The following is a 55,580-nucleotide window of genomic DNA, read 5'->3' as shown; positions in this document are numbered from 1 at the left end:
TGGACCGCGTCGGCGGCCAGGATGCGGGCGGTGTCGACGGCCCGCTGGTCCAGTTCGGTCCATTCGAGCTCTGTGGTCGTCGGCTTGGTGCTCACCGTGGGTCAGGGCTCCTCTCCACATGTCTGTTCCCGGTGACGAACGGTGCACCGGCGCGATTCCGAGCCTACCCCCGTGACGGCGTGCAGCTATTCGAGTGCCCGCAGTCCGTCACAACGTCGCGGCGCCGATCGGACCAACACGGGACGACCCCCGCGCAGGGCGACGTAAGTGCAACGTCTAGAGTGGCGTGGTACGCGCAAGCCTTTACCGGAGCTTCCTTTGAAGAGTCCGGGTCGCAGCTTGCTGGATTCTCTCTCAGGGGTGTGCGTGACGGCCGTCGAATCCCGTCCAGCGGGGGTGCTCGGGACCCCTCCCGGTCATCGGCCGTTCGGGGCCCGGGTCATGGCTTTCGTGGCTTTGACCAAGCCGCGGATCATCGAACTTCTGCTGATCACCACAGTGCCGGTGATGTTCCTCGCGCAGCAGGGCGTTCCCTCGCTGTGGCTGGTCCTCGCGACCTGCTTCGGCGGCTACCTGTCCGCGGGCGGCGCCAACGCGCTGAACATGTACATCGACCGCGACATCGACGCGCTGATGGACCGCACGGCCCAGCGGCCGCTGGTCACCGGCATGGTCAGCCCGCGCGAGTGCCTGGTCTTCGGCATCACCCTCGGTGTGGTCTCGACCCTGTTCTTCGGCCTGCTGGTCAACTGGCTGTCCGCGGCGCTCGCGCTCGGCGCGCTCCTCTTCTACGTCGTCGTCTACACGATGCTGCTGAAGCGGCGCACCGCGCAGAACATCGTCTGGGGCGGCATCGCGGGCTGCATGCCGGTGCTCATCGGCTGGTCCTCGGTCAAGAACGAGGTCTCCTGGGCCGCGGTCATCCTCTTCCTCGTCATCTTCTTCTGGACGCCGCCGCACTACTGGCCGCTGTCCATGAAGGTGAAGGAGGACTACGCGCGCGTCGGCGTGCCGATGCTGCCGGTGGTGGCGGGCAACAAGGCCGTGGCGCGGCAGATCGTGCTCTACAGCTGGGTGATGGTGGCGGTCTCGCTGCTGCTGACCCCGCTGGGGTACACCGGCTGGTTCTACACGTCGGTGGCCCTGGCGGCCGGCGGGTGGTGGCTGTGGGAGGCGCACGCGCTGCACGCCCGGGCCAAGGCGGGGGTGACGGGTGCGAAGCTCAAGGAGATGCGCCTGTTCCACTGGTCCATCACCTATGTGTCGCTCCTGTTCGTCGCGGTGGCCGTGGATCCCTTCCTCCGTTGATTACTCGCCGGTAGCATGCCTGTCATGGCAGACACCACCGCAGACGCAGACACCAAGAAGCTGGACCGGAAGGCCGCGCGGCTGGCCAAGCAGATCGGCGCGTTCGGCCGGCAGCACGGCGGCGCCGAAGGCCAGCTCGCGCACATCGGCCAGGCCGGCACCCGGATCGTGCTCGTGGGCGCGGACGGAGCCTGGGGCGACCTGGTGGCCCCGAACTGGCAGGCGGCCCAGCTGGCCGCCGAAAAGGCCGCGCTGACCCTCCACGAGGAGTTCGACGGCGAGTTCGCCGCCCGGGTGAAGACCGGTCCGTACGAGTGGAGCCGGATGGCCGGGATCCAGCTCGGCGGCGCGGGGCAGCCGGCCGCCTGAGCGGAGCCGCCGGCACCGGTGGCCGCTCGGTCAACAGCGCGAGCAACACCTCGCACCCCGCTCACCCGTTAGGACGTGTGGAAGCCCCTTCCTCACGTCCGCAACGGGATGCCCGGATGATCGAAACGCCGCCCTTGGTGGACCAGTACTGCCACGGAGTGCTCCGCACGGAGCTGGGCCTCGCCACCTTCGAGGCCCAGCTGTTCCCCTCGGCCGGCCCGCCCGCGGCCGGGACCACCTTCTTCGACACCCAGGCCGGTTTCGCCGTGCGCCGCTGGTGCCCGCCGCTGCTGGGGCTGGAGCCGCACTGCGCCCCGGCCCGCTATCTGGCCCGGCGCCGCGAGCTGGGCGTGATCGAGTCCCGCCGCAGGCTGCTGCGCGGCTCCGGGATCGCCGCCTACCTGGTGGACACGGGTGTGCCCGGTGACCTCGCCGGGCCCAAGGAGCTGGCGGTCGCGGGCGGCGGCGAGGCCTTCGAGTTGGTCCGGCTTGAGCTGCTGGCCGAACAGACCGCCGACACCTCCGGGACGGTGGCCGCCTTCCTCGCCAACCTCGCCGAAGCCGTCCACCACGCCGCCGCCGGGGCCGTGGCCTTCACCTGCCGCGCGGACGCCGGATACCTGGCAGCCCTCGCCGACGAGCCGGGGCCGCCCGATCCGGGCGCGGTACGGGGGGCGGTCGGCCGGTGGCTCGCGGGGCGCTCCAAGGGGGTGGCCGTGCGGGACCCCGTACTCCTGCGACACCTGCTGTGGAGCGCGGTGGCGTACGGACTGCCGCTCCAGCTGCACACGGGGGCGGGAGAGCCGGGGGAGCGGCCCGAGCCGGGCGGTCCCGCCCTGCTGGCGGAGTTCCTGCGGGCCACCGCGGGCCTCGGGACGCAGCTGGTGCTGTGCGGCGGATACCCCCACCACCGGGAGGCGGCCCGGCTCGCGGCGGCGTTCCCGCACGTCCACGCCGATCTCGGCGCGGCCCTGGGGAGGGGCGGTGCGCGGGCCGCGGCAGTGCTGGCCGAGCTGCTGGAGCTCGCCCCCTTCGGCAAACTGCTCTTCTCCAGCGGGGGCCGGCAGCTGCCCGAACTGCACGCGGTGGGCGCCCTGGTGTTCCGCGAGGCGCTGGGCCGGGTGCTGGGCGGCTGGGCCGGCGAGGGGGCCTGGTCCTGGCGGGACGCGGACCGGGTGGCGGCCATGATTGCGGCGGGCAATGCCCGCCGCGTCTACCGGCTGGACGAGCGCGGCTGAGCCGCCCGCGGGCGGGCGGCTCAGCCGCGCGGCTCAGACGGCCGAGAGCTGGGGGTCGCCCTGTGCCGGGATGTCCGCCTGCGGGGCCGGCCGCTCGCGCAGGCTCAGGGCCAGCCTGACCACGGCGATCCACACCAGGCAGGAGCCCAGCATGTGGGCGGCGACGAGGACCTCGGGCACGTGGGTGAAGTACTGCACGTAGCCGATGCCGCCCTGGGCCAGCAGCACGACCAGCAGGTCGCGGGCGCGCGCGCGGGTGTCGGTGGGGGCGTCGACCACGCGCAGCACCAGCCACATGGCCACGGCGAGCGCGCACACCACCCAGGCGGAGACCGCGTGGACGTGGGCGGTGGCCGACCAGTCGAACGGCATCCGCTTGATCTCGCTCCGGTCGCCGGCGTGCGGACCGGAGCCGGTGACCACCGTGCCCGCCGCGATCAGGACCAGTGTGGTGGTGAGCAGGGCCCACGAGAGCTTGCGCACCGGGCCGGGCACGCGCGGCCGGACCGTGCCGTCGCCCTCGCCTGTGCGCTGCCAGGTGATCGTCGTCACGGTGACCAGCGAGGTGGCGAGCAGGAAGTGCCCGGCCACGCTGTAGGGGTTGAGCCCCGTCAGGACGGTGATGCCGCCGAGGACCGCATTGCCCATCACGATGAGGAACTGGAGCCATCCGAGCCTCGTCAGCGACCGGCGCCAGGGCTTGGCCGAGCGCGCGGTGACGATGGCCCAGCCGACGGCCGCGCACAGGACGTACGTCAGCATGCGGTTGCCGAACTCGATGGCGCCGTGGAAGCCCTGTGCCTGGGTCACGATCAGGCTGTCGTCGGTGCACTTGGGCCAGGTGTCGCAGCCGAGACCGGATCCGGTCAGCCGTACCGCACCGCCGGTCACGACGATGACCACGCTCATGACGAGCGCGGCGAGCGCGGCCCGCCGGACGGTCCGGGGTGACGGAGTCCAGCGGCTGGCGACGTAAGCAAGGGGGGTCAACACGGCCCTTATCGTACGCCGCGCCTTGTGCAAACTTTCACGAGGGGGTGCCGCCGCCGCCCGCCGCCGCGCCGGGGCCCACGAGGAGCCGGAACAGGGCTCCCGCGGGGTCGCCTTCCTCGTGCCACCAGAGGCGGACCCGCCAAGAGCCGCCCTCGCCGGGGCACTCCGCCGACTCCCTGAATCCGCGCACCAATTCGCCGCCTATTTCCTCCGCTGTCCTGTTCCTCACCTTTGTGCTGCCGTGCCAAGGGCTGCCCTGTACGGTCCACAGTCCTTCCGGGCCGCGCACCTCGAAGCGCCACACCGCGCGCCAGGGCGTCACCTCCAGCATCGTGCCCACCTGCTCGGCATCCAGGTGCAGCCGGGCCGCGATCTCCTGCTCGGGCACCGAGCGGATCCGGGCGCCCACCACGGCCAGGGGCAGCAGCCGTTCGGGCAGCAGTCCCCGGTCGCGCAGCCGCACCAGCGAGTCGAAGGACAGCAGGCGAAGCCGCAGTTCCAACTGGCGGCCGATGTGGTCGATGGCCGCCTCCGCCTCCTGGGCGGCCTCCGGGCCGGGATCCGCCAGGAGCAGCCGGCGGAAGCCGCTCTCCGCGTCCACCGCCCAGGCCACCGCCTCCTCGGCGAGCCCCAGCTCCGCGAGGCGGTCCCCGAGGAAGACCTCGGCCTGTGCGAGGCCGCGCCGGTTGACCGGGTCGTGCTGGTCCAGCTCCGCCCAGACCGCGACGGCGGCACGGGTCAGGTCCCGGGCGCGCTCGCCGGCCGCGCGCTCCATGGCGCTGGGCCCGCTCTCCGCCGCCGCGCCCAGCGGATGACGGGGCAGCCGGTCCTCGTCGCTCAGCGGCCAGGACAGCCAGACCCCCTGGTTGATCAGGCCCCGGGCATACCACCGGGCGTACTCCGGGGCGTGCCCGGCGGCCTGCCGTCCGTGGTGCAGGCCCTCCTCGATGGCCGCAAGCGCCCCGGCCCGGTCCCCGGCGGCGAACCGCCGGGCCGCCAGGTCGCCCAGGCGCAGCCCGAGCCGCGCCGCGCACTCCGGGTCGGTCAGGGCCGGCTCGCGCAGCGCCCCGATCAACTCCGCCAGCAGCCGGTCGGCCTCCGGCTCCGCCTGCGCCGGGCCCGACCGGATCCGCGCCCATTGCTCGTCCAGCCGTAGAACGGCCTCCCGCTGCGCCATACCCGCCCCCCGGCTTCGTGGTCTGCGTCCCCTGTCGCTGATGTGCGGAGGTGGTCGTCCTCCTGTCAGGCCAACGCGCGGGGGAGGCGATTCGCTCCCGCCGGGTCTACTCCCAGCGGAAGAACTTCGCGGCGGCGCCCAGCCCCAGCACCGTCCACACGAGCAGCACGGCCGCATCCGCCCAGGGCAGCCCGGCCCCGTCCTGCAGCACCTCGCGCAGCCCGTGGGACAGCGCCGAGACCGGCAGCAGCCCGAGGACGTCCTGCACCGCGCCCGGGAACCTGTCCATCGGGACGATCACCCCGCCGCCGACCAGCAGCAGCAGGAACACCAGGTTCGCGGCGGCCAGGGTCACCTCGGCCTTGAGCGTGCCCGCCATCAGCAGCCCGAGCCCGGAGAAGGCGGCGGTCCCCAGCAGGATCAGCGCGGCCACCGCCGCCGGGTTCCCGTGCGGGGACCAGCCCAGCGCGAAGGCGATCACCGTGAGCAGCGCGATCTGGAGCACCTCGGTGACCAGCACGGACAGGGTCTTGGCGGCCATCAGCGCCCAGCGCGGCAGCGGCGAGGCGCCGAGCCGCTTGAGCACCCCGTAGCGGCGGTCGAAGCCCGTGGCGATGGCCTGGCCCGTGAAGGCGGTCGACAGCACGGCCAGGGCGAGGATCCCGGGCGCGAGGAAGTCCACGGACCGCTGGGCGCTCCCGACGGGCACGGTGATGATGTCCACCGAGGAGAACAGCACCAGCAGCAGCGCCGGGATGATCACCGTCAGCAGCAGCTGCTCCCCGTTGCGCAGCAGCATCCGGGTCTCCAGCGCCGTCTGGGCGAGGATCATGCGGGACACGGGCGCGGCCCCCGGGCGGGGCGTGAACGTACCGGCGCTCATGCGCGCAGCTCCTTACCGGTGAGCTCCAGGAAGACGTCTTCGAGCGTGTGCCGCTCCACCGACAGGCTGCTCGGCATCACGCCGTGCTGCGCACACCACGACGCGACGGTGGCCAGCATCTGCGGGTCGACCTCGCCGACGACCCGGTAGGCGCCCGGCGTGAGCTCGGCGGCCTGGGTGCCGTGGGGCAGTGCCTTCAGCAGCGACGCGAGATCGAGGGAGGGGCGGCCGGTGAAGCGCAGGGTGTTCTCGGCGCCGCCGCGGCACAGCTGCTCGGGGCTGCCGTGGGCGATGACCCGGCCCGCGTCGACGATCGCGACCTCGTCCGCCAGCTGCTCGGCCTCGTCCATGTGGTGGGTGGTGAGGATGACGGTGACCCCGTCGGCGCGCAGTTCCCGTACGAGGTCCCAGGTCGCGCGGCGGGCCTGCGGGTCCAGGCCCGCGGTCGGCTCGTCGAGGAAGACCAGCTCGGGGCGGCCCACCACGGCCATGGCCAGGGCCAGGCGCTGCTGCTGGCCGCCGGAGAGCCGGCGGTAGGGGGTGCGGCCGCAGCCGCCCAGCCCGAGCCGCTCGGCGAGGGCGCCCACGTCGAGCGGGTCGGCGTACAGCGCGGCCATGTGGCGCAGCATCTCGACGGCGCGGGCGCCGGAGTAGACCCCGCCGGACTGCAGCATCACGCCGATCCGGGGGCGCAGCGCTTCGGCCTGGGCCACCGGGTCGAGACCCAGGACGCGGACGGTGCCGGCGTCGGGGCGGCGGTAGCCCTCGCAGGTCTCCACGGTGGTCGTCTTGCCCGCGCCGTTGGGGCCGAGGACCGCGGTGACGGAGGCTCTGCGGACGGTGAGGTCCAGGCCGTCCACCGCGGTCTTGGGGCCGTACCGCTTCACCAGTCCGCGGATCTCCACGGCGGGGTCGTTGCTCATGCGGGTGAGTCTACGGAGCCCGAAAGGGGTCATCGGGCGCCGGGGGAGAGCGCTTGTTCCGCTGCGGCCCAAGACGGGTTCCGTGCAGGTGGGGGCCGTGATCACTTCACTCTGCGTGGACAGATTAGGTAACCCTTAGTGATGGAGGACACCAGGAGTGGCCTCCGTCACGGCTTGTCGGGCCTCAAGTAATTACGCAACAATGGCGTTGTGAAATACGGCGAACGGCTGATGGAGACCCCTCACGGGGAACTCGCTACCGGGGAGCGGTCAACCCGCAACCGGGTCGCGCGCTCCATCCTGGACCACGGTCCGTCCACCGTCGCCGATCTCGCCGCGCGTCTCGGCCTCACCCAGGCCGCCGTCCGCCGCCACCTCGACACGCTCGTCGCCGACGACGTGGTCGCACCCCGTGAGCAGCGCGTGTACGGCGCGCGCACGCGGGGCCGACCCGCCAAGGTGTTCGCGCTGACCGACTGCGGCCGTGACGCCTTCGACCAGTCCTACGACTCGCTCGCGGCGGACGCCCTGCGCTGGATCGCGCAGTCCGCCGGCGGTGGCGAGCAGGGAGAGGCGGCCGTGGCCGCCTTCGCCCGGGCCCGTATGGACGCGCAGGCCGAGACCTACCGGGAAGCAGTCGAGGCGGCCGCCCCCGCGGACCGCACCGAGGCCCTGGCCAAGGCGTTGACCGCGGACGGGTACGCTGCTACGGCGAAGAGCGCTCCCGGTCCGCACAGCGGTGAACAGCTCTGCCAGCACCACTGCCCGGTCGCCCATGTCGCCGAGCAGTTCCCGCAGCTCTGCGAGGCGGAGACCGAGGTCTTCTCCCGCCTGCTCGGGACGCACGTGCAGCGCCTCGCCACGATCGCCCACGGCGACGGGGTGTGCACCACGTTCATTCCGCGAGGCGCGGGCGCCACACAGACCGACACATCAGCATCTGCAAGCACGGCCGGGAGGAACCCCGCATGACCACGGAGACTGCTCACCCTGAGCTCGATGGCCTGGGCACCTACGAATACGGCTGGGCCGACTCCGACGCGGCCGGTGCCGCTGCCAAGCGGGGTCTGTCCGAGGACGTCGTCCGGGACATCTCGGCGAAGAAGAACGAGCCCGAGTGGATGCTGAAGCTCCGCCTCAAGGGCCTGAAGCTCTTCGACAAGAAGCCCATGCCGACCTGGGGCTCCGACCTGTCGGGCATCGACTTCGACAACATCAAGTACTTCGTGCGGTCCACCGAGAAGCAGGCGGAGTCCTGGGAGGACCTGCCCGAGGACATCAAGAACACGTACGACAAGCTCGGCATCCCGGAGGCGGAGAAGCAGCGCCTCGTCGCGGGCGTCGCGGCCCAGTACGAGTCCGAGGTCGTCTACCACCAGATCCGTGAGGACCTGGAGGAGCAGGGCGTCATCTTCCTCGACACGGACACCGCGCTCAAGGAGCACCCGGAGCTCTTCCAGGAGTACTTCGGCACGGTCATCCCGGTCGGCGACAACAAGTTCGCCTCGTTGAACACCGCGGTGTGGTCCGGCGGCTCCTTCATCTACGTCCCCAAGGGTGTCCACGTGGACATCCCGCTCCAGGCCTACTTCCGCATCAACACGGAGAACATGGGCCAGTTCGAGCGGACGCTGATCATCGTCGACGAGGACGCCTACGTCCACTACGTCGAGGGCTGCACCGCCCCGATCTACTCCTCGGACTCGCTGCACAGCGCCGTGGTCGAGATCATCGTGAAGAAGGGCGGCCGCTGCCGCTACACGACCATCCAGAACTGGTCGAACAACGTCTACAACCTGGTCACCAAGCGCGCCGTGGCATACGAGGGCGCGACCATGGAGTGGATCGACGGCAACATCGGCTCCAAGGTCACGATGAAGTACCCGGCCGTCTACCTGATGGGCGAGCACGCCAAGGGCGAGACCCTGTCCATCGCCTTCGCGGGCGAGGGCCAGCACCAGGACGCCGGCTCCAAGATGGTCCACATGGCGCCGAACACCTCCTCCAACATCGTCTCCAAGTCGGTGGCGCGAGGCGGCGGCCGCACCTCGTACCGCGGCCTGGTTGAGATCGGCGAGGGCGCCAGCGGCTCCAAGTCGAACGTGCTCTGCGACGCGCTCCTGGTTGACACGATCTCCCGCTCGGACACGTACCCGTACGTGGACGTCCGCGAGGACGACGTCTCCATGGGCCACGAGGCGACCGTCTCCAAGGTCTCCGAGGACCAGCTCTTCTACCTGATGAGCCGCGGCATGACCGAGTTCGAGGCCATGGCGATGATCGTGCGCGGCTTCGTCGAGCCGATCGCGAAGGAGCTGCCGATGGAGTACGCCCTGGAGCTGAACCGGCTGATCGAGCTGCAGATGGAGGGCTCGGTCGGCTAGTCCCGACCGGCCGTCCGGCCCGCAGCACATCCTTTGACGTAGACACGAGAGCGAGCAAGACGACAGCCATGGCTGAGGCTCAGAACATTCCGGCGGGTTCGACCACCGCCGGCGCGATCGCGGTGGCCGCCGAGTCCACCGTCGCCACCCGGATGAGCGCACCGCCGTCCTTCGACGTGGCGGACTTCCCCGTCCCGCACGGCCGTGAGGAGGAGTGGCGCTTCACGCCGCTCGCCCGCCTCAAGGGCCTGCACGACGGCACCGCGACCGCCAACGGCAGCATGAAGGCCCAGATCGACGCGCCCGAGGGCGTCACGGTCGAGTCGGTGGAGCGCGACGACGCCCGCATCGGCAAGGCCGGCACCCCGGTGGACCGGGTCGCCGCCCAGGCGTTCTCCTCCTTCGCCAAGGCCACGGTCGTCACCGTGCCCAAGGAGGCCGTCCTGACCGAGCCCGTGCGCGTCTCGCTGCACGGCGAGGGCGGAACGACCTTCGGCCACACCGTCTTCGACGTGCAGGCCTTCGCCGAGGCCGTCATCGTCATCGACCACACCGGCGACGGCGTCCGCGCGGCCAACGTGGAGTTCCTGATCGGCGACGGCGCCAAGGTGACCGTCGTCTCCATCCAGGACTGGGACGACACCGCCGTCCACTGCTCCCAGCACAACGCGCTGATCGGCCGTGACGCGAGCTTCAAGTCGGTCGTCGTCACCTTCGGCGGTGACCTCGTCCGCCTGCACCCGCGGGTCAGCTACGCCGGCACCGGCGGCGAGGCCGAGCTCCTCGGCCTCTACTTCACCGACGCCGGCCAGCACCAGGAGCACCGCCTCCTGGTCACCCACGACGCCCCGCACTGCAAGTCCCACGTGGTCTACAAGGGTGCGCTCCAGGGCCAGGACGCCCACGCCGTCTGGATCGGTGACGTGCTCATCGAGAAGAGCGCCGAGGGCACCGACACCTACGAGATGAACCGCAACCTCGTCCTCACGGACGGCGCGCGGGTCGACTCGGTGCCGAACCTGGAGATCGAGACCGGCGAGATCGTCGGCGCCGGCCACGCCTCCGCGACCGGCCGCTTCGACGACGAGCAGCTCTTCTACCTGCAGGCCCGCGGCATCCCGGCCGACGAGGCCCGCCGTCTGGTCGTGCGCGGCTTCTTCGCCGAGCTCGTCCAGCAGATCGGTGTCCCGGACATCGAGGAGCGCCTGCTCGCCAAGATCGAGACCGAGCTTGAGGCGTCCGTCTGATGACCTACGTGAAGGCCTGCTCGCTGAGTGAGCTTGAGGAGAACACCCCCAAGCGGGTGGAGCTCGACGGGACGCCGGTTTCCATCGTCTCCACCGAGGGGGAGGTGTTCGCGATCAACGACATCTGCTCGCACGCGAACGTCTCGCTCTCGGAGGGCGAGGTCGAGGACTGCATGATCGAGTGCTGGCTGCACGGGTCCTCCTTCGACCTGCGCACCGGCAAGCCCTCGGGTCTGCCCGCGACGCGCCCCGTTCCCGTATACCCCGTAAAGATCGAAGGGGACGACGTGCTCGTCTCCCTCACCCAGGAGTCCTGAGGCACCCATGGCAACGCTTGAAATCCACGACCTGCACGTCTCCGTCGAGGCCGAGAACGGCGCCCGCGAGATCCTCAAGGGCGTCGACCTCACCGTCAAGCAGGGTGAGACGCACGCCATCATGGGCCCCAACGGCTCCGGCAAGTCCACCCTGGCGTACTCGCTCGCCGGGCACCCGAAGTACACCATCACCGGTGGCACCGTGACCCTCGACGGCGAAGACGTCCTGGAGATGTCCGTCGACGAGCGCGCCCGCGCCGGCGTCTTCCTCGCCATGCAGTACCCGGTCGAGGTCCCCGGCGTCTCGGTCTCCAACTTCCTGCGCACCTCGGCCACCGCCATCCGCGGCGAGGCCCCGAAGCTGCGTACCTGGGTGAAGGAGGTCAAGTCCGCGATGGAGCAGCTCCAGATGGACCCGGCCTTCGCCGAGCGCAACGTCAACGAGGGCTTCTCCGGCGGTGAGAAGAAGCGCCACGAGATCCTCCAGCTGGAGCTCCTCAAGCCGAAGATCGCGATCCTCGACGAGACCGACTCCGGCCTCGACGTCGACGCGCTGCGCATCGTCTCCGAGGGCGTCAACCGCGTCCGCGAGACGGGTGAGGTCGGCACCCTGCTGATCACCCACTACACGCGCATCCTGCGGTACATCAAGCCGGACTTCGTGCACGTGTTCGCGAACGGCCGGATCGCCGAGTCCGGTGGCGCCGAGCTGGCGGACCAGCTTGAGGCCGAGGGCTACGACAAGTACGTGAAGGGTGGCGCTACCGCGTGACGCAGCTGCCTGGCCTCCTCGACATCGAGGCGATCCGCAAGGACTTCCCCCTGCTGGATCGTGTGGTCCACGACGGGAAGAAGATCGTTTACCTGGACAACGCGGCGACCTCGCAGAAGCCGCGCCAGGTGCTCGACGCGCTGAACGAGTACTACGAGCGGCACAACGCCAACGTCCACCGCGGCGTGCACGTGCTCGCCGAGGAGGCCACGGCGCTGTACGAGGGCGCCCGCGACAAGGTCGCCGCCTTCATCAACGCACCGAGCCGCGACGAGGTGATCTTCACCAAGAACGCCTCGGAGTCGCTCAACCTGGTCGCGAACATGCTCGGCTGGGCGGACGAGCCCTACCGGGTCGACCGCGAGACCGAGATCGTCATCACGGAGATGGAGCACCACTCCAACATCGTGCCGTGGCAGCTGCTCTCGCAGCGCACCGGCGCGAAGCTGAAGTGGTTCGGCCTCACCGACGACGGCCGGCTCGACCTGTCCACCATCGAAGAGGTCATCACGGAGAAGACGAAGATCGTCTCCTTCACGCTGGTCTCCAACATCATGGGCACGATCAACCCGGTCGACGCGATCGTCCGCCGCGCGCAGGAGGTCGGCGCGCTGGTGCTGATCGACGCCTCGCAGGCCGCTCCGCACATGCCGCTGGACGTCCAGGCGCTCGGCGCCGACTTCGTGGCCTTCACCGGCCACAAGATGTGCGGCCCGACCGGCATCGGCGTCCTGTGGGGCCGCCAGGAGCTCCTGGAGGACCTGCCCCCGTTCCTCGGCGGCGGCGAGATGATCGAGACCGTGTCCATGCACGCCTCGACGTACGCCCCGGCGCCCCACAAGTTCGAGGCGGGTACGCCCCCGATCGCCCAGGCCGTCGGCCTCGGTGCGGCCGTGGACTACCTCACCGCGATCGGCATGGAGAACATCGCCGCCCACGAGCACGCGATCACGGAGTACGCGGTCAAGCGCCTCTCCGAGGTGCCGGACCTGCGGATCATCGGCCCCACCACGGCCGAGGACCGGGGCGCCGCGATCTCCTTCGTGCTCGGGGACATCCACCCGCACGACGTCGGCCAGGTCCTGGACGAGCAGGGCATCGCGGTCCGCGTGGGACACCACTGCGCGCGCCCGGTCTGCCTGCGGTACGGAATTCCGGCGACCACGCGAGCGTCTTTCTATCTGTACTCCTCTCCGGCGGACGTGGACGCGCTGATCGACGGGCTGGAGCACGTACGGAACTTCTTCGGCTGACGGACGAGGGCGACGAGGACCAGTGAAGCTGGATTCGATGTACCAGGAACTGATCCTGGACCACTACAAGCACCCGCACGGGCGCGGCCTGCGCGACGGTGACGCCGAGGTGCACCACGTCAACCCGACGTGCGGCGACGAGATCACGCTGCGCGTGAAGTACGACGGCGAGACGCTCACCGACGTCTCCTACGAGGGCCAGGGCTGCTCCATCAGCCAGGCCAGCGCCTCCGTGCTGAACGAGCTGCTCGTCGGCAAGAAGGTGTCCGAGGCGCAGCGGATCCAGGACGTGTTCCTGGAGCTGATGCAGTCCAAGGGCAAGATCGAGCCGGACGAGGAGATGGAGGAGGTGCTGGAGGACGCGGTCGCGTTCGCCGGTGTCTCCAAGTACCCGGCGCGCGTGAAGTGCGCCCTCCTGAGCTGGATGGCCTGGAAGGACGCGACCGCCCAGGTCCTGGGTGACGCGGAGAGGAAGACGGCATGACCGAGAACGCGACGCCCGAGGCGTCGATCAAGCCGGCCACCGAGGAGGAGGTCCGCGAGGCCCTCTACGACGTGGTCGACCCCGAGCTGGGCATCGACGTCGTCAATCTGGGCCTGATCTACGGCATCCACATCGACGACGCGAACATCGCCACTCTCGACATGACGCTGACCTCGGCGGCCTGCCCGCTGACGGACGTCATCGAGGACCAGGCGAAGTCGGCGACCGACGGGATCGTCAACGAGCTGCGGATCAACTGGGTCTGGATGCCGCCGTGGGGTCCGGACAAGATCACGGACGACGGCCGTGAGCAGCTGCGCGCGCTCGGCTTCAACGTCTGATCAGTCCTCGACCGGTCCTTCGACCGCTCGCTGCGTGAGGGCCCCCGGCGCTTGGTGCCGGGGGCCTTGCCGTTCTTCCGGGGCCCTGCGTGTTCTTCCGGCGGACGGGCACCGTGCACCCTGCGGTGAACGTGACGGTGGGTCAGAGCGGCGCGGACCCCTCCGCCCTGACGGTGAGCGCGTCCGCGTCGACCCGGGCCTCGGTCGCCGAGACGCGCCGACCTGCCGACCTGCCGACCGCCGACCCCGGGCGGCCTGGTTCACGCTGAACTGAGGGACGCAGAACTGAGACGCGGGCGATGTGTACTGTCGTACACATGCCTTTCGTACTGCTCGCCGCGGCCATCGCCGCCGAGGTGGCCGGCACCACCGCCATGAAGTTCAGCCAGGGCTTCACGAAGCTGTGGCCGTCGCTGGGCACGCTCCTGGGGTACGCCATCGCCTTCACCCTGCTCGCGCAGACGCTGAAGTCGATGTCGGTGGGCACCGCGTACGCGATCTGGGCCGGGGTCGGCACGGCCGCGATCGCCGCCATCGGGATGGTGTTCATGGGCGAGGCGGCCACCGCCGCCAAGATCGCCGGGATCGCGCTGATCATCGCCGGAGTGGTGCTGCTGAACCTGGGCGGGGCGCACTGATGGGCCGCCGGTACGACCCCGACCGGCGGCAGCGGATCATCGACGCGGCGATCCGGGTGGTGGGCGCGAAGGGCATCGCGGGGCTGAGCCATCGCAGTGTGGCGGCGGAGGCGGACGTGCCGCTGGGCTCGACCACGTACCACTTCGAGACGCTGGACGACCTGCTGGTGGCGGCGCTGCGGCAGGCGAACGCCGGCTTCGCACCGGTCCCCCACGCGATGTCCGGACCGGAGCTGGCGGCGGAGCTGGCCCGGATGCTGGGGGAGTTCCTGACGGCGGACCGGGGCCGGGCGGAGCTGGAGTACGAGCTCTACCTGGCGGCGCTGCGCAGGCCGGCGCTGCGGCCGGTGGCCGCGGAGTGGGCGGAGTCGGTCACGGCGGCCCTCGCGGACCGGGTGGATCCGGCGACGGCGCGGGCGGTGGTGGCGGTGCTGGACGGGATCAGCCTGCAGGTGCTGCTGACGGGCATGCCGTATGACGAGCCGTATGCGCGGGAGGTGCTCGGTCGGGTGCTGGCCCGGCCGTAGCGGGGCCCGCGGTGTCAGGCGGCAGCCCGGACCGACGCCAGGGCCGCCGCGACGCTCGCTTCGATGTCCTGGATCGGGTAGAACACCTCGCGCACCGTGCGCTCCCGGTCGAGCACCAGCGTCAGGCGCTTCAGCCGGCTGACCCCCGCCGCGCGGAAGGTCGGCAGCCGCAGCGCTGCCGTCAGGGTGAGTTCCGCATCCGAGAGGAGCGGGAAGCGGAGCTTCTCCGACTCCGCGAACTCCCGCTGCTCGTCAGGGCGCTGCGTGGAGACGCCGTGCACCGTCGCCCCCGCCGCCGTGAACTGCGCGAGCTGGTCCCGGTAGGTGCACGATTCGAAGGTGCACCCCTTGGCGCCGGGGATCCCCGCCCAGCCGGGCGGGTAGGACTCGGCCCGGGCGTACGCGCCGGGGAAGCAGTACAGGACGGTGAACGGGGTGTCCGACACCGGGTCGCGGAGTTCGCCGAAGCGGTCCGGCAGGAGCAGCTCCGGCAGGCGGGTGCCGCGCAGCGCATGGACCCGTACCGCCTCCTTCGAGGACTCCTGTGTCGTCGCCGTCATCTCTCCCTCTCCCAGGACCCAGGCATCTCCCCAGTCCTGGAGGGCCACCAGGACGGGCAGCAGTCCCCGCCCACGCGGGGTCAGCCGGTATGCGTGCCGCACCGGACGTTCCTGGTACGGCTCGCGCGCCAGCACCCCGGCCTCGACCAGCAGCTTCAGCCGCTCGGCCAGCACCTTCCGGGAGACGCCCAGCTCGCGCTGGAACTCCTCGAAGCGGTGCAGCCCGCGCGCGGCGTCACGCACGATCAGCAGCGTCCACCAGTCACCCACGACGTCGAGGGCCTGGGCGATGGAGCAGTCCGCGTCGCCGAGGTGTGTGCGCTGGGCCATGGCACTCCTTTGTCCGTTGACCCAAGGCTGTCATGCTGACATAGTCCGTTCCCAAAAGGAACTGACTCGGGGGTCGTGAAGGTGCTGCAGGGATTCAAAGACGTACCCAGGGTGGTGTGGCTGCTGGCGGCCGGGGTGTTCGTGAACGCCGTGGTCAGCTTCACCTTCGTTTTCGTCTTCCTCTACCTGACCGGGCCGCGCGGCCTCGGCGCCGCCCAGGCCGGCATGGTCACCGGGATCGGCGGCGCCGGCCTCGTCGCGGGCAACTTCACCGGCGGCTGGTACGGGGACCGCTTCGGCCACCGCCGCGTGCTGCTCGCCGCCTCCACCCTCGGCGGCCTCACCCTCATGACCTTCCCGTTGCTGTCCACCCCGCTGCTCTACGCCGCCCTGCCGCTGGCCCAGTACGCCTCCGGCGTGATCCGGGCCGCCAACTCCGCACTGGTCGCCGTCGCCGTCCCCGAAGGGGCCCGCCGCCAGGCCTTCGCCGTCGTGCGCTGCGTCTCGAACGGCGGCTTCACCCTCGGCCCGCCGCTGGGGGCGCTGGTCGCGACCGGCCTCTCGTACGACTGGCTCTTCGTCGCGGACGGTCTCGGCACCCTCTTCTTCGCCCTGTGGACCGCGCGCGTCGTCCCCGCCCGCGGTGCCTCCCGGACCCCCGCCGCGGCCCCGGACGGGGGTCGGGGCCGCGGCGTGTGGCAGGAACTGCGGGCCCGGCCCGCCGTACTGGTCCTGCTCGCCGCGATCCTGCTGACCGACCTCGTCTACCGCCAGCAGTACGGCACCTTCCCCGTCTTCCTCGCCGATCACGGCCTGGACACCCGGGCCTTCGGCCTGGTGATCGCCCTCAACGGCGGCGTCATCCTGCTGCTGGAGCTCCCGGCCGCCGTCGCGCTGCGCCACCGGCCGCCGCTGCCGGTCATCGCGACCGGGCTGGTGCTGGTCGGGGCCGGTTACGCCGCGCTGCTGGCCGGGGCCGGGATCGCGGGTGCCACCGCGATGATCCTGCTGCTGAGCCTCGGCGAGATCCTGTACAAGACCACCGCCACCGCCTACGTCGCCGACCAGGCCCCCGAGCACGCGATCGGGCGGTTCCAGAGCCTGTACGCGGGGATCTCCGTCAGCGGCGTCGTCCTCGGCCCGCCGCTCGGCGGCGCCCTGTACGCCGCCGCGCCCGGGCTGCTGTGGCCGCTGTGCGCGGGGCTGGCGGCAGGAGCGGGCGGGGCGGTGTTCTGGGCCTCCCGGCGCGGCGTGCGCCACGCGGCGCGACCGGCACATGAGACCGGTTCGCACCCTCGGGCCGTCGCCGGTTAGGTTTCGGATATGACTGCTACGCGTACCACCGGCGCCGTCGCCGCCGGACTTGCCACCATCGCCGCCGACGGCACCGTCCTCGACACCTGGTTCCCCGCCCCCGAGCTGGTCGCCGAGCCCGGCCCGGCCGGCACCGAGCGCCTGACCGCCGAACAGGCCGTGGAACTGCTCGGCGAGGCCGCGCCCAAGGCCCTCGGGCCGGACGCGCGCCGCGGTGTCGAGGTCGTAGCCGTCCGCACCGTGATCTCCTCCCTGGAGGACAAGCCGCTCGACGCGCACGACGCGTACCTGCGCCTGCACCTGCTCAGCCACCGCCTGGTCAAGCCGCACGGCCAGAACCTGGACGGCGTCTTCGGCCTGCTCGCCAACGTGGCCTGGACCTCGCTGGGCCCCGTCGCGGTGGACCAGATCGAGACCGTCCGCCTGAACGCGCGCGCCGAGGGCCTGCACCTCCAGGTCACCTCGATCGACAAGTTCCCGCGGATGACCGACTACGTCCTGCCCAAGGGCGTGCGCGTCGCCGACGCCGACCGGGTCCGCCTCGGTGCGCACCTCGCCGAGGGCACCACCGTCATGCACGAGGGCTTCGTCAACTTCAACGCGGGCACCCTGGGCACCTCGATGGTCGAGGGCCGCATCTCGGCCGGCGTCGTGATCGGCAACGGATCCGACATCGGCGGCGGCGCGTCCACGATGGGCACCCTCTCGGGCGGCGGCAAGCAGATCATCTCGATCGGCGAGCGCTGCCTGATCGGCGCCGAGGCGGGCGTCGGCATCGCGCTGGGCGACGAGTGCATCGTCGAGGCCGGCCTGTACGTGACCGCGGGCACCCGCGTCACGCTCCCGGACGGCCAGATCGTGAAGGCCCTGGAGCTCTCCGGCGCCAGCAACATCCTCTTCCGCCGCAACTCGGTCACCGGAGCCGTCGAGGCCCGCCCGAATAACGCGGTCTGGGGCGGCCTGAACGAGATCCTCCACAGCCACAACTGAGCTGCGGCCCGCGGGCCCTCCCTCCCCGAGCGGGGGAGGGCCCGCGGAGTCAGTGCAGGGGCAGAGTACGGACCAGGCCGGCGAAGGCCTGTTCCTCGGCCTCCGTCAGTTCGACCGACTCCATCGGGTGCGCGGCGGCTCCGCGCTGCGCCGGGATGAACGTGAGACCCTCGCGGACGCCCGGCTCCGCGCGCCGGAAGCGCCTGTGCCGGAGCATGTGGCGCAGGCCGGCCACCCCGACGAGCGCGGCCACCAGCAGGACCGCCAGGCCGATTTCCCGGGCGGGGATGATGGAGGGGGGCATACGGGCCTCCGGAAGTACGGCGGGCACGGTCGAGCGTGGGGACACTCAACACCACGACCCGGGCCGAACGGGCCGGTATGTGGCGAGCGTCACGCCAGGGGCGAAAGCGCCCTGCGTCAGTCCGCCAGCCGCAGCTTGAAGCCCTCGTGGCTGCGCGCCCAGCCCAGCCGCTCGTAGAAGCGGTGGGCGTCCTCACGCCGCTTGTTGCTGGTCAGCTGCATCAGACCGCAGCCGCGCTCGCGCGCCCGCTCCGTCGCCCGCCGCATCAGCTCCGCCCCGAGCCCGGCGCCCCGCCGGTCGGCGCGCACCCGTACCGCCTCCACCAGCGCCCGCTCCCGGCCGCCCTGGCCGAGGCCCGGGACGTAGGTGAGCTGGAGGCAGCCGAGCACGTCGGCCCCGTCGGCCAGGACCATCAGCTCGTTGCGGGCGTCCGCCTCGATTGCGTCGAAGGCTCGCTCGTGGGCCTCGGTCACGGGTGACGGGCCGCCGTCCGCCAGCAGGGCGAGTACGGCGGGCAGGTCCTCACGGGTCGCGGTACGGAAGATCACGGCCCTGAGTGTGGCAGGGGCCCCGGCCGGGACGGCGGCCGGGGCCCCTGACGGTCCGGCTGCCGCCCGCTACGGGCGGAAGCGCAGGACCTGCGGGTCGTGGTCGCTGTTCTGGGCCGAGAACTCCGCGTTGATGTGCACGCTGTCGTACGTGAACGACTTGATCGCCGGGCTGGTCAGGATCTGGTCCAGCACCTGCGCGTTGCCCTGGTACACGTACGAGTACCGCTCCGCCTTCGGCAGCGACTTGATCGCCGAGTAGAGCGCACCGCCGTCCTCCAGCGCCTGCGCCGTCGCCGAGAACTCGAAGTCGTTGATGTCGCCGAGGACGACGACGTTCGCGTTCTTCTCGGTGGCCAGCAGGTCCTTGACGAAGCCGTTCACGGCCTGGGCCTGCAGCAGCCGCTTGGCCTCCGAGGAGCGCACCGGCGGCTGGTGGTGCGAGGTCAGGCCCTCGTCGCCGCCCTTCGAGCTGAAGTGGTTGGCGATCACGAAGACCGTACGGCCGCGGAAGGCGAACTCGCCGGCCAGCGGCTTGCGGCTGTCCTGCCAGGCCGGGTTCGCCGGGTCGATCCGGCCGGGGGAGTGGGTGAGGGCCGCGTGGCCCTTCTCGGTCGTCACGCCCGTCGCGGTCGCCGAGTCGCCCGCGGCGCGGTCGGTGAAGGAGACGCGGGCCGGGTTGAACAGGAACACCTGGCGGATGTTGCCGCCGGGCTCGCCGCCGTCCTTGTTGTTCTCCGGGTTGACGGTGCGCCACTGGTACGCCGGGCCGCCCGCGGCCGCGATCGCCGCCGTGAACTTCGTCAGCGTCTGCTCGGCGGACACCGTGCCGTCGTTCTTGGCGCCGTTGTCGTCCTGGATCTCCTCCAGGGCCACGATGTCGGGGGAGGCGAGGTTCTCGACGACCGCCTTCGCCAGGTTGTCGAACTTCTCCTGCGGGTCGGTGGGGTCGAGGTTCTCGACGTTGTACGTGGCCACCGCGAGCTCACCCGGAGCCTGCGCCTTGGTCTTCTCGGGGGCGAGGGTTCCGGCGGTGACGGTGCCGAGCGTGCGGGCCACCAGCGTGTAGCCGCCGAACTGGTTGAAGTCCAGCGGGCCCTCGGTGGGGCCGGTCAGCTTGTCGCCGACGTTGGCCACCGGGAAGGGCTGCTGCGCGAGCGGCGCGAGCTGCTGGATCTGCAGGCGGCCGGTGTTCTGGGAGTCGTACGAGCCGTACAGCGTGCCGCCCCGCTTGGCGGTGTGCTCCCAGCCCTTGACCGTGACCCACAGCTCCGCGTACGGGTCGGTGGCGCCGACCACGCGCGAGGTGCCGATCGCGACGTTCATGCCCTCCAGGGACTCGTAGAAGTCCAGGGCGTAGCGTGCGGGGTCCAGGGCCAGGCCGTTGATGCTGCCGCCGGCGGCCGGGTCGCCCGCCGGGGCGTACTCGGCGGGCACGCTGTACTCGTTGATCGCGGTGGCCTCGGGCAGCGCGTTGCCCGAGGAGACGACGGTCACGGACGGCTTGGAGATCTGCGTGACCGACTGGTTGCCGGAGGCCGCCCCGCCGGGGATGTACTCGCCGACCAGGCCGGAGACCTTGACCGCGTCGCCGACGGCCACGGTGGGGGCCGAGCTGGTGAAGACGAAGACGCCTTCGCTGGTGGCGGCGTTGTCGTCGGCGTCGGGGTCCTGGATCCAGAAGCCGCGCGAGCCGTACGTGCGGACGCCCGTGACGATGCCTTCGACGCCGGTGACCTGCTTGCCGTTGAGCGGGGATATCCGGGTGGTGCCCTGGATGTCGTGAATGCGTATCGAATCGGCGGACACGGCGCCTTCGGCCGCGTCGGCGGTGCCCGCGAGCAGGCCGGTGGCCAGGGCGGTGGCGACGAGGGCCGCGACGGCGGCGGAACGGGGATGCGAGGAGCGCATGGGCGGGAACTCCGGTGTGTGGAGGCGGAAAGCGAGGGGGGTGGTGCCTGCGTACGACGTGACCCACGGGTCCGGACAGCGGCCCCCGATAGATCTACGCGCGTCAATTTCTCGGGTGACCAGCGAAGTTGTCAAGGCCTCCAGGGGATACGGCGCCTGACTGTGGGATGAACCAAAGACGATCGCCCGTCGGACGCGCCCGAATTGCGTCTACGCTGGTGCGCCGGACGGCCGTCCTGCCGTCCGCAGCCGAGCCGTTGACCGGCCCCCGACTCCGACGTCCGCGAGGAGACCCGCCCCATGTCACCAGAGCCGCACTCCACGCTGCCGCCGGTACGGCTGCCCTCCGATGCGGAACTGGCCCGCGACGCCCTCGTCGCCCCGCTCTTCGCCCGGGCCGTACGGCTGGCCCGCTGGGCCGGGCCCGGCACCCGCGTGGACATCGGCGGTGAACTCGTCGCCGCCCAACTGCCCGAGGCGGCCGCCGTGCTCGGCTTCGATCCCGCCGACGCGGACGGCCCGGCGCTCGCGAGCCAGGCCTGGCGGGTGGCCGTGGACACCGGCCTCGTCGACGTCACCGAGCCGGAGGAGGACGGCGGGGAGCAGAGCGGTACCGCCGCGCCCGGGGAGGACCTGGCCCTGGTGACCGGCGGCACGCCCGGCGAGGTGCTCGACCTCTGGCTGGCCGCGCTGGACACGGTGCTCGCCGACGCGGCGGTGCCCGATCTGGACGGCCTCGTCGACGCCCTGGACGCGGGCGGCGAGGTGGACTTCGACCAGCTCGACTGGAACCCGCAGCGCGAGGCCGACTTCCTCGACGGCGTCCTCGCCAACCTCTACCTGCTGACCGCCGCCGGACACGAGGCCTCGGACAGGCCGGTCCCGCTGCCCGTGCTCGCCGCCTCGATGGTCATCCCCGAGGGCATGGGCGAGCCGACCGACGCCGTCCTGGAGCAGGTCTCCGACGCGATGATGCGCCTCGACGACCAGTTCCGGCAGCTGGAGCCGATCGGCCTGGTCGAGTTCCGGCCCGTCGACGAGGGGCTGATGCAGGAGGCGGACGACGAGGAGCCCGCCGCCGGCCCGGTGGCCGGTGCGGCGGCCGGGGGCCTCGACGACGAGGACGTGTCCCGCTACGGGATGGTCCGGCTCACCCCCCTCGGCCTGTACGGGATCCGCGCCCGCATGCTGGAGGCAGGAGTCCGGGCCCCCGCCGTCGGCGAACTGGCCGACAAGGGCGCGGACGCGCTGCTCGACGCGGTCTGCGCATACCCGGAGGGCGCGGCCCAGGCCGAGATGGAGCAGTGGCTCAAGGGCCGTGAGCCGTCCGCCGCCGCCGCCGAACTGCTCGCCGCGGCCCGGGGCTCCGACGAGGGCGGACCGCTGCGCCGGCTGCGCTGCCAGCAGGCCCTCGCACCGGCAGGGCCGGAGGCCGAGCCGGCCGTCCGCGCGGTGCTGGACGACCCGGAGCTGGGCGGCCTCGCCCGGGTGTGGCTGGCGGAACGCGGGGTGACCGGGGTACCGGCACCGGACGCGGCGATGGTGTTCTGGCTGACCATCGACACGATCGCCGCGCAGTTGGCCGCGGACGGCGAGACGGCGGAACTCCCGCTGCTGATCCAGTCCCTGACTGCCCACCATGCGGGGTTCTTCGACCAGGCGTGGCGGTCCGCGCACCCGGCGACCGCGTACGTGCTGGAGGCGATGGGCCGGCTCCACCCGGACAGGAAGGCCGCCAAGGAGGCCCGCAAGGCCGCCTTCAAGGCCCGCTCGCGCCGGCACTGACGGGGCGGAGGAGGGGCGGGGAAGGGAGCGGGCGGGCCGGTGCCAGGACCGGATCGGGGCCGGGATCCGGTCCGGCTCCGGGGCCGGGATCCGGTCCGGCTCCGGGGTCGGGATCCGGTCCGGGGTCGGGTCCGGTGGCGGCAGGCGGGGTGGAACGAGCCGTTCCTGCACCGGACTTGGCCATTCCGTGAGCGGGCAAGGGGTCGGCCGGCCGTCGCGGGTAGTTCAGCCGCCGTTCACGTGCGGACGGGAGCGTGTGCGCCGACGCCCGCACGACAGGCGCACCCCACCTCCTCACCCCTGGAGAACCGATGGCGCTCAGCCGCAGAGACTTCACCGCCCGAACCGTCATCGCCGGAGCAGGAGTCGCGCTCACCGGGACGGTCGGCGCCCTCGCCACCGCCCCGGGGGCGCTGGCGGCCGACGACAGCACCGGGCGTGACGAGCAGGGGCGGCCCTGCGCGCCCGGCTACGGCCCGCTGGTCCCGGACCCCGCCGGGATCCTCGCCCTCCCCGCCGGTTTCAGCTACCGCGTCATCACCCGCAGCGGTGTCACCACCCTGGAGAGCGGGGAGTCCACCCCCTCCCATCACGACGGCACGGCAGCCTTCGAGGGCCACCGCGGGGTCACCCTCCTGGTCAACAACCACGAGCTCAAAGGCCCGCGCGCCGGCTGGGCCCGCCCCGTCCCGCTCACCGAGGGCCTCGTCTACGACCCGGCCGCCGCCGGCGGCTGCACCGTCGTCGAGGTCCGCCGTGGCGGCGAGGTCGCCGAATGGGTGGGCATCGCCGGTACGTCGACCAACTGCGCGGGCGGGGCCACCCCCTGGGGCACCTGGCTGACCTGCGAGGAAACCGAGGACCTCGCCGGCAAGAACGGTATGACCAAGGACCACGGGTACGTCTTCGAGGTCGACCCCCACGACCGGCGCGCCAACCGCGACCCGCAGCCGGTCAAGGCCTTCGGACGATACGCCCACGAGGCGATCGTGATCGACCCGCACCAGGGCCACGCCTACCTGACCGAGGACGCCTCCGGCCCCAACGGGCTGCTCTACCGCTGGACCCCGCCGAGCGGATTCCGCCACGGCCGCGGCAGGCTCCGTACGCTCGCGGCCGACGCCGGTGTGCTGGCCGCCGCCAAGTGCTTCGACAGCGGGGGCCGGTTCGTCGACGACCTCTCCCGCGCGACGAAGATCGGCACCGTGTACGGGGTCGACTGGGTGGAGGTCCCGGACCGCGACGCGAGGACGGTGTCGGTGCGCAAGCAGTTCGCGGACGGTGCGGTGACCCGCTCGCGCAAGCTGGAGGGCATGTGGTGGGCCGACGGGGGCGCGTACTTCGTCTCCTCCTACGCCCGGGAGGAGAGCCCGGGCGCGGCCCACGACGGCCAGGTCTGGTTCTACGACCCGAAGCGGCGCACCGTCCGGCTGATGGTGCTGCTCGGGGTGAACGCCGACACCTCCAAGGACGGCGGCCTCGACGGACCCGACAACATCACCGTCTCCCCGCACGGCGGCCTGGTCATCGCGGAGGACGGCAGCGGCCTGCAGCACCTGTTCGGCGCCACCGAGTCGGGCCGCACCTACCCGCTGGCGCGCAACGAGCTGAACATAGGGACGGAGCAGGAGCCCGAGTACTCGGAGTTCACGGGGGTCTGCTTCTCACCGGACGGGCGCACCCTGTTCGCCAACCTCCAGGAGCCGGGCATCATGCTGGCCATCACCGGCCCGTGGCGGCGCGTCGCGCGCTGACGGCAGGACGGCTGCGCCGCCGCCCCCTCACGGGGCGGCGGCGACCTCGGTCATCTCGGCGCGGCTGGCTGCGGCCCATTCCTCCAGCAGGAACTCGTACGCCTCGGAGGGCCACTCGTCATCCACCCGCGTCTCGACGAGGCGCCGTATCGCCTCGTTCGCCTCTGCGGCGGACGGGCGGGCGGGACCCGCGGGCCGGAGTGTCTTGTACATGGTTTCAAGGCTACGGGCGGGCACTGACAGTTACCTCCGCTTTAAGGGTGCAATCCATCACCTCGGTCACCCTCGGGTGGGTCGCCGTAGCTCCATGTGCCCGCCCACCTGCTCAGAGTGCCTGGGAGCCGGGCTTGACCATGCCGCGCACTGTGCGCGACTTCACAAACTCGCCCATGGCCGTCATCTCCCATTCGCCCGAGAACTGGCGAATCAGCTTCGCCATCATGACGCCCGTCTGCGGCTCGGCGCCCGTCAGGTCGAAGCGGACCAGCTCCTCGTCCGTCGCCGCGTCGATCAGGCGGCAGTAGGCCTTGGCGACCTCGGTGAACTTCTGGCCGGAGAAGGAGTTCACCGTGAAGATCAGCCCGGTGGCTTCGGCGGGCAGTCGGCCGAGGTCCACCATGATCACCTCGTCGTCACCGGCCCCCTCGCCGGTGAGGTTGTCGCCCGAGTGCTTGACGGCGCCGCCGAGGATCGACAGTTTGCCGAAGTAGCAGCTGTCGATGTGGTTGCGCTGCGGGCCGTACGCGATGACGGAGGCGTCGAGGTCGATGTCCCGGCCGCCGAACGCGGGCTCCCAGCCCAGGCCCATCTTCACCCGGGAGAGCAGGGGGCGGCCGTTCTTGACCAGGGAGACGGTCTGGTTCTTCTGGAGGCTCACCCGGCCCTTGTCCAGGTTGACCTTCCCGGAGCCGGCGGCGGCAGCCGGGGCGGCCGGCGGGGCCGCCGGGGCCGACGGGGTGGCGGGGGCGCTCGGCCAGGAGGAGGCGGACGGCGCCGGCGGGGCCGCCGGCGTGCTTCCCCAGGTGGGAGCCGACGGGGGCTGCGCAGCCGGGGCCGCGGGGGTCTGCGGGGCGGAGGCCGGCGCGGCGGGCTCCTCGTCCACGGAGACCCCGAAGTCGGTGGCGATCCCGGCGAGGCCGTTCGCATAGCCCTGGCCGACCGCGCGTACCTTCCAGACGCCGCCGCGCTGGTAGACCTCGACCACCACGAGAGCCGTCTCGGCGCCCAGCTGCGGAGGGGTGAAGGTGGCGATCACCGCGCCGGTGTCCGCGTGGCGGACGGTGGCCGTGGGCTCGATGCCCTGGAAGGTCTGGCCGGCGGCGTCCGGGCTGGCGGTGACCACGATGCGCTCGATGCCGGGCGGCAGCGCGCCGGTGTCCACGGTGATCGAGTCGGGCGCCGCCCCGCCGCCGGACCGGTAGTCGACACCGGGCCCGGACGGCTGGTTGTAGAAGATGAAGTCGGCGTCGGAACGCACCTTGCCGTCGCCCGCGAGGAGCAGACCCGACACGTCGAGCCGCACCGGGGCAGCCACGTCCACCGTCACCCGGACGGCATTGAGCGGCAGGTTGGAACCAGGGGTCATAGCGGTCATGCACGGAGAACGACCGGAGCCGCTTTGCCGTTCCCTTACCGTCGCGGGAGATTTCGAGCCGCTGCCACCACCGCTGCCGCCACCGCCCGCGTCAGCGCCGGTTGCGGGGGTGGTTCTTCGCCATCCGCTCGTTGCCGAACTTGTAGGCGCCGGTCCAGCGGGCCATCACCAGCTGGGCGTCACCCGCCTCCACCTCGGCGAGGAACTTCTCCGCGCGCCCGCCCCGCAGGGTGCCGGCAGCACGCCCCTGGTGGGTGATGACCACGCTGTGGTCGCTGCGCTGCTCGTAGGTGAATCCGTGGGGTCTCGGCATACCCGGCAGCCTGCCCCGCCAGAGGCGGGGCGGGCAACGGAATTTGCTCAGCCGCCGGTGACCCGCCGCGGCAGACCCAGCGGGTTCGCCTCGCGCAGCTCCGGCGGGAGCAGCGGCTCCGGCACCGACTGGTAGGCCACGGGCCGCAGCCAGCGCTCGATCGCCGTACCCCCGACCGAGGTGGAGTGCGAGGTCGCCGCCGGGTACGGGCCGCCGTGGTGCTGCGCCGGGGCCACCGCGACCCCGGTCGGCCAGCCGTTCACCACGATGCGTCCGGCCAGCGCCGTGACCTGCGAGACCAGCTCCGCCGCCGGGCCGGGGCCCCCGTCGGTCTCGGCCGAGGACAGCTGGAGCGTCGCGCTCAGGTTCCCCGGAAGCCCGCGCAGCACCGCGCCGGCCTCCTCCTGGTCGGCGTACCGGACGACCACCGTCACCGGGCCGAAGCACTCCTCGGCCAGGAGCCCGTACGCCCCGCCCTCCAGCAGGAGCGCGGCGGGCACGGTCAGGTAGCCGGCGCCGACGGTGTGCTCCCCGCCGGAGCCGGGCGCGACGGGCGCCGTGACGCCGGGCAGCGCGGCCCGCTCGCGTACGCCGGTGAGGAAGTTCTCCCGCATCCGGTGGTCGAGCAGCACCCCGGGCTCGGTTTCGCCGAGCGCCTTGGCCAGCGCGCCGGTGAGCCGGTCGCCGTCCGCGCCCTCGGGGACCAGGACCAGGCCCGGCTTGACGCAGAACTGGCCGACGCCGAGGGTGACCGAGCCGGCCAGCCCCGCGCCGATCTCCTCGGCGCGCTCGGCGGCGGCCGCGGGGGTGACCACGACCGGGTTGAGGGAGCCGAGCTCTCCGTGGAAGGGGATCGGCACGGGCCGGGCGGCGGCCGCGTCGAACAGCGCCCGCCCGCCCCGGATGGAGCCGGTGAACCCGGCGGCGGTGACGAGCGGGTGGCGGATCAGCTCCAGACCGGCGTCGAAGCCGTGGACCACGGCGACCACGTCGGCCGGCAGCCCGGCCGCCACCGCCGCCCGGCGCAGCAGCGAGGCGCACAGCTCGGAGGTGGCCGGGTGGTCGGGATGCGCCTTGACGACCACCGGGCAGCCGGCGGCGAGCGCGCTGGCGGTGTCCCCGCCGGGGACGGAGAAGGCCAGCGGGAAGTTGGAGGCGGCGTAGACCGCGACGACACCGAGCGGCACCTTGTAGCGGCGCAGTTCGGGCCGCGGCGGGCTGAGGGAGGGATCGGCCCGGTCGATCCGGATGTCGAGGTAGGAGCCCTCGTCCACGGCATCGGCGAAGGCCCGCAGCTGGCCGGTGGTGCGGGCGAGTTCGCCGGTGAGGCGGCCCGGGCCCAGGGCGGTCTCCGCGTCCGCCGCCTCGACCACGTGGGCCGCGGCCTCGTCGAGCAGGTCGGCGGCGGTACGCAGGAAGGCGGCGCGGGCGGTGCGGTCGGCGAGCGCACCGCGGGCGGTGTGGGCCGCGCGTACGGCCGCGTCCACCTCCTGGGCTGTGGCCTCCACCGCAACCTGCTCCCGCTGCTTCCCGGTGCGGGGGTCCACACTCCAGACTGGTGTTGCTGCCATGGCGCACTGCCTCCTGGATCTCCGCTGTCCCGCGCGATCTCGTTCAGTATTCTGAACGCCGTTCCGATGGATGAATGATCACATCCGTCCCGGACTCTATGTGCGGGTCTTCGGCGTGACAAGAGACAAGAGGGGCAAGAAGGCGAATGACCACAGGGGAGCCCGGCGCGTCCGGTGAGTCCGGCGCGTCCGTCATGTCCGTCGCGGGACCGGAGGGCTCGGCGACAGCGCCCGCGGCCGTCAAGTCGGCCGTGCGCACCGTCATGTTGCTGGAGCACTTCGCGGCGCGGCCCGGACTGCACAGCCTCGCCGACATCCAACAGGACCTCGCGCTGCCCAAGTCCAGCCTCTACATGCTGCTGCGCACGCTGGTGAACCTGGGATGGGTGGAGACGGACGCGACCGGCACGCGGTACGGAATCGGCGTACGGGCCCTGCTCGTCGGCAGCTCGTACATCGACGGGGACGAGGTGGTCGCGGCGGCCCGGCCCGCACTGGACCGGCTCTCCGACGACACGACGGAGACCATCCACCTGGCCCGGATGGACGGCACGAGCGTGGTCTACCTCGCCACCCGGCAGTCCCAGCACTACCTGCGGCCCTTCACCCGCGTCGGACGGCGGCTGCCCGTGCACTCGACGGCGCTGGGCAAGGCGCTGCTGGCCACGCACTCCGACGCGGAGGTACGGGCCCTGCTGCCGCAGCGGCTGGAAGCGGTCACCGAGCACACCATCACCGACCGCGAGCGGCTCATCGAGGAGCTGGCGCTGGTGCGCGAGCAGGGCTACGCGGTGGACCGCGAGGAGAACACGCTCGGGTTGCGCTGCTTCGGGGTGGCGGTGCCCTACCGGACCCCGGCGCGGGACGCGGTGAGCTGCTCGGTGCCGGTGGCGCGGCTGACGGCCGACCATGAACAGACCATCAAAGCGGCACTGTTCGAGGCCCGGGACCGGCTGTCGGTGGCGACGCGGCGGATGTGAGCCGGGCTCCCCCGGGCGGGGGAGGCGGATCCCCTTCACGGGGGAGGTGGCGGGACGGCGGGGGCGGGACCGTTGAGCCATGAGCACACGAGCCGTTCACACGCCGCAAGCGGCGTACCAGCCGCAGGCGCCGTCCCCCGAGCCGGGGGCGTGGCGCAAGACCCTGCGCGCGGTGGCGATCGCCGCCACCGTGCCCTACCTGACGCTGAAGATCTCCTGGCTGGCGGGGAGCCACCTCGGCATACCGGAGGGGAGCGTGCTGCGGGAACCGGGCACCGCCTTCTTCATATCGCTCAACGCCCTGACCGTGGTCATGGACTTCAGCGTGGTCCTGCTGGCCCTCCTGCTCACCCGGCCGTGGGGCCTGCGGGTGCCGTCCTGGCTGCTCGTCCTCCCGGTCTTCACGGCCACCGGTCTGCTGACCCCGATCGTCCTCGCCTTCCCCGGCCAACTCCTCGTGCAGGGCGTGGGGCTGGGGCCGGACGAGGCCCTGGGGGCGGGCGGCAGACCCTTCCTCGAACCCTGGGTGTTCGATGTCGTCTATCCCGGCTTCATCGTGCAGGCGGTGGCCCTGGCCGGCCTGTTCACGGGCTACGCGAGAGAGCGCTGGGGCGGGCCGTGGCAGGGCGTCCTGGGCAGGCGGCTTCCGTCATCCACGGGGGTGGTGGCGGGAGCCGCGGCGGTGACGGCCCTGGCGGTGGCCGGGGGGTGTCTGTACTGGGCCTTCGGCGGTACGGCCGGGCAGAACGCGGCCCAGGTGGCCGCATACTCCTCGGACCGGGTCGTGGTCCACGTGGTCAACGCGATATGCGCGCTCGCCGGCGCGGCGGGGGCGGTGCTGCTGGCCCGGGGCGGGGAGCGGCGGGCGATGGGGCCGCTGGCCGGCGCGTGGATCGGATCGGCCGCGGCGCTGTGCTGGGGGATGTGGCTGATGGTCTCGCTGCTGGGCAGCGACTTCGGCCCGGACGAACAGCCCACCGCCGCCACCGCGCTGATCTACGCTGGCCAGATGATCACCGGACTGCTCGGCGGCGCGGTCGTCGCACGGTTCCTCACCGGCCGCCGCGCGGGCTGAGGAGGGAGCGGCCCAGGCGGGTGGATGACCGTGGGCCCGGGTCGGATCGGGCCCGGACGGAACGGCCTCGGGGGAAGGGGCACGCTGCGTAAGGGGTTGGGGTGAAAGCGACGGGCCAGGGCGTGCGGCGCGGGCTGGGGTGGCTGGTGGGGGCGCAGGCCCGGCTGCGATGGGTGCACCTGATACTCGGCGGGGCCCTGTTGATGCCGTACTTCCTGCTCACCCAGGTGGTGGTCGGCATCCTCGCGGGCGGGGTCAACGCCCTCGCGTCCTTCCCGCTGAGCCTGGCCGCATACGCGTCGGCGCTGCCCCTGGTGGCCGCGACCGGGGTGTTCGGGCTGGTCCGGCCGATGTCGGTGACCGCCGTGCGGGCCATGTGCGGGGTGCCGGGGGAGCGGTTGGCCGAGGGGACCGCCCGGTCCTGGGCGGCCCGGGGGCGGGCCACCGCCTGGTGGACGCTGCACCTGGGGGTCGGCGGGCTGATCAGCGGGATGAGCCTCGCGGTGCCCCCCATGGCGGTGGTGCTGATCTGCCTGCCGTTCGCGGCCACGCTGCGCGCATCCCCGCTCGGGATCGGCTGGTTCACCACCGGCGCCGACGTGTACCTGGCTCCGCTGCTCGGGGTCGGGCTGCTGGCCGGGCTCAGCCTGTGCAGCGCGGTGGCCGGGGCGCTGCTGGCCCGGCTGGCGCCCGTACTGCTCGGGCCGACGGCCGCGGACCGGCTCGCCGCAGCCGAGGAGCGGGCCGCCGACCTGGCGGTGCGCAACCGGCTTGCCCGGGAGCTGCACGATGCGGTCGGGCACGCCCTGAGCGCCGTCAGCCTCCAGGCCGCCGCCTCCCGGCGGGTGCTGGACCGGGACCCGGAGTTCGTACGGGAGGCGCTCGGCGCGATCGAGGACACCGCCCGGCGGACGGTGGGGGAGCTGGACACCGTACTGGGCCTGCTGCGGGAGGGGGACGCCGCCCGGCCGGACGCCGCGCCCGCGCCGACCCTCGCCGCCGACCTCGACGGGCTGCTGGCCCGCACCCGGGCCTCCGGCACCCCCGTGACCGCCGAGCAGGACCCGGGGCCCGTCGGGGACTGGGGCCAGCTCCCGGCGATCGCCTCCCGCGAGGCGTACCGGATCGTGCAGGAGGGGCTGAGCAATGCCTTGCGCCACGGAGCGGGCCGGGTCGCGCTGCGGCTCGCCGTACAGGAGCGGACAGGGAAGGGAAGCAGACACCGTGAACTGGAGATCGTCATGACCAATCCGCCGGGAACCGGCAGGGAGCGCGAGACCCGCACCACCGGGGGGCGCGGGCTGCACGGCGCCGCCGAGCGGGCCGGACTGCTCGGCGGCCACGTGGAGGCGGGCCCCCACCAGGGGCTGTGGCGCCTGCGGGCGGTCCTCCCGCTCGGCGGGGAGGTCCGATGAGCGCGGCGCGCCGCCCACCGGTGCGGATCGTGCTCGCCGACGACGAACGGATGGTGCGCACCGCCCTGCGGGTCATCCTGGAGGCCGAGCCCGACCTGGAGGTCGTCGGAGAGGCGGCGTCCGGAGCCGAAGCGGTCCCGCTGATCCGGTCACTGGCCCCCGACGTGGTGCTCATGGACGTCCGGATGCCCGAGATCGACGGCATCCGCGCCACCGAGCAGATCATGGCCGCCATGGCCGACCCGCCCCGCATCGTGGTCGTCACCACCTTCGAGAACGACGCGTACGTCTACGAGGCGCTGCGCGCAGGAGCCGCCGGCTTCCTCCTGAAGCGGGCCGATCCGGACGAGCTGGTCGGCGCGGTCCGCCTCGTGGTGCGCGGCGACTCGCTGCTCTTCCCCGCGGCCGTCCGTTCCCTGGCCTCCGGCCACGCGGCCGGTGCGGCCGCCGCCCCCGCGCCTTGGGTGGCCCGGCTCACCGACCGGGAGGCCGACGTCCTGCGCCTGATGGCCACGGGACTGTCCAACCACGAGATGAGCGAGCAGCTGGGAGTGGGTCCCCAGACGGTCAAGACGCATGTCGCCGCGGTGCTCTCCAAGACGGGATCCCGGGACCGCACGCAGGCCGTCATCGCCGCCTACGAGGGAGGCTTCATCATGAGGAAAAGCTGAGAACCAGGCCACAACCGGGGCAGAGCGGAACGGCCCGGGCCGTTCGCTCGTCCTTCTGGGGGATGAACAAGACGATCAGGCGTGCGTCGGTCTTCTGTCTGCTCCTGGTGCTGGCCCTGTTGCTGCGGGTCACCTGGGTGCAGGCCTACCAAGGCCAGGCCCTCGCAGACAACGAGAACAACCGGCGGAACCTCATCGGGCAGTACGAGAACCCGCTGGGCAACATCATCGTGGGCGGGGAGGCGATCACCGGCTCGGTGCGGACCGGGGGCAAGGACTTCGGCTACAAGCGCACGTACGTCGACGGTCCGCTTTACGCGCCGATCACCGGCTTCAGCTCCCAGGCCTTCGGCACGAGCATGCTGGAGGGCGTCTACAAGAACGTCCTCAACGGCTCCGACAGCCGGCTCAAGACCGTGATGGACCTGCTCACCAACAAGCGGGCGGCCCCGGGCAACGTCCTGACCACCATCGACAAGGGCGTGCAGAAAGCGGCGTACGACGCGCTCCAGGGCAAGCAGGGTTCGGCCGTGGCCATCGACCCCGCGACCGGTGAGATCCTCGCCATGGTGAACAACCCGTCGTTCGACCCGGGCCGCATCAGCGGCGCCAACGACGAGGAGGCCTGGAAGGAACTGTCCGCCGACCAGGGCAAGGCGATGGAGAACGTGGCCCTGCGCAAACCGCAGGCGCCCGGCTCCACCTTCAAGCTGGTCACCCTGGCGGCGGCCATCGAGAACGGGCTGGTCACCAACCTCGACGCGCCCACCGGCACCCCCGACCCGTACACGATCCCCGGGACGCGGACCCAGCTGCCCAGCGAGGCGGGGTCGGCGGCCTGCAACAACGTCTCCCCGCGCACCGCCCTGCGGCTGTCCTGCAACAACGTCTTCGCGGAACTGGCCTCCAAGCTGGGCCAGGACAAGATGCGTGCGATGGCCGAGAAGCTCGGCTTCAACGTCAACGTCCTGACCCCGGTCACCACCCGCGTGCCGAGCAAGTACCCGACCGCGAAGATGTCGGTCGACCAGGTCGCCCTGACGGGTATCGGCCAGTTCGACGTGCAGGCCACCCCGCTCCAGATGGCGATGGTGACGGCCGCGATCGAGAACGGCGGCAAGCTGGTCGCCCCGCACACGGTCTCCGAGGTCACCGACGCCGGAGGGGACGTGCTCGAAAGCTTCAAGGACCCGAAGTCCGAGCAGGTGATGAGTGCGAGGACGGCCTCGATGCTGCAGGACGCCATGCGGACCGTGGCCACCGAGGGCGGCGGCAAGCCCGCCCAGGTGGCGGGGGCCGAGGTGGGCGGCAAGACGGGTACCGCCCAGCGGGGCGTGAAGAACAGCCTGCCGCCGCTGGCCTGGTTCACCTCGTACGGCAAGCTGGACGGCAAGCAGATCGCGGTCGCCGTGATGATCGAGAACTCGGACACCGACCGCTCCGAGATCGGCGGCGGCAAACTGGCCGCTCCCATCGCCCAGAAGATGATGGCGGCGTGGCTGAAGAAGTAGCCGCGCACGGTGCCGGGACCGCGCGCCGGGAACCGACACGGTTCCCGGCGCGTTCCCTTTTCCATGATCAGGAACGCGTACCCCGCAGACCTCGATGCCATCGCGGCCCTCCACAGCCGGGCGCGTGCGACCTACTACCGCGGCCGCATCCCGGAGGAGGCCTACGCCGGAGCGGCCGAACTGGCGCGGAGCCGGGAGGCCTGGTCCCGGGCCGTGGCCCGCAGTGACGCCGAGGGCAGGGTGTTCTGCGCCGAGCAGGACGGAGAGCTCACGGGTGTCGCGGCCTTCCGCACCTCGGCCGGCGAGACCACCCTCACCCAGCTGCACGTCGACCCGGGCCACTGGCGCCGCGGCACCGGAGCCGCCCTGCACGCCGCCTGCCTCGACGCCTGGCGGCGGGCGGGCATAGGCAGGGCCCGGCTGGAGGTGTTCGAGCACAACCTGCGGGCCCAGGCCTTCTACGCCCACCACGGCTGGCGGTCCGACCCGGCGACCCCGCAGACGGGCTCCCACCTCACGCTCTGGCTCAGCATCGGACCGCCGGGGCCGGGCCTCACCGCCCCCGGGGCTGGGTGAAGCGGAGCATGTTGCCGGAGGGATCGCGGAAGGCGCAGTCGCGGACGCCGTACGGCTGGTCGACCGGCTCCTGCATCACCTCGCCGCCCGCGGCGCGGATGCGCTCGAAGGTGGCGTCGCAGTCCTCGGTCTCGAAGATGACTCCGCGCAGCAGGCCCTTCGCCAGCAGTTCCGCCATGGCCCGCTGGTCGGCGGGCGAGGCGTTCGGGTCCGCCAGGGGCGGTTCGAGGACGATGCTCACACCGGGCTGCGACGGCGCGCCGACGGTCACCCAGCGCATCCCCTCGAACCCGACGTCGTTGCGCACCTCCAGGCCGAGGACGTCCCGGTAGAAGGCCAGGGCCTTGTCGTGGTCGTCGACGGCGATGAAGCACTGCGAAAGCCTGATGTCCATGCGCTTCACGCTACGGGCGGGGGCCGGCCTTCGCTTCTCCGTTCCTGACCGGGCGCGTGTGGATCTTCGCGATGCAGGCGGGGACGGCGGCGCCCTCGTCGTGGCGGCGGGCCCGGTAGGCGCTCGGGGTCTCGCCGACCAGCTCGGTGAAGCGCGAGCTGAACGACCCCAGCGAGGTACACCCGACCGCGAAGCAGACCTCCGTCACCGTCAGGTCGCCGCGCCGCAGCAGCGCCTTGGCGCGCTCGATCCGGCGCGTCATCAGGTAGCTGTAGGGGGTCTCCCCGAAGGCGGCGCGGAAGCTGCGGGAGAAATGGCCCGCCGACATGAGGGCGGTGCGCGCCAGCGCCGGGACGTCGAGGGGCTCGGCGTAGTCGCGGTCCATCCGGTCACGGGCCCGGCGCAGCCGGACGAGGTCCTCCAACGTCACCCGACCAGCATCCCACAGGGCCTCGGAGCCGTCCGGGGAATGAGACGGCCCGCCGCGCGGTTGGTTGAAGGCGGAACCGTTCAATCCGTCGAACCCGGAGAGAAAGAAGGATCATGCGCGTCGAGATCTGGAGCGACATCGCCTGCCCCTGGTGCTACATCGGCAAGGCCCGCTTCACCCGGGGCCTGGCCGAGTTCGCGCACCGTGACGAGGTGGAGGTCGTCTACCGGTCCTTCGAGCTCGATCCGAACAGCCCCAAGGGCGCCACCGCGCCCGTCCTGGAGATGCTGGCCAAGAAGTACGGCCGCACCCTCGACGAGGCACGCGGCATGGAGGAGCACGTCGCCGCGAGCGCCCGCTCCGAAGGCCTGGACTACCGCACCGACGGCCGCGACCACGGCAACACCTTCGACATCCACCGCCTGCTGCACCTGGCCGCCGCCCGCGGCCGCCAGGAGGAGCTGCTCGACCTCGCCTTCCGGGCGAACTTCGCCGAGGAGCGCTCCGTCTTCGACCCGCAGGTGCTGCTCGCCCTCGCGGTCGAGGCCGGACTCGACGAGGCCGAGGCGCGCGCCGTCCTCGCCGACGACTCCGCCTACGCCGCCGAGGTACGGGCCGATGAGCGCGAGGCGGCCGAACTCGGCGCCAACGCCGTGCCGTTCTTCGTCCTCGACCGCCGCTACGGCATCTCCGGCGGGCAGCCCGCCGAGGTGTTCACCCGGGCGCTGGAGCAGGCCTGGGCGGGCCGGGCCGTTGCCGAACCCGTCCCGGCGGCCGACGCCTGCGAGCCCGACGGAGCCTGCGCCGTCCCGCAGGCCTGAACCGGACCGGGCCTGAACCGGGCCCCGCGCATGCCGTGAGCGGACCGGCCTGAACCGGACCCCGCAGGCCTGCACCGGGCCGGCCTGCGCCGGCCTCAGTGGAGGGCGGCTGCCCAGGCGGCCTCTGCCGAGGCCAGCGCCTCGGACGGGTCCGCCGACAGCGCCTCGGCCAGAGCCGTCAGGCAGGCCCGTACCACCGGGAGCGCGGCGTCCGCGCCGTAGTGGTTGACCCGGATCATCTCCCGGCCCAGCGCGCCACCGCCCGCCGCGAGCGGAGCCGCCGGGTCGGCGGCCAGCGCCCTCGCCACCACCAGCGACGCATCCGCGACCCGCAGGGTGGTGGCGACCGGCGCGGCCTGCGCGTCCAGCGGCACGTACGGGGCGACGCCGAGCGCCACGGCGCCCGCGCGGGTCGCCGCCGAGGCGGCGGCGTGGCGGGCCGTCACCCCGGTCAGCCCCTCGTCCGCGATCCGGTCCAGGCAGGCTTCCAGCGCCAGCATCTCCAGCTGCGCGGGGGCGTGCAGCAGTGCCGTGCGGCCCCCGTCGATCCAGCGTTCCTTCCAGTCCAGGAGCGAGAGGTAGGAACGGCGCGGCGCCGCCGGGTTCTGCGCGAAGCGGGCCCACGCCCGCTCCGAGACCGACACTGCGGACACGCCCGCAGGGCCGCCCATCGCCTTCTGTGCCCCGATCACGCACAGGTCCACGCCCCACGCGTCCGGCAGCAGCGGCTCCGCACCGACCGACGCCACCGCGTCCAGCATGAACAGCGCACCGTGGGCCCGTACGACCTCGCCGATCTCCGCGACCGGGTTGGTGTTGCCGGTCGCGGCTTCCGCGTGCACCAGCGAGACGAAGTCGGTCTCCGGCCGCTCGGCCAGCGCCCGCGCCACCGCCGGGGCGCTCACCGCCGTGTCGAAGGGCACCGCCAGGTCGACGACGGCCGCCCCGCTGTCGCGCAGCCAGTTGCCGAACGTGGTCCCGTACGGGCCCGTGACGATGTTCAGCGCCGTCGAGCCCGGCCGCGCCGCCGAGCGGATGCACCCCTCCAGCGGCAGCAGCGCCTCGCCCTGGGTGATCACCACGTCCTGGCGCGTGCCGAGGAGCTCCGCGACCCGCCGCTCGATCGACGCGAAGTGCTCCGGGGTGAGCGGCGGGAGGTCCAGGAAGGGGTGGTTCACGGCGGTGCTCTCTTCGTCCGGGGCTACCGCAAGAGCCTACCGAGCACGCACGTACAGTGCGGACATGACCGATGACGTGCTGCATGTGAAGGGGCGTGTGCTCGTCGGGCCCGACGACGTACGCGACGAACTCTGGGTGGTCGGCGGCCGGATCACCTACGAGCGCCCGCGCGGAGCCCGTGAGACCACCACCGTGTCCGGCTGGGCCCTGCCCGGGCTGGTCGACGCGCACTGCCACGTGGGGCTGGACGCCCACGGTCCGGTCGACGCGGAGACCGCCGAACGCCAGGCCCTCACCGACCGCGACGCCGGCACCCTCCTCATCCGCGACGCCGGATCCCCGTCCGACACCCGGTGGATCGACGACCGCGAGGACCTCCCGAAGATCATCCGGGCCGGCCGGCACATCGCGCGGACCCGCCGCTACATCCGCAACTACGCCCACGAGATCGAGCCCGCCGACCTCGTCGCGTACGTCGGCCGCGAGGCGCGGCGCGGTGACGGCTGGGTGAAGCTGGTGGGGGACTGGATAGACCGCGAGGTCGGGGACCTGACGGCCTGCTGGCCGCGCGCCGAGGTCGAGGCGGCCATCGCCGAGGCCCACCGGCTGGGCGCCCGCGTCACCGCGCACTGCTTCGCCGAGGACTCGCTGCGCGACCTGGTCGAGGCGGGCATCGACTGCATCGAGCACGCCACCGGGCTCACCGAGGACACCATTCCGCTGTTCGCGGAGCGCGGGGTGGCGATCGTCCCGACGCTGGTGAACATCGCGACCTTCCCGAAGCTGGCGGCGGGCGGTGAGGCGAAGTTCCCGCAGTGGTCCTCCCACATGAGGCGGCTGCACGAGCGGCGGTACGACACGGTCCGGGCCGCCTACGACGCCGGCATCGCGGTGTACGTCGGCACCGACGCGGGAGGTTCCCTGCCGCACGGCCTGGTCGCCGCCGAGGTCGCGGAGTTGGTGAAGGCCGGGATCCCGGCGCTCGACGCCCTTTCGGCGACGGCCTGGGCGGCCCGTGAGTGGCTCGGCAGCCCGGGCCTGACCGAGGGGGCGCCGGCCGACCTGGTGGTCTACGGCACCGATCCGCGGGCCGACGTACGGGCGCTGGCGCAGCCGCTGCGGGTGGTGGTGAACGGCGCCGTGCGGGCCTGAGCCGGGACCGCGGGACGGCCCTGAGCTCGGACCGCGGGACTGCGGGGCCGGATGAACCGCATGGACCGCGTGGAGCGGGATTGACGAGGCGTGACGTACGGGCCCGGCGGTCGTCGTGAACGGTCGTGCGGGGCTCCGGCGTTCGGCAAATGTCCCGCTGGGTGTGCCGGAAAGGAACTCCCGTTCCTCGTGAGGCGCGGTTAATCGAATGCGCGCGTGAAAACCACCCGTTGGGGTGAACTCACTTGGGGTTGCCGCCCGTTCACTCTTCGTGCGTAAGGATTCCGAGGGTCGAGGCCGTCGGCGCGCGCAATGTCCCCCATTGGCGCCGCGACGGCTCCCAACTCCCCGGGGGTTCCACCACCGTGAACCGCAACACCTTCCGCATGCCCGCGGCCGCTCTGCTCGCCACGGGAGCGGTCGCCCTGCTCACCGCCCCGCCCGCCTTCGCCACGGGCGGCGCCGGCGCCACCGGGACCGCCGCCGCCGGCGCCGGCACGGCCAGTGCCGTCGTCCTGCGCGCCGGACTGGACGTGGGCCTGCTCAACAAGACCGTCCACCTGCCGCTGACGACCACCCTCAACGAGGTCAGCGCCCCGGCGACGGCCGACAAGACCGCCCTCAGCGTCACCCTGGACGGGGTCGAGGGCGGACAGCCGGTACAGGTCCTGCGCGCCGACGTGGCCACCTCCAAGGCCACCGCGGACGGGAGGCGCGCCGAGGCGGCGGCCGACCTGGCCCACGCCCGGGTGCACGTGCCCGGGCTGCCGCTGCTCTCCCTCATCGAGGCCGAGAAGGTCACCTCCAAGGCGGTGTGCGAGGCGGGCAAGAAGCCCGTGGCCACCGCGAACGCCCTCGGGACGGTCACCGTCCTCGGCAAGAAGGTCACCCTCTCGGCGGGAGGCCCGACCAAGGTCCAGATCCCGAAGGTGGGCCTCGTCAGCCTGGAACTCTCCGGTACCGAGACCACCTCCACCACGGCCGCCGCGGCCGCGCTCCGCCTGAAGGTGACGGTCAACCCGCTGGACCTGAACGTGGCGCAGGTCGACGGCGAGGTCGTGCTCGCCGAGGCCCGCTGCACCTCCCCGGGCGGGCCGGTCCAGCCACCCGCGTCGACGCAGCCCGACGTCAAGCCGCAGACCGGCACGTCCGGCACCGGTGCCGCGATCACCACCGATGCGGGCCTGGCCGAGACCGGAGGCGGTTCGCTGACCCCGTACGTGGCCGGCGGCGCGCTCGTCCTGCTCGGCATCGGAGCGGGGGCCCTGGTCGTGACCCGGCGCGGACGCGCCTCCTAGTGCTGTGGCCGGGAAGGTTTGCCGGGTCGCGTTGTCCGGTGCGGTGCATCGCAAGGCGGAGGCCCGCGGCTCGTACTGGACGTACTTGCGCGGTCCGACAACGCAGCGAGGTGCCGTGCCGGGCGGCGCGACCCGGTGGACCTTTCCGGTCACAGCACTAGGCGGCCCGGTCGGCCGGATCCCGCCGGGGCGCGTCCGGTCCGCTAGCGGGTCGCGCGCTCCAAGCCCTGCCGGTCGGCGCCCCGCGCCAGCACGGCCGCGCTGACCTGCTTGTCCACGGCGGCGTACGCGGCCTGCTTCGCGGCGCCCAGTGCGGTGTCGGAGGCGGCGCACGAGGTGCACACGACGCGGAACGGCGGGCCCATGTCCGAGAACTGCGTCAGGTACTCGGCCTTGACCACCTCCCAGCGGCCCGCGTGCGCGGCCGCCGGGGCGAAGGTGAACCGGGGGATCGAGGACGTGTTCCCGCGGGCCTTGTCCGCCTCGTAGAAACTGGCGACCTGGTCGCCCATGCCGAAGACCACCCATGTGCCGTTGATCTTCTCGTACGGCTGCGGCACGTGGTTGTGCGTGCCGAGGATCAGGTCGATGTCGGGCAGCCCGTCGGTTCCGCGCGAAGCGGTCAGCGCCTGCGCCAGGTCGAGTTGCTGCCGGTCGGGGGCCGTCTGCCACTCGGTGCCCCAGTGGACGCTGAGGACCACGACGTTCGCACCCGCCGCGCGGGCCGCCCGGGCGTCGGCGATGATCCGGTTCTGGTCGATCAGGTTGACGGCCCAGGGCTTGCCGGCCGGGAGCGGGATGCCGTTCGTCCCGTACGTGTAGTCCAGCTGGGCGACCTTCGCGCCGCCCGCCGAGAGCAGGGCCGGGGCCTTGGCCTCGTCGGCGCTGCGGGCCGAGCCGACGTGCTTGATGCCGACGCGGTCGAGGTGGTCGAGGGTGCGGACGAGGCCGTCGTACCCGTCGTCCAGGGTGTGGTTCGAGCCGGTCGAGCAGCTGTCGTACCCGGCGTCCTTCAGGGCATCGGCCAGCTGGTGCGGGGCCTTGAAGGCGGGATATCCGGTGTAGGGGCCGCCGGGCCGGCCGTACGGTATCTCGTGGTGGCATATCGCCAGATCCGCGGCTGCCACCAGGGGTTTCACGCCTGCGAGTATCTTCCGGAAGTCGTGGCCGGAGCCGCTGCCCTGGGCGTCGTCCGCGGCGCGCTGGACGATCGACGGGTACGGGATGATGTCGCCGGTCGCGACCAGGGTGAACGGCTTGGCGTCGGCGGGGCCGGTCTTGCCCTGACCGGTCTTGCCCTGACCGGTCTTGCCCTGACCGGGCTTGGCCTGGAGCCGCTGCTCCGTCCCCGCGCGCGGGCCGTGGTCGAGCAGGCTCGGCAGGGCGAGGATCCCGCCGGCCACGACCGCCACCGCGGCCACGGCCGCCCCCGTTTTGGCTGTTGTCTTCATTTCCGGCCCCCCGAAACTACCCGGCTGCTGTGCTGATCATCGCCTAAGCCGCCGGGGTCCGCCACGGGAGGGACCGCGTCCACATCCGCCTCGCCGCAGGTCAGCCGCCCGCAGCGGGCGGCGCCCGGCCGTCCCGGCGCACCGTCGGCTCCCCCTCCCGCCTCCGCGCCCCGGCAGCCGGGGCCCCGGTGCCGGATCCCCCGGGGCCCGGCACCGGGTGGGCCGGCGCCCCTCCGGGTCCGGTCCTCGCCCGTGGGTCAGTGGCCGGCCAGCGCCAAGGCGTGGTCCAGGGCCTGGAGGAGGCGGCCCGTCGTCGCCCGGTCCCGGACCGCCAGGCGGAGCCAGGAGTGGTCCAGGCCCGGGAAGGTGTCCCCGCGGCGGACGGCGAAGCCCAGGGCGCGCAGCCGGGTGCGGATCTCCGCCGCCCCGGCCACCTGCATGAGCACGAACGGCCCCTCCGCCACGCCCGCCATGCCGATCTCCTCGAACTCCGCGAGCCCCGCGAGCAGATGCGCCCGGTCGACCGCGATCTGCCGGGCCGCGGCCTCCGCCTCAGCGAGTGCCGCCGGGGACATGCAGGCCTCGGCCGCCACCAGCGCCGGCGTCGACACCGGCCACAGCGGCTGGGCCGCCGCCAGCTTCGCGATCACCTCCGGCTCCGCCAGTACGTAGCCGATCCGCAGCCCGGCCAGCCCCCACGTCTTGGTCAGGCTCCGCAGCACCACCAGTCCCGGCACGTCGGTCCGCCCGGCCAGGGCCTCCCGTTCACCGGGGACCGCGTCCATGAACGCCTCGTCCACCACCAGGATCCGGCCGGGCCGGGCCAGCGCGGCCAGGGTCGCCGCCGGGTGCAGGACGGACGTCGGGTTCGTCGGATTGCCGACCACCACGAGGTCCGCCTCCTGCGGCACCGCCGCCGGGTCCAAGCGGAATCCGTCCGCCGCCCGCAGCACCACCCGCTCCACCCGGTGCCCCGCGTCCCGCAGGGCCGCCTCGGGCTCCGTGAACTGCGGGTGCACCACCACCGGCCGGTGCGCGCCCAGCGCCCGGGCGATCAGCACGAAGGCCTCCGCCGCCCCGGCGGTCAAGAGCACCCGGTCGGCCGGAAGCCCGTGCCGCTCCGCCACCGCCGCCCGCGCCGCCCGCCCGTCGGGGTATGCGGCGAGCACGTCGAGCGAAGCCGCGATCCGCTGCTTGAGCCAGTCCGGCGGGGTCTGCGCCCGTACGTTCACCGCGAGGTCCACCAGCGTCCCGCCGTCGCCGCGCACCTCCGCGTCCCCGTGGTGGCGCAGGTCGTGCCCCTGCGCCGTGGCCACGGCGCAGGTCGCGGCCACCGACCGGCGCTTGGACACGAGGAGTTCCCCGCCGCCCGCCAGCGCCGCGGCCTCCGCCACCGAGGCGGTGCCGGCCGCGCCGCGCACGGTCTCGGAGGGGTGCGGCACCTCGACGGCCGCAAGGTCCTCCGCCGGGTAGCTGAGCAAGGGCACACCGAAACGTTTCGCCGCGCCCGCGATCCCCGCCTCGCCCGCCTTCGACTCCACCGTGGCCAGCGCCTTCACCGCCCCCGCGGCCAGCCCGGCCCCGCGCAGCGTCTCCTCGACCAGGGCGCAGACCTCCGCCACGGAGACACCCGCGCGTCCGCCGACCCCGACCACCACCTGCGCCGCGTTCTCGCCCATCGGGATCACGCCCTCTCCGTCGTCGTCAATCGTTCGTGGCCCGCCGCCCGCGCGCAGACGTGCGCGAGCGGCGAGGAGTCGGTATTCAGGGGCACATGGCCGTGATCGTGGCGTTGGGCGCGTTCCTGATGACCCTGGCGGGCGGGTGGACGGCGCAGCGCGTCACCGACCGCCGCCACCTCGTGCTGGGCTTGGCCGGCGGGCTGATGCTCGGCGTCGTGGGCCTCGACCTGCTGCCGGAGGCGATGAGAGCGGCCGGGCAGCAGGTCTTCGGAGTACCGCTCGCCCTGCTGCTGTTCGTCGCCGGATTCCTGACCGCGCACGTCGTGGAACGGCTGCTGGCCGTACGCCAGGCCGCGCACGGCGCGGAGAACGGCGCTGCGACCGGCGTCGGGGGCGGCGGCCGCGTCCCCGAGGTCGGGCTGACGGCCGCCGCCGCCATGGTCGGCCACAGCGTCGCCGACGGGGTCGCCCTGGGCGCGGCCTTCCAGGTCGGCGGTGGGATGGGCGTGGCCGTCGCGCTGGCGGTGATCACCCACGACTTCGCCGACGGGTTCAACACGTACACGCTGACCCGCCTGTACGGGAACGCCCGCCGCCGGGCCGTGATGATGCTCTTCGCCGACGCGGCGGCCCCGGTCGTGGGCGCGGCGTCCACCTTGCTGTTCACCCTTCCGGAGGAACCGCTCGGGGCGTACCTCGGCTTCTTCGGCGGGGTCCTGCTCTACCTGGCCGCCGCCGAGATCCTGCCCGAGGCGCACCACAAGCACCCCGCCCTGTCCACACTGATGTGCACGGTGGGCGGGGTGGCCGGGATCTGGCTCGTGGTGGGCCTCGCGGACTGAGGGCTCGCGGACTGAGCTCACCGGTGCGCTGCCGCGGATTCCACGAAGCGGCGGGCGACCGAGGGCTCCGCCGCCCAGTGCGTGTGCAGGTAGCTGGCGTGCACCCCCTGGCGGACGAAGCCCTCGACGCGCCGTTCGGGGTGCGTGAACCCCCACGCGGGCGTCGCCCCGGCGCCCGGTTCGATCACCGTCCGGTGGAACTCGTGCCCGCGCAGCCGGGTCCCGGCCGCGGCAAGGGCGCTGTCCGACACCGCGACGGCCTCGCGGTAGCCCAGCGTCAGCCGCTCCGACATCCGCGCGTCGGCGTCCAGGACCCCGCACATGGGCTTCCCGTCGAGCGAGCGGGCGAGGTAGAGCAGCCCCGCGCACTCGGCGGCCACGGGCCCGCCCGCCGCGGCGAAGTCGGCCACGGCCTTGCGCAGCGGCTCGTTGGCGGACAGTTCGGGCGCGTACACCTCCGGGAACCCGCCGCCGATCACCAGGCCGGCGGTGCCGGGCGGCAGCGTTTCGTCGCGCAGGGGGTCGAAGGTGACGACCTCCGCCCCGGCGGCGGTGAGCAGCTCCGCGTGCTCGGCGTAGGAGAACGTGAACGCGGGCCCGCCCGCGACGGCGATGACGGGCCGCCCGTGCGGCGTGCCGCCGGCGTCCGGGGCGGAGCCCCGGTTGCGGGAAGCGTCGGGGTGGGGGAGGAGAGCCTGCTCCGGCGACCACGGCTCGCAGGACAGCGGGGGCGCCGACCGGGCGAGGGCCAGCAGCCCGTCAAGGTCGCAGCCGGCCCGGACCTGCTCGGCGAGGGCGGCCACCGCGGCCAGCGCGTCGGCCCGCCGCTCCGCCACCGGCACCAGCCCCAGGTGCCGCGACGGCGCAGCCACCTGCGGAGCGCGCCGCAGCACGCCGAGCACCGGCGTGCCCGCCTCCTCCAGCGCCTCCCGGAGCATCACCTCGTGCCGGTCGGAGCCGACCTTGTTCAGGATCACGCCCCCCAGCCGCACCTGCGGGTCGAAGGACGCGAAACCGTGCACCAGCGCCGCCACCGACCGCGACTGCGACGAGGCGTCGACCACCAGCACCACCGGCGCCCGCAGCAGCTTCGCCACCTGCGCCGTCGACGCCAGCTCACCCCGCCCCGCGGCCCCGTCGTAGAGCCCCATCACACCCTCGACCAGCGCGAGGTCGCAGCCGGCCGCCCCGTGCGCGAACAGCGGGGCGACCAGCTCCGGCCCGCACATGAAGGCGTCCAGATTGCGGCCCGGGCGCCCCGTGGCCAGCGCGTGGTAGCCGGGGTCGATGTAGTCGGGCCCGGCCTTGTGCGGGGACACGGCGAGGCCGCGTTCCGAGAAGGCCGCCATCAGGCCCGTCGCGACGGTGGTCTTGCCGCTGCCCGAAGAGGGCGCGGCGATGACCAGGCGCGGGACGGCGAGGTGTTGCGGGTTCACCACTCGATGCCCTTCTGGCCCTTCTGGCCGGCGTCCATCGGGTGCTTGACCTTGGTCATCTCGGTGACCAGGTCCGCGAACTCCACCAGCTTCTCCGGGGCGTTGCGCCCCGTGATCACCACGTGCTGGGTGCCGGGGCGGTTCCGGAGCACCTCGATGACCTCGTCGACGTCGATCCAGCCCCAGTGCATCGGGTACGCGAACTCGTCCAGCACGTACAGCCGGTGCGTCTCCGCGGCCAGGTCGCGCTTGACCTGCTCCCAGCCCTCCTTCGCCGCCTGCTCGTTGTCGAGCTGCGCGTCGCGCTGGACCCAGGACCAGCCCTCGCCCATCTTGTGCCAGACGACCGGGCCGCCCTCGCCGGAGGCGCCGAGCACCTTCAGCGCGTTCTCCTCGCCGACCTTCCACTTCGCCGACTTGACGAACTGGAACACCCCGATCGGCCAGCCCTGGTTCCAGGCGCGCAGCGCCAGGCCGAACGCGGCCGTCGACTTGCCCTTGCCCGGGCCGGTGTGGACGAAGACGAGCGGGCGGTTGCGGCGCTGGCGCGTCGTGAGACCGTCGTCCGGAACGACGGTCGGCTGTCCCTGCGGCATTACGCGGCCCTCCTGGGGGTCTCTGATGCGGTACGTACGTTCTTCACGAGCCCGGCCAGCGAGTCGGCCCGCAGCCCGTCGAGGGTGACGGCGGGCCCGCCGAGGTCGGCGGCGAGCGCCGCGGCCAGCCCCAGCCGGACCGGCCCCGACTCGCAGTCCACGACCACCGAGGCGATGCCCTCGGCCGCCAGCAGCCGGGCGCTGCGCTCCGAGAGCGCGCGCGGCGTGTCACCGGTCCGGCCGCCGAGGGCGCCGGCCGAGGTGGCCCGCCCGTCGGTGACGACCACGAGCAGCGGCCGACGGCTCGGATCCCGCAACCGCTCGATCCGCAGCACCTCGTGGGCTTTGAGCAGCCCCGCGGCGAGCGGGGTGCGGCCACCGGTCGGAAGCAGCTCCAGCCGGGCCGCCGCGGCGTCCACGGAGGAGGTGGGCGGCAGGGCCAGCTCGGCGGAGGCTCCGCGGAAGGTGACCAGGCCGACCTTGTCCCGCCGCTGGTAGGCGTCCAGCAGCAGGGAGAGCACCGCGCCCTTGACCGCGCTCATCCGCTGCCGGGCCGCCATCGAGCCGGAGGCGTCGACGACGAACAGGACGAGGTTGCCCTCGCGACCCTCCCGGGTGGCCTGGCGCAGGTCGTCCTTGCGGACGACGAGCCCGCGACCGCTGCGCCCGCGCGCCTTCTGGTGCGGGGCGGCGGCCTGGACGGTCGCGGCAAGGTGCAGCTTCGTCAGCTGGCCGCGGGGGCGGTGGGCGCCGGTGGTGCGGCCGTGCGCGGTGCGGGCGCGCGAACGCCGCCCGGCCGCGCCCTCGCCGAGGCCCGGCACACTGAGCATCTTGGTCCGGAACGGCTCGGCGGCCCGTACGGGGGCCTGCGCGGGCGCATCCGCGCCGGCATCCGCGCCCCCGGGGTCCTCGGCCCCGGCGGATTCCGGGACGTCCGCGGGGGAGGCGGCGTCGGCCTCGGGCTCCGCGGGGGGCGGTGCGGCCGACTCGTCGGGGCCGCCGCCCTGCGGGGGGACCCCGCCGCCGTCGGGGCCGCCACCGTTGTCGTCCGGACCGTCCGGACCGTCGGGACCGTCCGGCTCCGGGTCGGGCTCCGGTTCCTCGTCGGGGAACTGGTCCAGGATCTCGTCGAGCCTGTCCTCGTCCAGCCCCGGCGCGTCGAAGGGATTGCGCCGCCGCCGGTGGGGGAGCGCCAGCAGGGCGGCCTGCCGGACGTCCTCCTTGCGTACCTCGCCGCGCCCGGCCCAGGCGGCCAGCGCCGTCGCCGTCCGCGCCATCACGATGTCGGCGCGCATGCCGTCGACCTCGAAGCCGGCGCAGGTCGCCGCGATCTGCAGGAGCGCGGTGTCGCCGAGGCGGACCTGGGGCAGCAGGGCGCGGGCGGCCACCACCCGGGCCCGTACGTCCCGCTCGTCACCGGCCCAGCGCGCCGCGAAGGCGGCCGGGTCGTCCTCGTACGCGAGCCGGCGCCGCACCACCTCGACGCGCTGGGCGGGCTCGCGGGAGGCCGCGACCTCGACGGTCAGCCCGAACCGGTCGAGCAGCTGCGGGCGGAGCTCGCCCTCCTCGGGGTTCATGGTGCCGACGAGCAGGAAGCGGGCGGCGTGACGCACGGAGACGCCCTCGCGCTCCACGTAGGAGGCGCCCATCGCGGCGGCGTCGAGGAGTACGTCCACGAGGTGATCGTGCAAGAGGTTGACTTCGTCGACGTAGAGGATCCCGCGGTGCGCGTCGGCCAGCAGGCCGGGCTCGAAGGCCTTCACGCCCTCGGCCAGCGCCCGCTCGATGTCGAGAGCGCCCACGAGCCGGTCCTCGGAGGCACCGACGGGCAGTTCGACCATCCGGGCGGGGCGTGCCGTGCCGGGCCCGGGCTCGTGCGGGCCGTCCGGGCAGGTCGGGTCGGGAGCGCCGGGCGCGCACGAGAACCGGCAGCCGGGGACGACGTCCACCTGAGGCAGCAGCGCGGACAGCGCCCGGACGGCGGTGGACTTGGCGGTCCCCTTCTCGCCGCGCACCAGCACACCGCCGACCGCCGGGCTCACGGCGTTGAGGAGCAATGCCAGGCGTAGGTCGTCCTGGCCGACCACGGCCGAGAACGGGAAGAGCACGCCGCTCATGAACCGATCACTCCTTCGAGTGGCTTGTGGCCGACGCACCCGCCGACATGCTGGGACTGCGTAACGCTCGTGGTCTGCTCCCGGCTCCTGCCGGGTTGGCCCCCTCCTGCACGATCACCTGATCGAGCTGCTGCCCTGCTCCCCGCCCGTGCGGGGCCAGCTGTACCCCACGCGGGGTCCGGGGCGGAGCACCGGGAAACGGCGGAAGGGCGGGTAGGGGACAAGCCCCGCAGGGCCCGGCCCCTCACGGCGCGCCCGGCGGGAGGAACGGCAGGCCGGACGGGGCTCCGGTCTCGATCAGCTTCAGCAGGGCGTCCGTGTCCGCGTGTTCCTCGATCAGGTCGCCGAGCAGGTCCAGCTGTTCCTCCCGCAGCGCGGCGAACGAGGTGTCCGGCGCCGGCACGAACCGGCGCCCCGCAGCCGCCGCCACCTCCCGCAGGAACGCCCTGCGGAAGCCGTCCGACTCCAGTGAGCCGTGCCAGTGCGTACCCCATACCGACCCCACCCGGCACCCGTCCAGGAACGGCTCCCCGCCCAGGACCTCGGCCACGCCGTGGTGGATCTCGTACCCGGCGACCTCCTCGCCCAGCGCCGAACCCACCGGCCGCGCCAGGGTCTTCTCCCGTGCGAAGCGGACGCGTACCGGGAGCAGGCCGAGACCGTCCACCGACCCCGCCCGCGACTCGACCTCGTCCTCGATGTGCTCGCCCAGCACCTGGAAGCCGCCGCAGATCCCCAGCACCGGCCGTCCCTGCGCGGCCCGCCGTGCCAGGGCGTCGGCCAGCCCGCGCTCGCGCAGCCACTCCAGGGCCTTCACCGTGCCGCGCGTACCGGGGACGACGACCAGGTCGGCGTCCACCAGTTCCTCGGCCCGGTCCACGAACCGCACCACCACGCCCGGCTCCGCGGCCAGCGCGTCGACGTCCGTGAAGTTCGACATCAGCGGCACCGCGCACACCGCGACCCGCAGCACGTCCTCGCCGACCGGTGCGGCCACCACCGACTCCCGGACCGCCCCGCGCAGCGAGACGCGCAGTCCGTCCTCCTCGTCGATGCCCAGCCCGTGCCGGTACGGCAGCACGCCGTACGTCGCGCGGCCCGTGAGCCCCCGCAGCATCTCCATCCCGGGCTCCAGCAGCGAGACGTCGCCGCGGAACTTGTTCACCAGGTAGCCGGCGATCAGCGACTGGTCCTCGGGCGACAGGAGCGCCGTCGTACCGAAGAACGACGCGAAGACCCCGCCCCGGTCGATGTCGCCGACCACGACCACCGGGAAGCGCGCGGCCCGCGCGATGCCCATGTTCACGATGTCGGTCCGGCGCAGGTTGATCTCGGCCGGACTGCCCGCCCCCTCGCAGATCACGGCGTCATACGTGCCCCGCAGCTGCTCCAGGCAGTCCGTGACGACGCCGAGCAACTGCTCCTGGCGCCCGCCGTGGTAGCCGCGGGCGCTCATCTCGCCCACCGGCTTGCCCAGCAGCACCACCTGGCTGCTGCGGTCGCTGCCGGGCTTGAGCAGCACCGGGTTCATCAGCGCGGTCGGCTCCACCCGGGCCGCCTGCGCCTGCATCGCCTGGGCGCGTCCGATCTCGGCGCCCTCGCGCGTCACGAACGAGTTCAGCGACATGTTCTGCGCCTTGAACGGGGCGACCTTCACGCCTTGGCGCACGAGCCAGCGGCAGATGCCCGCCGTGACCACGCTCTTGCCCGCGTCCGAGGTCGTACCGGCGACGAGGAGCCCCCCGCCCGCCTTCGTGCCGCTCATGCCCGGCCCCTCCCAGTCCGACGTGACACCGCACACCGCAGTGCCACACATGCCCCCAGCGCGATCCAGGTCACCTGCCGGGACAGCCTTACGGCCCGCTCGATGTCCGCGACCGCCACCGGCCGCCCCGTCCCGCCGTTGAGTACTGCCCGGTGCTCGACCCGTCCCCCGTACGCGAGCATGCCGCCCAGGCGTACGCCGAGCGCCCCGGCGAACGAGGCCTCCACGGGCCCGGCGTTCGGGCTCGGGTGCTTGGCGGCGTCGGCGCGCCAGGCCCGTACGGCTCCCCGCCGGTCGGGTCCGGCCACCACGGCGGCGAGTGCGGTGAGCCGGGCGCCCGGCCAGCCCGCGAGGTCGTCGAGCCGGGCCGAGGCCCAGCCGTAGCGCAGGTAGCGGGGGGACTTGTGGCCCACCATCGCGTCCAGGGTGTTCACGGCACGGAACGCCAGCAGCCCGGGGACGCCCGCGACGGCCCCCCACACCAGGGCGCCGACCACCGCGTCGGAGGTGTTCTCGGCGACGGATTCCACGACGGCGCGGGCCATCTGCTGCTCGTCCAGGGCCTGCGGATCCCGCCCGCACAGGTGCGGCAGCCGCTCGCGGGCCACCTCGGCGTCCCCGGCGGCGAGCGCACCGCCGATGGCCCGGGCCTCCCGGCCCAGCGAGGTACCGCCCACGACGGCCCAGGTCGCCGCGGCGGTCAGGGCGATACGGGCGGCCGCGGGCCGGGAGCGCACGGCGCGGGCGCCCAGCGCCCCGACGGCGGCCGCGCCCCCGGCGCACACGAGGGTGTGGAGCAGGCCCCGGGCCCGGTCGTCGCGCCACAGGGCGCGTTCGACGGCGGCGGCGGCTCGTCCGAAGGCGGCCACGGGGTGCCCGCGGCGCGGATCACCGAGGATCCGGTCGCCGATCAGGCCCGCCGTGGCGCCGTACGCGAAGACGCGATCGGCACGCATGGTGGCAGGTATGTCCTCACTCAGGGTCCGCGCCCTGGTTCGACGTGTCCGGCGGCGAGAGTTCCTGGCTCCCGGGAGGCCGCACGCGCCGCGTGCGCTCCCCGGTGACAGTGGCGGGACCGCGCCGGATTCGCACCGGACTTCCTCTCCATGCCGCCGTGTTGGCCCGCGCAGTCCACCACGCACCGCGAACGCCCGTCAACTCGCCGTTGACCTGCGGTGACGGATGGCACAAGGCTCCCCCCGGGCGGACCCGGGGGGAGCCTTGTGCACGTGCGGGGAAAAGCCCCTAGGAAACGATCAGGTAGATCCCGTACGCCACGGCCGCCGCGACGAGCGCGAAGCAGGCGTACGCACCGCTGCGGGGCAGGGTGGCGGTGCCGCCCTGCTCGGTGGCGGTCTCGTGCTTGGACAGGCCCACCAGGCCCAGGGTGAACAGGGCCACGAGGGCGACGGTGGCCGAGAGGCTGACCCCGAAGACGGAGCCGAGTGCTGCCCAGTCGATCTTCATACCGCTGATTCCTGTCGTTCTCGGGGTCAGACCGCGGCGGCCGGAGCCGCGGGGGTCGTCTGGGCGGCCGCCGGGATGGTGGCCTTGAGGTCCTCGTCGGTCACGGCGGCAGCCGTGGCGGCGGCCGTCGTCGGCGGGACGGTGACCGCGGCCATGGCCGTGGTGACGACACCCGGCTCCTCGGCGGCGGCCGTCTGCACGTCGTTGACGTTGTGGTGGTCGACGACCTGGCGGCGCGAGATCAGCCAGATGGCGGCGCAGGCGCCGATCAAGAAGACGGCGACGGCGGCGACGCCGATGTCACCGGTGCGCATGACGAACTCGGCACCGGAGGCGACCACGGCCGCGGCGGGCAGGGTCAGGCCCCAGGCGATGAACATGCGGGTGGCGGTGGACCAGCGGACCACACCGCCCTTGCGGCCCAGGCCCGCACCCATGACGGCGCCGGAGCACGCGTGGGTGGTGGAGAGGGAGAAGCCGAGGTTCGAGGAGGCCAGGATGACGCTCGCGGCCGAGGTCTGGGCGGCGAAGCCCTGCTGCGGCTGGAGGTCGGTCAGGCCGCTGCCCATGGTGCGGATGATGCGCCAGCCGCCCAGGTAGGTGCCCAGGGCGATGGCCATGCCGGCCGAGACGATGACCCAGACCGGCGGGTTCGCGCCGGACTCCAGGGCGCCGCCGGCCACCAGGGCCAGCGTGATGATGCCCATCGTCTTTTGTGCGTCGTTGGTGCCGTGCGCGAGGGAGACGAGGCCGGCCGAGGCGATCTGCCCGGCGCGGTAGCCCTTGGTGGCGGTCTTGCCGCCGACCTTGTTGCCGAGCTTGTACGTGACCTTGGCGGCCAGCATCGCGGCCACGCCGGCCACGATCGGCGCGGCGACGGCGGGGATGAGCACCTTGGTGACCACGACGCTGCCGTTGACCGCGCCGAGTCCGGCGGAGGCGACCGCGGCACCGATCAGGCCGCCCATCAGGGCGTGGGAGGAGCTGGAGGGGAGGCCGACCAGCCAGGTGACGAGGTTCCAGAGGATCGCGCCGACCAGGGCGGCGAAGATCACTTCAGGCTGGATGCCCTCCTCGTTGACCAGGCCCTTGGAGATCGTCTTGGCGACCTCCACGGACATGAACGCGCCGACGAGGTTGAGCACGGCGGACATGGCCACCGCCGTCTTGGGCTTGAGGGCGCCGGTCGAGATGGTGGTGGCCATCGCGTTGGCTGTGTCGTGGAAACCGTTCGTGAAGTCGAACACGAGAGCGGTGATGATCACGATCCCGAGGAGAAGCGTTATGTGCTCCATTTACCCAGGCTTCTGTTTGGCGTCAGTGGCTCGGCGACCGTAGGCAATCTGAGTGAACGGAAGATGAACTGACACGGTCGGAGTGGTGTACCAGCCCGGCCATGGACGGCCGGGTTCGTCCCGTTTTCGTCGTGGATATCTCGATTAATGCACGTCAAAGCAGGGTGAACGGACCCCTCCGGAGGGCGTCACCGGCCTGCGAAACCCTCCCCGGAGGGTCCCGGAAGAGATCTAGATCACTCCGGCGGAAGGGCGGCCGCGGGTGTCGCCGGACCGCATCCGGAGCCTCTCCGGGCCGCTTCCGGAACCGTCCGCTCCAGTGGCCCGCCCGCGCTCGCGCACCGACACTGGAGCGGTGCGTACCGCCACAGCGACGGCCGGGGCCGTCACCACCGCGTTCCTGGGTGCCGCCGCCGTGATCGTGGCCGGCCGGTACGCCGCCGACGCCGCCCTGCGGCCCAGGCCCGGCCGCCCGCTGCCCGACGGACCGCGGCTCAGCGTCCACTCCACCGCCGCCGGCCGCGTCACCCTGACCCGCTCCCTGGCCTCCCTGCGCCCCGGTACGTACGGTCTGGACGCGCCCGGGGTGCACGCCGTCGTCGGGCCCGTCCTCGACGGGGTCCCGCACGAGCCCGACACCGTCGTGCGCCGGCTCCTCGCCGTCACCCACGGCGCCCTCGACCCCGGCACCCGGGTCGCCCTCACCCCGCAGGTCCACGTCGGCAACCCGCGCACCGCCCTCGGGCTCGACCACGCCGACGTGGACGTCCCCGGCGAGCTCGGCGCCCTGCCCGCCTGGTTCCTCCCCGGCGCCCGCGACACCTGGGTGATCACCGTGCACGGGCTCGGCACCACCCGCGAGCACCCGATGGCGGTCATGCCCTTCCTGCACCGCCACCGGCTGCCCGTGCTCGACCTCGCCTACCGCGGGGACCTCGGCGCCCCCGCCCCGCCGGACGGCCTCGGCCACCTCGGCGAATCGGAGTGGCGCGACCTGGACGCCGCCATCCGCTACGCCCTGCGCTACGGCGCCCGGCGCGTCGTCCTGCACGGCTGGTCCACCGGCGCGGCCATGGCCCTGCACGCTGCCGAGCGCTCGGCGCTGGCCGACCGGATCTCCGGCCTGGTGCTGGACTCGCCCGTCCTCGACTGGCACACCACCCTGCGCGCCCTCGCCGCCGCGCGCCGCACCCCGGCGGCGCTGCTGCCGTTCGCGGTGCGGGCCGCCGAGGGGCGCGCCGGGCTGCGCGCCGACCGCACCGGCCCCGGGGCGGACCCCCGCGCGCTGCGCGTCCCCGTGCTGGTCTTCCACGGCCCGGACGACACGCTCGCGCCCTGGGGGCCCTCCCGCCGGCTGGCCGCCGCACGCCCCGACCTCGTCACCCTGAACACCGTCCGCGGGGCCCCGCACGCCGCGATGTGGAACGCGGATCCGGTGCAGTACGAGGAAGCTCTGCGGCGCTTCCTCACCCCTCTTATGTGAGGGCCGTGTGCCGGACGGGGCGGGGAGGGCGCCTTGCCCCGTTCTGTCCCACCGGGGGCCAGTGAAAGCGGCCGGTTCCGTTTGGGCTTTCGGCCGGTGACGGGCGAGACTGCTTCCGTGACGTCCCGAAAGCCTGATGAGCAGTTGGCTCGCGACTCCAGACTCCGACTCGTCTCCCCGCGGTCCGTCGCCACGGCCCGCAAGGCGGTGACCGACCGACGCACCCGGCCCGCCTCCCGGCCCCCGGCGGGCACCCCCGCCACGGCCGAACTGGCCAACCGGGCACGGGCCTCGCTCGCCGACGCCGTACGGCTCGCACGCTGGGCCGAGCTCCATCTCGGCGGCGACGGGGGCCGGCCCGCCCCGGCGGCAGCGCTGCCCGCCGCCGACGTCGAACGCGCCGCCGCGGAACTGCGCCTGACGCACGGCCAGATCCAGGTCGGCTGGGACCGCGCCCGGCTCGCCGGCCTCGTCGAGGTGCACGGCGGCCACGCCCGGCCCGGCTGGCGGCTGCGCGCCTGGGACCGCGACGACAGCGCCGTACTGCGCGGCTGGGTCGCCCTGTTCGACGCCTGGTCGCTGGTCCACCCGGCCCCCGCCGACATCGCGCCCGCGGCCGTCGCCGAGGTGGTCGAGGCGATGCCGCAACTGCTGTCCCTGCTCCAGCTGTCCGCCGGGCCCGTGACCGTCCCCGACCTGCTCGACCTGCTCGGCCAGCGCGTGACCGAACTGCGCGACGAGCGGTGCGAGGTGCCCTACGACGCCCCCGCGCGCGACACCTCGCAGGCCGAGCCGTCCGGGGGGCCCGCGGCTCCCTTCCCGCTCGCCCGGCTGCTGCGCTGGGCGCTCGGCGGGCTCGCCGCCGTGGACGCCGTCACCCTCGGTCCGGCGCAGGCGGCCCTCACCCCGCTGGGGAGTTGGGCGGTCTGGGTCAAGCTGGAGCAGATCTGCGTGGCGGCCCAGAGTCCCGCCGGGAACATCGAGCAGTCCGCCGCCGCCATGCTCCACGGCTGCGCCCGGCTCACCCCGGGGCCGGCCCGCGCCGAGTACCGGGCCTGGCTCGCCGCCCGGCCCGTCGGACACGCCGTCAGCGAGCTGCTGCAGGCGGCCCGCGGTGAGGACGCCCTGCTGCGCGGTCTCGCCTTCGAGGCGCTGCGCGTGGTCGGCGCCCCCGCCGAGCCGGACGTACGGGCCGCCGTACGCGAGCCCGCGCTGCGGCCCTACGCCCTGCTCTGGCTCGCCGAGCACGACGGGGTGGATCCCGACGAGGCCCAGGAGGTGCTCACCCCGGAGGAGTCCACCTGGCTCTGGGTGGACACCGCCGCCGCCATCGCGGACCACGGCGAGGCGGACCTGCTGGCGCGCCACCTCGACTCGGCCGTCCGCACCACCGTTCCCCGCCTGCTGGACGAGGTCCGGGCGGTCGGCCACCCGCGCACCGTGCAGGTCCTCGTCGCGCTGGCCGCCGCCCACCCCGATCCGGCCCTGGCCAAGGCGGTCCGCCGGGCGGCCTTCCAGGTGCACACCGGCGGGGCGTAGCTCCCGCCGGGGGCGGGTCAGACCTGCGGCGCGTAGGTGCCGAAGCTCCAGATGTTGCCCTCGGCGTCGCGGGCCATGTAGTCCCGCGACCCGTAGTCCTGGTCGGTCGGCTCCATGAGGATCTCCACCCCGTGCTCGGCGGCCCGGCGGTGGTGCGCGTCCACGTCGTCGACCACCACGTAGACGCCGGCCGGTCCGGCGCTCTCCATGGCCTTGTCGAACACGCCGCCGCGGCCCTTGCTGCCGAGCATGACGGCGCCGTTCCCGTACGAGAGCTCGGCGTGCATCACGGCACCGTCCTCTCCCTCGTAGACGGCGACCTGGGTGAATCCGAACGCCTCCGTCAGCTGCTGGATCGCGGACTTGGCGTCGCGGTAGAGCAGTGTCGGAAAGATGGACGGAACGCCTGCCATGACGGTCACTCCCTCTCGTGCTGGCGAATGTGATCCAGGCCACAGCATGGCAGGCGCCGCCGAGGACCCGGGGGAGGGCAGTCAGCGGAAGGTGTTGCACTGGGCCATGTCGCCCGTGCGGTACCCCTGGTAGAACCACTGCTGGCGCTGCGCGGCCGATCCGT

The 55,580-nt window shown here is 73.1% G+C and carries 56 protein-coding genes and 1 riboswitch (2 of these 57 running past the window's edge); of the genes, 29 read left to right on the top strand and 27 right to left on the bottom strand.

The genetic code is table 11. The features are described 5' to 3' along the window. On the bottom strand, positions 1–95 hold the 5' end (the start) of the coding sequence (tkt, locus tag AC0666_RS12850; protein ID WP_468966759.1) for a transketolase. It extends 1,993 nt beyond the left edge of the window; 95 of the gene's 2,088 nt are visible here — the first part of the coding sequence; the start codon lies at positions 93–95; the stop codon falls past the left edge of the window. Between the two features lie 265 nt (positions 96–360). Between tkt and AC0666_RS12845 the strand changes: the two genes are divergently transcribed. From AC0666_RS12845 to AC0666_RS12835, 3 genes are all read left to right on the top strand, one after another. After that, on the top strand, positions 361–1,308 hold the full coding sequence (locus tag AC0666_RS12845; protein ID WP_468966756.1) for a heme o synthase: 948 nt from the start codon (positions 361–363) through the stop codon (positions 1,306–1,308). Between the two features lie 24 nt (positions 1,309–1,332). Beyond that, entirely contained in the window at positions 1,333–1,677 is a 345-nt protein-coding gene (locus tag AC0666_RS12840; RefSeq protein WP_478707581.1) for a hypothetical protein, read from the top strand. Between the two features lie 116 nt (positions 1,678–1,793). Further along, positions 1,794–2,915, top strand: coding sequence for an amidohydrolase family protein (locus AC0666_RS12835; RefSeq protein ID WP_468966753.1), 1,122 nt, complete (start codon positions 1,794–1,796; stop codon positions 2,913–2,915). A 33-nt stretch (positions 2,916–2,948) separates the two neighbouring features. Here the strand turns inward: AC0666_RS12835 and AC0666_RS12830 are convergent, their stop codons facing one another. From AC0666_RS12830 to AC0666_RS12815, 4 genes are all read right to left on the bottom strand, one after another. Next, positions 2,949–3,908, bottom strand: a complete 960-nt coding sequence (locus tag AC0666_RS12830) for a COX15/CtaA family protein (protein WP_468966747.1) — start codon at positions 3,906–3,908, stop codon at positions 2,949–2,951. Positions 3,909–3,942: 34 nt separating this feature from the next. Next, positions 3,943–5,085, bottom strand: a complete 1,143-nt coding sequence (locus AC0666_RS12825; protein WP_468966745.1) for a hypothetical protein — start codon at positions 5,083–5,085, stop codon at positions 3,943–3,945. Positions 5,086–5,191: 106 nt separating this feature from the next. Beyond that, entirely contained in the window at positions 5,192–5,968 is a 777-nt protein-coding gene (locus AC0666_RS12820) for an ABC transporter permease (protein ID WP_468584668.1), read from the bottom strand. Continuing rightward, a complete protein-coding gene (locus AC0666_RS12815) occupies positions 5,965–6,891 on the bottom strand; it encodes an ABC transporter ATP-binding protein (RefSeq protein WP_468584667.1) in 927 nt (308 codons plus the stop codon). Before AC0666_RS12815 ends, AC0666_RS12820 begins: the two co-directional genes overlap by 4 nt. 231 nt (positions 6,892–7,122) lie before the next feature. On the opposite strand from AC0666_RS12815, the gene AC0666_RS12810 reads away from it, so the two are divergent. The 10 genes from AC0666_RS12810 (at position 7,123) to AC0666_RS12765 (ending at position 14,854) form a co-directional block, all read left to right on the top strand. Then, positions 7,123–7,863 (top strand): helix-turn-helix transcriptional regulator, encoded by a 741-nt coding sequence (locus tag AC0666_RS12810; protein ID WP_361717129.1) that lies wholly within the window; start codon positions 7,123–7,125, stop codon positions 7,861–7,863. Next, entirely contained in the window at positions 7,860–9,275 is a 1,416-nt protein-coding gene (gene sufB / locus AC0666_RS12805) for a Fe-S cluster assembly protein SufB (protein WP_468584665.1), read from the top strand. Before AC0666_RS12810 ends, sufB begins: the two co-directional genes overlap by 4 nt. Before the next feature lie 68 nt (positions 9,276–9,343). After that, on the top strand, positions 9,344–10,522 hold the full coding sequence (gene sufD / locus AC0666_RS12800) for a Fe-S cluster assembly protein SufD (protein ID WP_468966737.1): 1,179 nt from the start codon (positions 9,344–9,346) through the stop codon (positions 10,520–10,522). After that, the gene (locus tag AC0666_RS12795) at positions 10,522–10,839 is read left to right on the top strand and encodes a bifunctional 3-phenylpropionate/cinnamic acid dioxygenase ferredoxin subunit (RefSeq protein WP_468584664.1); all 318 of its coding nucleotides are present in this window, start codon (positions 10,522–10,524) and stop codon (positions 10,837–10,839) included. The genes sufD and AC0666_RS12795 overlap by 1 nt, the downstream gene beginning before the upstream one ends. 7 nt (positions 10,840–10,846) lie before the next feature. After that, the gene (gene sufC, locus AC0666_RS12790; protein ID WP_053785807.1) at positions 10,847–11,611 is read left to right on the top strand and encodes a Fe-S cluster assembly ATPase SufC; all 765 of its coding nucleotides are present in this window, start codon (positions 10,847–10,849) and stop codon (positions 11,609–11,611) included. Next, entirely contained in the window at positions 11,608–12,864 is a 1,257-nt protein-coding gene (locus AC0666_RS12785) for a cysteine desulfurase (protein WP_478707580.1), read from the top strand. Before sufC ends, AC0666_RS12785 begins: the two co-directional genes overlap by 4 nt. A gap of 22 nt (positions 12,865–12,886) precedes the next feature. Then, on the top strand, positions 12,887–13,348 hold the full coding sequence (sufU, locus tag AC0666_RS12780; RefSeq protein ID WP_356849267.1) for a Fe-S cluster assembly sulfur transfer protein SufU: 462 nt from the start codon (positions 12,887–12,889) through the stop codon (positions 13,346–13,348). Then, positions 13,345–13,689: a metal-sulfur cluster assembly factor gene (locus tag AC0666_RS12775; RefSeq protein WP_030388904.1), complete on the top strand. Its 345-nt coding sequence runs from the start codon at positions 13,345–13,347 to the stop codon at positions 13,687–13,689. The genes sufU and AC0666_RS12775 overlap by 4 nt, the downstream gene beginning before the upstream one ends. A gap of 317 nt (positions 13,690–14,006) precedes the next feature. Beyond that, positions 14,007–14,327, top strand: a complete 321-nt coding sequence (locus tag AC0666_RS12770) for a DMT family transporter (protein ID WP_361717076.1) — start codon at positions 14,007–14,009, stop codon at positions 14,325–14,327. Continuing rightward, positions 14,327–14,854 (top strand): TetR/AcrR family transcriptional regulator, encoded by a 528-nt coding sequence (locus tag AC0666_RS12765; RefSeq protein WP_468966724.1) that lies wholly within the window; start codon positions 14,327–14,329, stop codon positions 14,852–14,854. Before AC0666_RS12770 ends, AC0666_RS12765 begins: the two co-directional genes overlap by 1 nt. 14 nt (positions 14,855–14,868) lie before the next feature. Here AC0666_RS12765 and AC0666_RS12760 read toward each other — a convergent pair whose 3' ends face one another. Further along, positions 14,869–15,744, bottom strand: a complete 876-nt coding sequence (locus tag AC0666_RS12760; protein WP_468584657.1) for a winged helix-turn-helix transcriptional regulator — start codon at positions 15,742–15,744, stop codon at positions 14,869–14,871. Positions 15,745–15,828: 84 nt separating this feature from the next. Between AC0666_RS12760 and AC0666_RS12755 the strand changes: the two genes are divergently transcribed. Both AC0666_RS12755 and dapD read left to right on the top strand, forming a co-directional pair. After that, the gene (locus AC0666_RS12755; RefSeq protein ID WP_468967564.1) at positions 15,829–17,058 is read left to right on the top strand and encodes an MFS transporter; all 1,230 of its coding nucleotides are present in this window, start codon (positions 15,829–15,831) and stop codon (positions 17,056–17,058) included. A gap of 9 nt (positions 17,059–17,067) precedes the next feature. Next, positions 17,068–18,048 (top strand): 2,3,4,5-tetrahydropyridine-2,6-dicarboxylate N-succinyltransferase, encoded by a 981-nt coding sequence (gene dapD / locus AC0666_RS12750; RefSeq protein WP_356849274.1) that lies wholly within the window; start codon positions 17,068–17,070, stop codon positions 18,046–18,048. Positions 18,049–18,097: 49 nt separating this feature from the next. Here the strand turns inward: dapD and AC0666_RS12745 are convergent, their stop codons facing one another. From AC0666_RS12745 to AC0666_RS12735, 3 genes are all read right to left on the bottom strand, one after another. After that, positions 18,098–18,352, bottom strand: coding sequence for a hypothetical protein (locus AC0666_RS12745; protein ID WP_468966720.1), 255 nt, complete (start codon positions 18,350–18,352; stop codon positions 18,098–18,100). A 116-nt stretch (positions 18,353–18,468) separates the two neighbouring features. Further along, complete coding sequence (locus tag AC0666_RS12740) at positions 18,469–18,900, bottom strand: GNAT family N-acetyltransferase (RefSeq protein WP_468966717.1); 432 nt, start codon at positions 18,898–18,900, stop codon at positions 18,469–18,471. A gap of 69 nt (positions 18,901–18,969) precedes the next feature. Continuing rightward, positions 18,970–20,811, bottom strand: coding sequence for an endonuclease/exonuclease/phosphatase family protein (locus tag AC0666_RS12735; RefSeq protein WP_468966714.1), 1,842 nt, complete (start codon positions 20,809–20,811; stop codon positions 18,970–18,972). Between the two features lie 300 nt (positions 20,812–21,111). Between AC0666_RS12735 and AC0666_RS12730 the strand changes: the two genes are divergently transcribed. Continuing rightward, the gene (locus AC0666_RS12730; RefSeq protein ID WP_468966712.1) at positions 21,112–22,596 is read left to right on the top strand and encodes a hypothetical protein; all 1,485 of its coding nucleotides are present in this window, start codon (positions 21,112–21,114) and stop codon (positions 22,594–22,596) included. A gap of 311 nt (positions 22,597–22,907) precedes the next feature. Beyond that, on the top strand, positions 22,908–24,350 hold the full coding sequence (locus AC0666_RS12725; protein ID WP_468966709.1) for an alkaline phosphatase PhoX: 1,443 nt from the start codon (positions 22,908–22,910) through the stop codon (positions 24,348–24,350). 27 nt (positions 24,351–24,377) lie between these two features. Here the strand turns inward: AC0666_RS12725 and AC0666_RS12720 are convergent, their stop codons facing one another. The 4 genes from AC0666_RS12720 to AC0666_RS12705 form a co-directional block, all read right to left on the bottom strand. Next, positions 24,378–24,563: a hypothetical protein gene (locus AC0666_RS12720; RefSeq protein WP_356849283.1), complete on the bottom strand. Its 186-nt coding sequence runs from the start codon at positions 24,561–24,563 to the stop codon at positions 24,378–24,380. Between the two features lie 112 nt (positions 24,564–24,675). Continuing rightward, entirely contained in the window at positions 24,676–25,944 is a 1,269-nt protein-coding gene (locus AC0666_RS12715; protein WP_478707579.1) for a TerD family protein, read from the bottom strand. A 91-nt stretch (positions 25,945–26,035) separates the two neighbouring features. Then, the gene (locus AC0666_RS12710) at positions 26,036–26,257 is read right to left on the bottom strand and encodes a hypothetical protein (RefSeq protein ID WP_468966703.1); all 222 of its coding nucleotides are present in this window, start codon (positions 26,255–26,257) and stop codon (positions 26,036–26,038) included. A 47-nt stretch (positions 26,258–26,304) separates the two neighbouring features. Next, on the bottom strand, positions 26,305–27,828 hold the full coding sequence (locus AC0666_RS12705; RefSeq protein WP_468966700.1) for an aldehyde dehydrogenase (NADP(+)): 1,524 nt from the start codon (positions 27,826–27,828) through the stop codon (positions 26,305–26,307). Between the two features lie 194 nt (positions 27,829–28,022). Here AC0666_RS12705 and AC0666_RS12700 point away from each other — a divergent pair, with 194 nt between their 5' ends. The 6 genes from AC0666_RS12700 to AC0666_RS12675 all read left to right on the top strand — a co-directional run bounded on the left by AC0666_RS12700 (position 28,023) and on the right by AC0666_RS12675 (position 34,056). Further along, entirely contained in the window at positions 28,023–28,808 is a 786-nt protein-coding gene (locus AC0666_RS12700) for an IclR family transcriptional regulator (RefSeq protein ID WP_468967561.1), read from the top strand. Between the two features lie 79 nt (positions 28,809–28,887). Beyond that, complete coding sequence (locus tag AC0666_RS12695; RefSeq protein WP_478707578.1) at positions 28,888–29,883, top strand: hypothetical protein; 996 nt, start codon at positions 28,888–28,890, stop codon at positions 29,881–29,883. A 101-nt stretch (positions 29,884–29,984) separates the two neighbouring features. Further along, positions 29,985–31,298, top strand: a complete 1,314-nt coding sequence (locus AC0666_RS12690) for a sensor histidine kinase (RefSeq protein WP_478707577.1) — start codon at positions 29,985–29,987, stop codon at positions 31,296–31,298. Beyond that, positions 31,295–31,969, top strand: a complete 675-nt coding sequence (locus AC0666_RS12685) for a response regulator (protein WP_478707576.1) — start codon at positions 31,295–31,297, stop codon at positions 31,967–31,969. Before AC0666_RS12690 ends, AC0666_RS12685 begins: the two co-directional genes overlap by 4 nt. A gap of 62 nt (positions 31,970–32,031) precedes the next feature. Next, the gene (locus tag AC0666_RS12680) at positions 32,032–33,480 is read left to right on the top strand and encodes a peptidoglycan D,D-transpeptidase FtsI family protein (protein WP_468584635.1); all 1,449 of its coding nucleotides are present in this window, start codon (positions 32,032–32,034) and stop codon (positions 33,478–33,480) included. Positions 33,481–33,543: 63 nt separating this feature from the next. Next, complete coding sequence (locus tag AC0666_RS12675) at positions 33,544–34,056, top strand: GNAT family N-acetyltransferase (protein WP_468584633.1); 513 nt, start codon at positions 33,544–33,546, stop codon at positions 34,054–34,056. On the opposite strand, the gene AC0666_RS12670 is transcribed toward AC0666_RS12675, so the two are convergent. Continuing rightward, positions 34,034–34,450, bottom strand: coding sequence for a VOC family protein (locus AC0666_RS12670; protein ID WP_468966685.1), 417 nt, complete (start codon positions 34,448–34,450; stop codon positions 34,034–34,036). The two genes, AC0666_RS12675 and AC0666_RS12670, sit on opposite strands and share 23 nt — an antisense overlap. A 10-nt stretch (positions 34,451–34,460) precedes the next feature. After that, entirely contained in the window at positions 34,461–34,880 is a 420-nt protein-coding gene (locus AC0666_RS12665; protein WP_478707575.1) for a helix-turn-helix transcriptional regulator, read from the bottom strand. A gap of 113 nt (positions 34,881–34,993) precedes the next feature. On the opposite strand from AC0666_RS12665, the gene AC0666_RS12660 reads away from it, so the two are divergent. After that, positions 34,994–35,701 carry a DsbA family oxidoreductase gene (locus tag AC0666_RS12660; protein ID WP_468966682.1) on the top strand — a complete coding sequence of 236 codons (708 nt, stop codon included), beginning with the start codon at positions 34,994–34,996 and terminating at the stop codon, positions 35,699–35,701. A 95-nt stretch (positions 35,702–35,796) separates the two neighbouring features. On the opposite strand, the gene AC0666_RS12655 is transcribed toward AC0666_RS12660, so the two are convergent. Continuing rightward, positions 35,797–36,879, bottom strand: coding sequence for an aminotransferase class V-fold PLP-dependent enzyme (locus tag AC0666_RS12655; protein WP_468966680.1), 1,083 nt, complete (start codon positions 36,877–36,879; stop codon positions 35,797–35,799). A gap of 64 nt (positions 36,880–36,943) precedes the next feature. Here AC0666_RS12655 and AC0666_RS12650 point away from each other — a divergent pair, with 64 nt between their 5' ends. Together AC0666_RS12650 and AC0666_RS12645 are read left to right on the top strand one after the other, a co-directional pair. Next, positions 36,944–38,032: an amidohydrolase family protein gene (locus AC0666_RS12650; RefSeq protein ID WP_478707574.1), complete on the top strand. Its 1,089-nt coding sequence runs from the start codon at positions 36,944–36,946 to the stop codon at positions 38,030–38,032. 365 nt (positions 38,033–38,397) lie between these two features. Further along, positions 38,398–39,330, top strand: a complete 933-nt coding sequence (locus AC0666_RS12645; protein ID WP_478707573.1) for an SCO1860 family LAETG-anchored protein — start codon at positions 38,398–38,400, stop codon at positions 39,328–39,330. Positions 39,331–39,533: 203 nt separating this feature from the next. On the opposite strand, the gene AC0666_RS12640 is transcribed toward AC0666_RS12645, so the two are convergent. Together AC0666_RS12640 and cobC are read right to left on the bottom strand one after the other, a co-directional pair. Continuing rightward, entirely contained in the window at positions 39,534–40,781 is a 1,248-nt protein-coding gene (locus AC0666_RS12640; RefSeq protein WP_478707572.1) for a CapA family protein, read from the bottom strand. A 257-nt stretch (positions 40,782–41,038) separates the two neighbouring features. After that, complete coding sequence (cobC, locus tag AC0666_RS12635) at positions 41,039–42,460, bottom strand: Rv2231c family pyridoxal phosphate-dependent protein CobC (RefSeq protein WP_478707697.1); 1,422 nt, start codon at positions 42,458–42,460, stop codon at positions 41,039–41,041. 95 nt (positions 42,461–42,555) lie between these two features. Here cobC and AC0666_RS12630 point away from each other — a divergent pair, with 95 nt between their 5' ends. Beyond that, positions 42,556–43,305: a ZIP family metal transporter gene (locus AC0666_RS12630; protein ID WP_468584620.1), complete on the top strand. Its 750-nt coding sequence runs from the start codon at positions 42,556–42,558 to the stop codon at positions 43,303–43,305. 17 nt (positions 43,306–43,322) lie between these two features. Here the strand turns inward: AC0666_RS12630 and AC0666_RS12625 are convergent, their stop codons facing one another. From AC0666_RS12625 to AC0666_RS12595, 7 genes are all read right to left on the bottom strand, one after another. Further along, entirely contained in the window at positions 43,323–44,741 is a 1,419-nt protein-coding gene (locus tag AC0666_RS12625) for a cobyrinic acid a,c-diamide synthase CobB (RefSeq protein ID WP_468584619.1), read from the bottom strand. Beyond that, positions 44,738–45,337: a cob(I)yrinic acid a,c-diamide adenosyltransferase gene (cobO, locus tag AC0666_RS12620; RefSeq protein WP_267035525.1), complete on the bottom strand. Its 600-nt coding sequence runs from the start codon at positions 45,335–45,337 to the stop codon at positions 44,738–44,740. Before cobO ends, AC0666_RS12625 begins: the two co-directional genes overlap by 4 nt. Beyond that, positions 45,337–47,454, bottom strand: coding sequence for a putative cobaltochelatase (locus AC0666_RS12615; RefSeq protein WP_468966668.1), 2,118 nt, complete (start codon positions 47,452–47,454; stop codon positions 45,337–45,339). Before AC0666_RS12615 ends, cobO begins: the two co-directional genes overlap by 1 nt. A 244-nt stretch (positions 47,455–47,698) precedes the next feature. Next, positions 47,699–49,219, bottom strand: coding sequence for a cobyric acid synthase (locus AC0666_RS12610; RefSeq protein ID WP_361716995.1), 1,521 nt, complete (start codon positions 49,217–49,219; stop codon positions 47,699–47,701). Further along, entirely contained in the window at positions 49,216–50,175 is a 960-nt protein-coding gene (locus AC0666_RS12605; RefSeq protein ID WP_478707571.1) for a cobalamin biosynthesis protein, read from the bottom strand. Before AC0666_RS12605 ends, AC0666_RS12610 begins: the two co-directional genes overlap by 4 nt. 58 nt (positions 50,176–50,233) lie before the next feature. Next, positions 50,234–50,322, bottom strand: a riboswitch (cobalamin riboswitch). Between the two features lie 142 nt (positions 50,323–50,464). Next, a complete protein-coding gene (locus AC0666_RS12600; RefSeq protein ID WP_478707570.1) occupies positions 50,465–50,686 on the bottom strand; it encodes a hypothetical protein in 222 nt (73 codons plus the stop codon). A 26-nt stretch (positions 50,687–50,712) separates the two neighbouring features. Continuing rightward, positions 50,713–51,981 carry an inorganic phosphate transporter gene (locus AC0666_RS12595; protein ID WP_361716989.1) on the bottom strand — a complete coding sequence of 423 codons (1,269 nt, stop codon included), beginning with the start codon at positions 51,979–51,981 and terminating at the stop codon, positions 50,713–50,715. Positions 51,982–52,336: 355 nt separating this feature from the next. Here AC0666_RS12595 and AC0666_RS12590 point away from each other — a divergent pair, with 355 nt between their 5' ends. Continuing rightward, the gene (locus tag AC0666_RS12590; protein ID WP_468966662.1) at positions 52,337–53,464 is read left to right on the top strand and encodes an alpha/beta hydrolase; all 1,128 of its coding nucleotides are present in this window, start codon (positions 52,337–52,339) and stop codon (positions 53,462–53,464) included. Between the two features lie 117 nt (positions 53,465–53,581). Beyond that, entirely contained in the window at positions 53,582–55,003 is a 1,422-nt protein-coding gene (locus AC0666_RS12585; RefSeq protein WP_468966660.1) for a hypothetical protein, read from the top strand. A 17-nt stretch (positions 55,004–55,020) separates the two neighbouring features. On the opposite strand, the gene AC0666_RS12580 is transcribed toward AC0666_RS12585, so the two are convergent. Further along, a complete protein-coding gene (locus tag AC0666_RS12580) occupies positions 55,021–55,416 on the bottom strand; it encodes a VOC family protein (protein WP_469154872.1) in 396 nt (131 codons plus the stop codon). An 81-nt stretch (positions 55,417–55,497) separates the two neighbouring features. Next, positions 55,498–55,580, bottom strand: partial view of a KPN_02809 family neutral zinc metallopeptidase gene (gene ypfJ / locus AC0666_RS12575; RefSeq protein ID WP_468966654.1) — the end only. 808 nt of this gene lie beyond the right edge of the window; the window shows 83 of its 891 coding nt (coding positions 809–891); its start codon lies beyond the right edge, outside the window — the gene reads right to left on this strand; its stop codon occupies positions 55,498–55,500.

The sequence above is a fragment of the Streptomyces sp. NPDC043680 genome (genome assembly GCF_056436685.1).
Note: the sequence above shows the minus strand (reverse complement) of the source record. Positions and strands in the feature narration are given on the sequence as shown.

Bases quoted from the DNA above. Each gene is read 5' to 3' on its own strand.
- AC0666_RS12840 (WP_478707581.1), top strand. From the start codon at position 1,333: ATGGCAGACACCACCGCAGACGCAGACACCAAGAAGCTGGACCGGAAG.
- AC0666_RS12835 (WP_468966753.1), top strand. From the start codon at position 1,794: ATGATCGAAACGCCGCCCTTGGTGGACCAGTACTGCCACGGAGTGCTC.
- AC0666_RS12825 (WP_468966745.1), bottom strand. From the start codon at position 5,085: ATGGCGCAGCGGGAGGCCGTTCTACGGCTGGACGAGCAATGGGCGCGG.
- AC0666_RS12820 (WP_468584668.1), bottom strand. From the start codon at position 5,968: ATGAGCGCCGGTACGTTCACGCCCCGCCCGGGGGCCGCGCCCGTGTCC.
- AC0666_RS12815 (WP_468584667.1), bottom strand. From the start codon at position 6,891: ATGAGCAACGACCCCGCCGTGGAGATCCGCGGACTGGTGAAGCGGTAC.
- AC0666_RS12810 (WP_361717129.1), top strand. From the start codon at position 7,123: ATGGAGACCCCTCACGGGGAACTCGCTACCGGGGAGCGGTCAACCCGC.
- sufB (WP_468584665.1), top strand. From the start codon at position 7,860: ATGACCACGGAGACTGCTCACCCTGAGCTCGATGGCCTGGGCACCTAC.
- sufD (WP_468966737.1), top strand. From the start codon at position 9,344: ATGGCTGAGGCTCAGAACATTCCGGCGGGTTCGACCACCGCCGGCGCG.
- AC0666_RS12795 (WP_468584664.1), top strand. From the start codon at position 10,522: ATGACCTACGTGAAGGCCTGCTCGCTGAGTGAGCTTGAGGAGAACACC.
- sufC (WP_053785807.1), top strand. From the start codon at position 10,847: ATGGCAACGCTTGAAATCCACGACCTGCACGTCTCCGTCGAGGCCGAG.
- AC0666_RS12775 (WP_030388904.1), top strand. From the start codon at position 13,345: ATGACCGAGAACGCGACGCCCGAGGCGTCGATCAAGCCGGCCACCGAG.
- AC0666_RS12770 (WP_361717076.1), top strand. From the start codon at position 14,007: ATGCCTTTCGTACTGCTCGCCGCGGCCATCGCCGCCGAGGTGGCCGGC.
- AC0666_RS12765 (WP_468966724.1), top strand. From the start codon at position 14,327: ATGGGCCGCCGGTACGACCCCGACCGGCGGCAGCGGATCATCGACGCG.
- AC0666_RS12760 (WP_468584657.1), bottom strand. From the start codon at position 15,744: ATGGCCCAGCGCACACACCTCGGCGACGCGGACTGCTCCATCGCCCAG.
- dapD (WP_356849274.1), top strand. From the start codon at position 17,068: ATGACTGCTACGCGTACCACCGGCGCCGTCGCCGCCGGACTTGCCACC.
- AC0666_RS12745 (WP_468966720.1), bottom strand. From the start codon at position 18,352: ATGCCCCCCTCCATCATCCCCGCCCGGGAAATCGGCCTGGCGGTCCTG.
- AC0666_RS12735 (WP_468966714.1), bottom strand. From the start codon at position 20,811: ATGCGCTCCTCGCATCCCCGTTCCGCCGCCGTCGCGGCCCTCGTCGCC.
- AC0666_RS12730 (WP_468966712.1), top strand. From the start codon at position 21,112: ATGTCACCAGAGCCGCACTCCACGCTGCCGCCGGTACGGCTGCCCTCC.
- AC0666_RS12725 (WP_468966709.1), top strand. From the start codon at position 22,908: ATGGCGCTCAGCCGCAGAGACTTCACCGCCCGAACCGTCATCGCCGGA.
- AC0666_RS12720 (WP_356849283.1), bottom strand. From the start codon at position 24,563: ATGTACAAGACACTCCGGCCCGCGGGTCCCGCCCGCCCGTCCGCCGCA.
- AC0666_RS12715 (WP_478707579.1), bottom strand. From the start codon at position 25,944: ATGACCGCTATGACCCCTGGTTCCAACCTGCCGCTCAATGCCGTCCGG.
- AC0666_RS12710 (WP_468966703.1), bottom strand. From the start codon at position 26,257: ATGCCGAGACCCCACGGATTCACCTACGAGCAGCGCAGCGACCACAGC.
- AC0666_RS12705 (WP_468966700.1), bottom strand. From the start codon at position 27,828: ATGGCAGCAACACCAGTCTGGAGTGTGGACCCCCGCACCGGGAAGCAG.
- AC0666_RS12700 (WP_468967561.1), top strand. From the start codon at position 28,023: ATGTCCGTCGCGGGACCGGAGGGCTCGGCGACAGCGCCCGCGGCCGTC.
- AC0666_RS12695 (WP_478707578.1), top strand. From the start codon at position 28,888: ATGAGCACACGAGCCGTTCACACGCCGCAAGCGGCGTACCAGCCGCAG.
- AC0666_RS12685 (WP_478707576.1), top strand. From the start codon at position 31,295: ATGAGCGCGGCGCGCCGCCCACCGGTGCGGATCGTGCTCGCCGACGAC.
- AC0666_RS12680 (WP_468584635.1), top strand. From the start codon at position 32,032: ATGAACAAGACGATCAGGCGTGCGTCGGTCTTCTGTCTGCTCCTGGTG.
- AC0666_RS12675 (WP_468584633.1), top strand. From the start codon at position 33,544: ATGATCAGGAACGCGTACCCCGCAGACCTCGATGCCATCGCGGCCCTC.
- AC0666_RS12670 (WP_468966685.1), bottom strand. From the start codon at position 34,450: ATGGACATCAGGCTTTCGCAGTGCTTCATCGCCGTCGACGACCACGAC.
- AC0666_RS12660 (WP_468966682.1), top strand. From the start codon at position 34,994: ATGCGCGTCGAGATCTGGAGCGACATCGCCTGCCCCTGGTGCTACATC.
- AC0666_RS12650 (WP_478707574.1), top strand. From the start codon at position 36,944: ATGACCGATGACGTGCTGCATGTGAAGGGGCGTGTGCTCGTCGGGCCC.
- AC0666_RS12640 (WP_478707572.1), bottom strand. From the start codon at position 40,781: ATGAAGACAACAGCCAAAACGGGGGCGGCCGTGGCCGCGGTGGCGGTC.
- cobC (WP_478707697.1), bottom strand. From the start codon at position 42,460: ATGGGCGAGAACGCGGCGCAGGTGGTGGTCGGGGTCGGCGGACGCGCG.
- AC0666_RS12630 (WP_468584620.1), top strand. From the start codon at position 42,556: ATGGCCGTGATCGTGGCGTTGGGCGCGTTCCTGATGACCCTGGCGGGC.
- cobO (WP_267035525.1), bottom strand. From the start codon at position 45,337: ATGCCGCAGGGACAGCCGACCGTCGTTCCGGACGACGGTCTCACGACG.
- AC0666_RS12615 (WP_468966668.1), bottom strand. From the start codon at position 47,454: ATGAGCGGCGTGCTCTTCCCGTTCTCGGCCGTGGTCGGCCAGGACGAC.
- AC0666_RS12610 (WP_361716995.1), bottom strand. From the start codon at position 49,219: ATGAGCGGCACGAAGGCGGGCGGGGGGCTCCTCGTCGCCGGTACGACC.
- AC0666_RS12605 (WP_478707571.1), bottom strand. From the start codon at position 50,175: ATGCGTGCCGATCGCGTCTTCGCGTACGGCGCCACGGCGGGCCTGATC.
- AC0666_RS12600 (WP_478707570.1), bottom strand. From the start codon at position 50,686: ATGAAGATCGACTGGGCAGCACTCGGCTCCGTCTTCGGGGTCAGCCTC.
- AC0666_RS12595 (WP_361716989.1), bottom strand. From the start codon at position 51,981: ATGGAGCACATAACGCTTCTCCTCGGGATCGTGATCATCACCGCTCTC.
- AC0666_RS12580 (WP_469154872.1), bottom strand. From the start codon at position 55,416: ATGGCAGGCGTTCCGTCCATCTTTCCGACACTGCTCTACCGCGACGCC.